The following is a 57,671-nucleotide window of genomic DNA, read 5'->3' as shown; positions in this document are numbered from 1 at the left end:
GGCGCGGTAAGCCTGTGACTGCACGGCGGTGATCATGAACATATCATCTATCCACATGCGCGTTTGCCAGGTGTAGCCTTTGTTATAGAATTCATGCGACTCCGGTTTTACGCGCGGTCCTTCGGGCGGTCCCCATTGTTTATCGGCAATACCCTGCCCTAACCGGAGGTATCGTTTATCTTTCGTTTGCATGTACAATTCCAGCGGTACTGCGCCGAACACGGTATAGTCGACATGATCGGGTTTGGGTATCAGCGTATCCTGTGCGCCCAGCAGGGGTTCAAACCGCTGCGCCAGTTTTTTCGCCAGTTCTTTATCGCCGGTTTGCCTGGCGAACGTAAGCGCGCCGTACCAGGTGCAGGTTTCGGGGTACGTGATCACTTTGGGTGGGGTTGACCGGCCAAAATTCGTGTGCGGCGTTACCACAAAGTGTTCCGCCACCCGTTTGCCTACTTCCTGCGGGGAAGTACCGGCCGGCCATTTCTCCGCCTTTGCTTTCTTTGATTGCGCCTCGCAAATAATGGGTGGCAATTGCACAATGCCAATTGCCAGTAACAGGCATTTGATCGTTCTATTCATGTATCTTGTTTTTTACAGTTCTTGTTCTTCTTATTGACGTACCCCCAAAACCGGTTATACTAGTCAACAGGTAACTTTATTCACCATCAGCCGTATTGTTTCGGCCCTAACGTTTACGCGCCAATGACGCACGGGAACAGGGATTAATTCCATAATGGAAAATACATACTATTGTTATACGGATCGCCTGTAGTGGTAGCATCGATCTGCGCCTGCGGAATGGGCCGTAACACATGCCTGTCGATGATATTGGCCGCCGCTTCCTTGTTATGCAACCGCACCCGCTGTAATAATTTACCGGTACGCACGAGGTCCCACCAGCGTACATTTTCACCGCACAGTTCGCGGGTACGTTCATCGAGTATAAAATCTATTGAAAGATCAGCCGCCGATATATCCATGGCCGCTGCATTGCCCGTTGGATAGGCAGCTCTTTCCCGCACCGCGTTTATATATTTCACTGCATCGGTCATATTACCCAGCATAAAGGCGGCTTCAGCAGCCATCAGGTAAGTTTCTGCCAGCCTGAAAGCGATCACCGGCCGCACCGAAGGCGAATTGAGATCGGCCCGTTTCGTATCGAAATATTTCATCATGGTTGCCGACAGTGTATTATCATACTTACGCGGCGGCACCAGCAGGTAAGGCGCTGCCGCGATCGCTGCATCGCCTGCATCCACGCCGGGCATATAAATAGCGGTATCGCCAAACTTAAATTTCGGCTGACCGGAAACCGCGCCTGCAGGGGCGCCGGCCGGTAATGGATTGGGCCATACCGGATACCCTTTTGGATCGGGATTATTGGCATACCATACCGTTTGAAATGTTTTGCTGTAACGGGTGTCGTTCACTTTTTCTTTAAACACCGTATCGGTTACCCAGCGCGTGGGAACGCAACGGATATACGGACGGCCATACGGTGTGCTGCGGATCATACCCGGCCGCTTTTCATATTGGCCAACCCACATATGGTTCAATACATTATCGGCACTGAAGTTTGAAATGCCACTGTTGTTCGGTCCGTTGTAAGCGATGTTCGTTGTGTGCTGCACGCTCCAAAGCACTTCCTCATTCTCCTCGTTCCCTTCGGCGAAGATCTTACCGAAGTCGGCTACCAAATTCAAGCCAAGCGACGCCCTGGTGTCGATGATATCTACCGCTGTGTTATATGCGTTCTGGTAATCATCGGCTTTTTTTGCCGCCGAACCGGCCCTGGTTAAATACACTTTTGCCAGTACATGTTTTGCAGCTACCGCAGTTGCTTTACCGGGCAGCACGCCATTGCTTTTGGGGCCTGCAGGTAAAACCGCAATCGCATCTTTCAGGTCCTGTTCTATAAGATCATATACATCTTTCAGCGGGTCGCGCTTTGCCGATGTGACAGCTTCCGATTGAAAATTACTATTCAACGTAACATCGCCCCAGAACTGTACTAGAATAAAATAAAGGTTGGCCCGCAGGAACTTAGCTTCGGCCACCATCTTGTTTTTCGTAGCGGCAGGCAGCTCAACTTTATCGGCATTGTCGATGACCCCGTTGCAGGTATTGATGAAAACATAGGCAGCCCGCCATAACGTGGTAGGGGTGCCATGGGTTGAGGTATAGCTATACAAATTAATATCACTGTTGCCGTCTACCCCGCGCATGAACTCATCGGTGCCTATTACCGTAGCGGTAAACAATTCCTGTGCGCCCCAAAAGTTGCGCATGCCGCCATAGGCGGCATCGAGACCGGCCTGCAAGCCCTGGCTGGTTTGAAAAAATGCCGGTACCAGAATGGAATTGGGTTCCTCCTTTAGTTTCTTATTGCAACCGGTTGCAACTAATAGCAGACAGCTGCAGTATATGAATATCTTTTTCATAATTCACTGTTTGGATGGTAAAAATTAAAACGACATGTTAACGCCAAAGATCAGCGACCACGTAGGTGGGGTATCGATACCTACCGTTCCCGATCCTTCAGGGTCAATTCCGCCTGCTCTGCGATATGGCGAGAATAAAATAAAGGGATCGGCTGCGGTAGCGTATACCCGGAAGTTCTGCGCCCCCATGCGTTTTACCAATGCCGGCTCGAGATTATAACCCAGGCTTATGCTCCTGATCTTTACAAACGAGCCGTCGAAATAACTCATTACCGAACGGTTCAATGGGTTGGTGGCATTGGCATTTGCTTTGGGATTCCAGGGCTCGCGGTTCAGGGGTGTCCAGTAATTTGTTTTTACATTGTTATAGGTACCCTGGTAGGTATTTACAAAACCACCGCCATACAAACTGCTGTTCATGGTATAACCCCATCTTGCAAACGCCACTACCGTAAGATCAACACCGCGGAAAGCAAAACGCTGCGTGGTGCCGCCTTCCCATTTGGGCTGGCTGGTGCCTACTATTATCCTGTCGTGCGTAGCATTGATGCGGCTATCGGGTTTTCCGTCGGCACCGCTGATGTCTGCCACCCTTATGGTTCCTATAACCGATGAATTGCCCGATACCGATAAGCCCAATGCTTTTGCGGCGGCTGAATCTTCAGCAGTGTTCTGCCAGATGCCTAAGCGTTTATAATCATAATACACATCGATCGGTTGGCCAACGAACCAGCCATTGGCCACGTCTTTTGTTACGTCGCCCGACAGTTGGGTTATTTTTCCGCGATTGATAAAGAAGTTGAAGTCGCTGGTCCAGTTAAAATCCTTGCGCGATTTCGCCTGAATGTTGGTAGTGCTTACATGTATCTCAATGCCCCGGTTCTCGGTTTTACCAACATTGCTAACGATGGGGTTTGGAATACCCGAAGTAGGCGGCAATGTTTGCGGTAATAACAATGAATTGGTGGACGCTTTATATACTTCAATTGAACCGGTGATGCGATTGCTCAATAAACCAAAATCAATTCCAAGGTTGGCGGTTTTCGTATACTCCCAGGTGAGCGTTGGGTTAACGGTAGAACTTAAATAAGCGCCGGTAACCATGGTGCCGCCGAAATTATAAACAAGGCCCCTCAATTGACCCAGCGTTTGAAAGGCATCGATCGACTGCTGCCCTACGCTGCCGTAGCTGGCCCTGAATTTCAGGTTGCTGATGGCAGTGATATGCTGCATGAAATTCTCCCGGCTTACATTCCAGGCAAAAGCGGCCGAGGGAAATGAATGCCATTTGTTTCCTTCGGCCAGGCGCGATGAACCATCGGCGCGAATGGTAAACGTAAACAGGTATTTATCATCAAAGCCATAGTTCAACCGGCCCATATAAGAAAGGATATCCGCTTTGGATGTGCTGCCGCTTCCTTTCAGGTTCGACGCATAGGTGGGGTTGAAATATGCAAGGTAATCGGCGAGAATATTGGTATTGTCGAACTGGTTTTGCTGCGAGGCTACTTCCTGCAGACTGTACAAACCGGTAAAATTTATTTTATGCCGCTGCGCTACGACAGCATCATAAATAAGCAGGTTTTCTATTGTATAGTTGTTCGATAAATTGGTTCTGTTACTGGATGCGGAGCCGCCCTGGTTAACCCTGAAACTGGTTTTATCGGAGTAGAAGTTGCCATAAATATCCGTCCTGATCTCAGCGCCGGCGTTCAGCCGGTATTTCAATCCTTTTACCAGGTTCGCTTCGAGGTACATGGTAGTAAATGTTCCGAGGCGTTTCCTGTTCTCTACCGCTGCACCGGGTATCAGGTCGGCCAACGGGTTCCACACCTGGTTGGCGCTTCCGGGAACATAGGTGTTCAGGATATTACCGGCGCTATCGTATGGGGAAGCGAGCGGACTGGCGCGAAGCGCCTGCGCCATGGGGTTGGCGCTTTCTCCCTTTCTTACCGTATAGGTATTCAACGAGTTCAGGCCTACTTTGAACATCCGGCCCAGTTGCTGGTCGATACTCAGTTTGACGGTATATCGTTCAAAACTTTGTCCATGATAAATGCCTGTTTGGTTAAAGTAGCCAGCCGACACAGCGTATTGTGTTTTATCGGAACCGCCGGTTACACCCAGCTGATGATCGGTTATGATACCTGTTTTGTAGATCAGGCTTTGCCAGTCGGTATTGCGGCCTGTCTTTATTCCTTCTACTTCAGCGGGGTCAAACACACCGTTGGTGAGGAACAGCGGATCGTCGAGACCGGTATACCTGCCCGGGTTGGCAATGATATTGGCCCATTTCTTCAGATCGGCAAATTCAGCGGCGTTCATTACCGGGAATTTTCTGGTGAGGCGGCTGCTGCCCACATATCCGCTGTAGGTAAAGACGGGTTTGGCGGTTTTGCCGCGTTTGGTAGAGATCAGTATTACCCCGTTGGCGCCGCGTGAACCATAGATGGCCGTAGAAGAACCATCTTTCAGGATCTCAACCGAGGCCACATCATCCTGGTTAAGATCATTGATATTGCCGTTGAACGGAATACCATCTACAACGATCAACGGTGAATTACTGGCGCCTAACGATCGCGAACCCCTGATGAGGATATTGGGGGTAGCGCCGGGTTTGCTGTTGGCACCGCTTCGCTGAATATCTATACCGGCGCCCTGCCCCTGGATGGCAGCAGCGAGGTTGGAGGAAGGAACATCTTTGATAGATTGTTCACTGATGGAAACAATTGAACCGGTAATATCGGATTTCCGCCGCGTACCATATCCCACTACAATTACCTTATCCATTTCGAGTTTATCAGCGCTCAGGGCAATGGCAAGGCCGGCCTGGCCGGTGCGGCCCACAGGTATTTCCTTATTTACATATCCCACCATTGAAACAAACAGCGTACTGTTCACCGGGGCTACGATCTGAAAAGCGCCATCTTCTTTTGTAGTAGTTCCATTGGTGGTTCCTTTTACAACTACAGAAACGCCTGACAGGGGCGCTCCGCTTTCATTTTTTATGGTGCCTTGTATAGTGACGGTTTTTTCATTTTCCGGTACCTGTGCGTGCGTGAGGTTAGCTACCAGCAATGAATAAAAAAATATACATAAGACCAGGAAGGTCTTTCGTTGAGGCATGGGGACCCCATTCCCGCTGCGTTGCAGGTTCGTAGTTTTTAACATACAGCATTATTTAACTATTTAAGAAATAGAGCAATCATCACAGGGTATGCGGCCGGTGAGGGTTCTACGCAACAGGAGGCGCTTTATCGTGTATTACTTCGTTTCTCATATAGCAACTGTTTTGGTGAAAAAAGTATAGTGGTTATTTCCTTTATAATGGAGGAGCCGATTGTATTTTTTTCCTGATGCCCGGCGTGTTATTCTTTCCCAGTTTTATATCGCTGCTGTTTCCTTCCACACCAACCAGGGCATCGGCCGTTCCTTTTACTTTCACCTTACTGATATGAGCCCGTTCAACATTTTCGAGGCGAATGATGGCGGCGGCGCCGGATGTTTCAGGGATATTGCAACCCGAAATGACCACATCTTTTCCATCTTCGCAGATAAATGCCGGCCGCCGGTCGTTGCTATCGAGCCGCAGGGTGATATTCGCCAGGGTTAACCCTTTCACATGCCTGGCCCATACGCCATAAGCGGGCGCCCGCGGGCCAAATGTTTTTACTTCGGGATATTTATCAACAGCCTCGGGCACATGCTGCCGCGCATGTTCCGGCGTACCGCCGCCGGCCAGGTCGATCTCGATATTTTCGAGCGTAAGATTGGTGATGTAATGGCCGGGTACGCCGGTGATCAAAATGCCCGAGGGAGGTGTTAACTGGGCGTTGGCCGATGCTTTTGCTTTTACATTCTTTATTACAACATTTTCAAGTGTACCTGTTGATTGCTGCACATCCTTTCCTTTTCGAAAAACACTCAAACGCGATCCGAGGCGGATCAGCATAGGCGTTCTTACGTCAACCATCTTCACATTCGAGATGTGCACATTGCGTAAATGCGCGCCGTCGACCGTCAATAATTTTATGCCGCCATTTTTAGTGTCATAGATATAGCAATCGGAGATCGTAATATTTTCGAACGGCGCCATTGACTCGGTACCCATTTTTATGGCGCCCTGGTTGCTTTTCAATCGCATACCGGTAACTACAATATTGCGGCAGGCCATTTTACTGGAGGTGGTCTTAAAACAAAGCGCGTCATCGCCACTGATGATATCACAATTTTTTATCTGCACGTTCTGGCAACCATCTATATCGATGCCGTCGTTGTGTGCTACGCCATGACTTACGATCTTTACATTTTCAATATGTACATTTTTGCTTTGAAAATAATGCGAGGTCCACGCGGCTGCATAATTAAGCGTTATGCCTTTTACCGTTACATCTTCACACCGTACAATACGCACTAAAAACGGCCTGCGGCCCCATCGCTCCGATTCGGGCCGGGTATCGGTTGCAATTTGCTGTTCTTTTAATCTGGCGCCCTGCCCGTCGATAGCCCCTTCGCCTTCGATGACTATGTGTTTTGCATCAACCGCTACCAGCAATGCCCAACCCACGTCGATGCCCAGCCCATCGGTAAACGGGTCAATATTTTGATAATCATTTATATTGGTGCTGCCCAGCAGCCGTGCATCTTTATTGAAACGCAGCGTTACGTTATCTTTTAATACAATAGTGCCCGACAGCCAGGCGCCTGCGGGAAAAACAACTTTACCACCACCCTGCCGATGGCAATCGTCAATAGCTTTTTGAATAGCGATCGTATTTAGTACTTTGCCATCACCTACCGCTCCATAACGGGTAATATCGATATCGATCACTGGCAATGCATTCACCCTGATCATACCGAATAATAAGGCTACACCAATAGCAATTCTTTTCATATGCATCAGTAAAAGTACCAGCTTGTAACATGCCTGGTTTTCCTAATGCAACTAACCAATTATTGTGACAGGCTTTGCACCGACAGTTCGCTATTCATTCAACTATTTTGGCAGAAACATTTCCGGGAACGATTGCGTAAATAAGGGGAAGCGGCACGACCGCCGCCTCCGTTGTTTTAACTAACTGTATCGGAAAGAACGATGTCATAGTCAGGGTACCAACCGGTTCTCATAACCAGAATAAAAAGTATCGATGGCATTGGGTACCGGTTTATACAAAGTCCGGAACTGAAAGCTGTCCCCCTGTTTGTAATCGGGCAAAAGGCAGATGCTATCTGCCACACTTGCATGTTTGTAATATTGTTTTCTTACCGAACCCTGCAGATCGGTATATATAATTTCTTCACCAATTATATCGGCGCCTGCTCCAAACCATTTAACCGTAGCGGTTTTGGCAATATCATCATAAGTACTGCTTTTGATAGTTCGGTTTACTAACTGGGCAATATACTTTTCGCCATATACCGTTCCAATCACATCTGTTTTTACCGACCGGTGCCCGGCATTGTCATGGCTATAGATGTAAAAGGTATAGGTGCCTTCGGGAAGTTTGTCGAAAGAGAACCTGACGGTATCAATCCCGGGAGATCGCTGTACCGCTTTTTCCGTAGAATCGGTTTGTCCGGCTGCATCCCAATACACTTTTATTTTACTGATGCGCGGGTCGGCGGTCAGCAGCATCGAGAGGCCCATGCGGTTGTTGCCGGGATACGATCTGGCAGAATCAACCCGGGCGATGTATACAATTTCTCCGTCTTTAATAAAGTCATCATAGGTATCGTCCATCTTGCTGCATGCCATCAGCAATACAAAACAGACAGTTATGAAGAACTGGTAGGTATAATAATTATTTACTCGCATACATTTGATTTGGTTAATACGCCGATTAAAAATTGAGATGCCTCCTCAGGGTGAGCCGCCCCTTGAAGGCGGCCCACCCGGCGCCACCCTATATTTACTTTTTCTGTCCCCAGATCGATAATTCGAACAAATGAAAGAACCCGGTAAATCCGTCGATGGAACCCCAGCTGTCGATATTTTTCCAGCCTATATAGCGCACAGCCGGTATACCATTGGGCAATTCAAACTCCTGCCCGCCGGCGGCGGCCTGTACATCTTCATTTGAATTCTGACCTACTTCCCAGCCCGATGGTTTGGTCATTACATACTCACCGAGTTTTACCCAACCGGTGTTGGGATCGGTGTTATTGGGATCGGTGCTTACCACATTCGGTTTGTTGGTGCCCCATATTTCCCAATGATGCGGGTTGCCATGATTGAAAATATATGCTCCGGTGCGCTGCCATATCTTAAAACGGCTAAGCACAAATTTTGAAGCGCCGCTTTTATCGAGGTCGATGGGTATCCATACCGGCAGATCATATTTTTCTTTTGTATGGAACATGCTGGTATGGTTACCGTCGTACAAATTTCTCATCGGATAGCTGCCGGAATAATCCACGGCATTCACCATATTCAAACCCGAATTGGGCAGTGGATCGAATTGCGGGATGAAGCCGGCAAAACTGTTTCGCACATCGTTAAACCTGGTTTTATCGAGCGCTTCCTCGTAAACCGGCGTTATTTTCACTTTCAATGTATCGCTGTGATTATCCCAACGGTCCCTGGCATAAATACCCCAGGTACGCTCAACCGGGGGAAAGCCGCGGATATTGAAAGCGCCCTGTTTCATGCTGGTATAATTAAAGTCAACATGCTGCCAGTCGCCAGCCGAATCGACCACCAGTACTTCAAATACAATATTGGCCGAATCGGCATTCACATACTTAACATTGATACCGCCAAAGGTTGAATCGGTTTTTAATGATTTGAACACATTCACAATTGGCGGCGTCAATGGTTTTATAGTTACGGAAACCGGTTCAGACATTATTTCACTTCTGCTTACCGCATACAGGTCAATCACCCGTTCATCGGTATTTCCAAAACCTTCAACCAGCAACTTATTCTGGAACATGGATACTTTTACTTCTTTCTGTTGCCCGTTCAGGGTATACAGCGCCTTTACATACAGCAGGTTTTCATTACCGGGTAAGGTGTAGGTGATCAATGCGGCGCCGGCCAGGTTGGTCACCTGTGGGTTCCGGATGGGATCAGGCGCTGTTTTGTCTTTTGAAAGCGGGCTGCGCTCATCTTTTTTACAGGCGCACATGGTTATTACAACCAGCAGGCAGCCTGTTATAATATGTTTACTTAGTTTCATTGCAAACAGGTTTAGTGTTTTAAAAATTACCAGCCGGGATTCTGCAACAACTTTTTATTCCTGAGTATTTCATCCTGGTCAATGGGCCAGAAGTAATCGCGCAGCTTAAAGGTCTGTGTCCACTGAACTACCGGTTTGTAATAGGCGGCTGCTTCCTGTTGTTCGGTGCTCCAGCCGCGGATTGGCGCATTCAAAACAATATGCGCTTCACGCCATCTTCTCAGATCCCAGAACCGCTGCCCTTCAAATGCCAGCTCAATCAATCGTTCCTGGTGAATGATGTCGCGCAACCCGGCTTTTGATGTATGCCTGGTACTTTGGGTCGAAAAATTTTCCCAGCTATAAACTACGCCGGGCAAGCCGGCTCTGCTCCTCACCTCATCTATCCATTTGTATGTTTCATTGCCCGGACCGTTCACTTCATTCAATGCTTCCGCATACAACAGGTACAGATCGGCGAGGCGAATCTCGGGCCATGGATATGGCGTTTGATTGCTACCGGTAACATTGCCATCGGCGGCACCCACCGTACCCATACTTACCAGCTTTTTGATCCAGTAACCAGTAACCGAAAAATTACTTACGCCCTGCCTCGCGGCAAACTCGGCCCTTCTTGCTTTTACAAACAGCATATTGCTGATGGAGTGGTTATTGATCCAGTTACCGAACCAGATGCCACGGTCAAAGGCCAGGTTGGCATAAAAACGGGGCTCACGATCGTAGTGCAGCTTCACCGTTTGTTCATTCTTTTTGATGTAAAATGTATCGGCGCCCGTCGCTGTTTTCAATTGAAACCGGCCGGCATAATCCCAGGTTTTATCTTCCGTAATGGGCACACCGTTATTTGTATAGAACAATTCAGCCATTTTTATAGGCGGTGCCAGAATGCCTTTTGGCCCGCTGCCGCTTACCGCACCACCGGCCAGTATGGGCATCGTCCAGCGTTGTATATCGGTGGCCCTGCTTGTTGTATTGGCCCAGATCACTTCGGTATTGAATTCCTTTTCGGTTACTGCCATCCTGATGCCCAGTTGTGTTTTGATGGTATCGTTGATGATCCAGCCGGGGTTCAATGCCGGATTATATCGCTGTAAAGAATAAAAATTACTATGGCAGAAATCGATAGCCTCTTTACAGGCGGCGGCCGCCGTTTCCCATTTCTTTTGATCGGCTATGGGGTTTATGAGGGGAACGCCGCCATCCTTTCCTCCGGTTTTCAGAGAAACAAAATCACCGTTGCCATTAAATAACGGGCTTGCAGCCGTTACCAGCACTTTTGCCTTCATGGCCAGCACGATCGATTTGGTGATCCTTCCCAGCTCAGTTCCTTCGGTGCCTATGATTTTTGCCGGCAGGGCGTCATTGGCAGCGGCCTCATCGAGCAACCGAACTATATAACTGAAGCAGCTATCTACATGTTCCCGCGGCACCTGCACGTCTTCGGGGGCACTGCCTACAGCCAGGTTTTCTCTTATGACGGGAATGGGGCCGTACATGCGAACAAGGTAAAAATGATAACAGGCTTTCAGGAATGTCACTTCCGCTTTCCACCGTTCCCTTTCAATGGCTTCCATGTCGCGCACCCTGTCTATACCGCCAAGGAAGATGTTGCAGTCGCGTAAAGCGGTAAATAATCTTAGTCCCTGGTTCTTACCCGTCCAGTAACTTCCCAGGGGGTTGGCCACGTTCTGCATACCGCGGGCAATATTCCAGTAGTCGGCATCCACATCGCGAATAGGGTCCATATACCATACTTCGTCGCCCGCATTGAATGCAGGATTGTCGTCCATATCGCCATGCCTGGGCAGATAGGAGTAACAGGTGAACAGGAATTTCTCAGCGGTGCTTCGTTGGGTGAAAGCATTATCAATGGTACCTACCTGGTCGGGTACCACATCGAGGTACTTTTTACAGGAACCCGCCGCCATCGCCAGCAACATTGTCAGTAATATTTTTAAATTTTTCATTGGTTTATTTTTTTGTCGTTACAGCGATACCTGAATGCCGGCGTTGACCACTCTTTGTATAGGGTAGTTCAACCCATTGCCGGCCAGCTCAACATCCCATAAGTTAAACTGGCTGAAGTTGATGAGGTTGGTACCGTTGGCATACAACCGCACATTTTCGATATGAATTTTTCCGGCAATTCTTTTCGGGAGGGTATAACCCAATTCAAGCTGTTTCAACCTTAAAAAGGCGCCGCTGCGCATGAACCAGGTACTGGTTTGACTGTTGTTTCCATTCAGCACCGGGCTCAGGCGGGGCCACAGGGCGTATAAATTCCGCTTCTCTTCAGACCAGTGATCATCGGCATATGCCTGCAATAACTGGTTTTGCAGAATGTAACCGGGCAGTTCGCTTCCGCTATACCGGTACGATACAAACGGAGCGGTGGCCCGTACGTCTATCCAGAAAGAACGGCGGGCCGTTCCCTGGAAGAAGGTGGAAATATCGAACCCTTTGTATTTGGCGGAAACACCGAACCCGTAGGTGATCTCGGGTGTAGTGGGATAACCCAGCGGCACCATATCGAGTTTATCAACCACTCCATCGGCATTTACATCGCGGTATTTGAGATCACCGCCTTTATAATCACCAAAAGTTTGCGCCGGTGCGTTCTTTACTTCTTCGTCATCGACAAACAGGCGTTCTGCTATATATCCCCATGCCTGCGAAATAGGATAACCGGTGCGGTTGAGGTAGAAGAGCTCATCTCCGTATTGCAGGGATTCATTTTTATCGAGCCGGCTGCGGGCGTAGGTGAAATTACCGCGGGCCTGCACCAGCAGGTTCTTACCAAAGTTTTGTAAATATTCAACGGAGATATCGATCCCATGCCCCGATGCTTCGCCCACATTGGCCTTGGGCGGATTATTTTCCAGATCAACCTGCAACCCCAGTGTATAGGGAATATAGGTACGGCCCATAAGGATATTATACCGCTTCTCGGTATAATACTCCGCAATAATATCCCATTTGCCAAACAGGCTTAGCTCCATGGCATAATTGGCCTTCCTTGACGTTTCCCAGGTAATATCCCTGTTCTCATAGCGGTTAATGGCAATGGTATTGCGGGTATAACGGCCATCGGTACCGAATGCAGGATTATTGGCCGTGCTGTTCAGGTTCACATCGCTCAGGTAATAAAAACGATCGTCGGCGCTTCCGATCTCATCATTGCCAACCAGGCCATAGGTGGCCCTGAGTTTGAGTTTATTGATCGCCGATTTATATTGATCGAAGAATTTTTCATTGGAAACATACCAGGCCATACCCACCGAAGGGAAGAACCCGAAACGTTCGGTTTTATAAAACCGCTCCGAGCCGTTATAACCGAAATTGAATTCGGCATAATACCGGCTGTCGAACGAATAGGTGGCGCGGCCTGAAACACCCATATTGCGATATGCCAGCGACTTCTGCAATGTTTTCGTGTCGCCCTCCTGCCGGCTCCGCGCGGTAACCACCATCAACCCGCTGATGCCATGTTTTTCAATCGTTCTGTTATAGTTGGCTGCGCCTTCAAAATAAAAGTTGGAGGTTACTGTTTTATCACCGCCAACGGGCGCGCCCAAATAATCTGTGCCGCCCTGCGGCACTGCACCGGCGCCCACCTGGTCGGGGTTGATGACCATTAACTGATATGTGTTGGTGTATTTATCATACGCATTTGCGCTATAATAAAAAGGATTGTAGCTGCGCGATACATCGAAATAAGAAGAGCGGTTGATGTTCGTAAATGCACGAACGGCCAGCCCGGGGGTAACAAAGGAAAGGTCCTGCCGTACTTCGAACTGGGCCGACATCAGCGACTTGTTATAGTCCTTATAACCCGACACCATATCGGCATAGGGGTTCAGGTAATTTCCCTTATCGAAATTGCCGAACATAATATGGTTTACAAACTGATGCGCTGAATCAACGGGATAATATGCCGGGTATAATACAGGGCTTGTTCGCATCACTTTTCTATACAACCCCGAACCGCCGTCGACCGGACCATTATAATCATCGAAGGTGCCATATAAACGTACCATCACATCGGTAGTGCGGGTTACTTTCAATCCGACATTCGAACGAAGGTTATACGTTTTCAGGTTAATGTTATTATTGAAATTATTGCGTTTGTCTACTTTTAAGATCCCGTTGTCCTGTGTAAAAGAACCGGCGAGAAAATAGTTGACGATCTGTCCGCCCCCGCTAACGCTGAAATTACCCCGCCGGTTGGTTGCCCTATCCTTAAACAACATCTCCATCCAGTCAACGGCGGGAAACATGTTCGGGTTTACTCCCAGTTGCGTATAATCGATCTTGCTTTGCAAATAAGGAAGCGGCGCCAGCGGGTTGCGCGTCAATACCGATTCCTGGTGCAGTTTGAGATAAGTGACGGGGTTGGCCAATTGTACGGTTTTGGTTGGTTGTGAAACGGAGTTCTCGAAGCGGATATACACTTTGGCCTTTCCCTGTTTTCCTTCTTTGGTGGTTACCAGTATAACCCCATTGGCCCCACGGGCGCCGTATAAAGCACTGGCCGTAGCATCTTTCATAATGGAAAAACTGGCGATATCATCGGGTTGAATACGGGCGAGGTCGGTTGCGGTATACTCAACACCATCGATAAGAATAAGCGGCGATGTTTTATAACCAAAGGTGGTTACGCCGCGTATAAAGAACTGGGCATTGTCCTGCCCCGGCTCACCGGTTGTTTGATAGGCAATGACACCTGCCAACCGGCCGGCAAGGGCTGTGGTGAGATTACTGGAAGGCACTTTCAATTCTTCGGGACTGATAGTGGTCATGGAGCCAACGATATCGCGTTTTCGTTGTTTGCCATAGGCAACTACCACTACATCGTTCAATGAGTTGGAGGCGCGCTTCAATAGTACATTGATCACTTCTTTTCCTTTTACCGGTATTTCCTGGATGTCGAAGCCTACCATGGAAAACACCAGCACTACATTATCATTTGGGACCGATAAGATGTATTTACCGTTGATGTCGGTGGTTGTTCCGGTGCCGGTTTGTGTTTTTACAAAAACGGAAACACCGGGCATGGGGCTGCCTGCCGAATCGGTAACGGTTCCTCTTACCTCATTATCGGGCGGCGGGGGAGTATAAACCCGTAACGGAATAACCGGCGGCTGTTTTTGAAATATTGAATAAGCGGGCGGCTCCTGGGCATAAGCGCCATACATAGTGAATAGTAAACAGCAAAGCGCTGCTATCCACCTCGTTGGGGCGGGGCAAGTCGGTGTCATAATCGTTAGTTTTGGCGGCGATCTATAAGCACTACCAAATTACCACCAACAAACACTACGCGTTATTGTTAGTTTGGCATTATATTAAACTATCTTACCAATGCGATTGCAGCTCTCCTGTATAAATTTTTACTGGCTGTTTTCTTTAAAAAACAACCATTCACGTACTGACAATAAGCGTTTTACACTATCAACATACACGTTGTACCACGTGAAAGACCGCAGTGATATTTTTCAGAAATACATACTAACATGTAGCGGGCTCCTTACAATTCCTTATTTACATAGAAACACCCAATAGCATGATATACAATCACCTTTGTGAGGCGTTCCTTAGCTGCCTGGATCTCCCGTCCCAAACAACCATAAAAAACAAGCGGCAGATCACAGGTTGATCAGATAATGAAATACATAGTGAGCCTGCTGCTGGTATTACAATGTTGCCATGGGTTTGTTGCATACTCACAACAACCACAACTCCGCTTTGAGCATTTGGGAATAAACGATGGGCTTTCCCAAAGCAATGTTACCTGTATTCTGCAAGACAGCAGGGGCTTTATGTGGTTTGGCACAAAGGATGGCATCAATATGTACGATGGCTATGGCTTTACCGTGTATAAGAATAGCTCAGCCGACACAAACAGCCTCAGCCATAACTTTATCAAAAACATTATTGAAGATACCAGTGGAAACCTCTGGATCGCCACCTGGGGCGGCGGCGTTGACCGGTTCGACAGGCACACAAAAAAATTTACCCATTACAGGTACCGGGGAAAAAACACCAACAGCATCGGCGATAATTTTATTACCTCTCTTCGGTTTGATGAAGACGGCCTGTTATGGATAGGCACACAAACCAGCGGACTGAACCAGCTTAACCTCAAAACGAGGCAGGTTACGAAATATGTTTTCAACAAAAACGATACAAATAGCATCAGTGACAACTTCGTAACAACGATCTATAAAGATAGCCGCAACCGGTTGTGGGCAGGCACCCTGCGCAACGGATTGAACCTTTTCAATAAAAAAACCGGCACTTTCACCCGGTTCCGGCACAACCCGGCTGAACCCAGGTCTATTTCGGGCAACAATATCTGCAGCTTTTTTGAAGACAGCCGCCACCGGCTTTGGATCGGTACGGTGGGCGGCGGATTGAATGTAATGGAAACCGGCCAAAGCGGATTCCGTCATTTCAGGCATGATGCTGCCAAGGCCAACAGTTTACCCATCGACGTTGTTTTCGCGCTTGCAGAAGACGATGCCAGCCAGATCTGGGTAGGCACCGAGAACGGCGGATTAAGTATCATGAACCCCGAAACAGGCAATTTTTCTACCTATACCCAGGACGATATCGATGACCGGAGCCTTACCAATAATTCCATTTACTCAGTTTACAAAGACAGGCAGGGAAATATGTGGGTAGGCACTTACAATGGCGGTATAAATTTACATAGCAAAGGGTTTAACAAATTTGCCCACTACAAGCATAGCAGTTCGCCCCATAGCCTTAGCCATAACAAAATGCTGGGCATTTGTGAAAGCGCCGATGGTTTCGTTTGGCTGGGAACCGATGGCGGTGGATTGAACCGGTTCAACCCCCACACCAAACAATTCAAACGGTTCACTCACCAAAAAGGAAATGCCAACAGCATCTGCGGCAATGTGGTCATCAGTTTGTTCGGCGATAAAGACCACAATGTGTGGATGGGCACTTACGGAGGCGGCATAACCGTGTACAACGAAAAGAACAATACCTACCGGCACCTGAAGCACGAAGAAAATGTTCGCAACAGCCTTGCCGGTAACAATGTTTGCGCCATTATGCAGGATGCAGATAAGGAAATGTGGTTTGGCACGTATGGCCAGGGCATTGACAAATACAATATTAAAACCGGCACTTTCACCAATTACCGGTTCGACAGCACCAACAGCAACAGCATCAGCAATGACCGCATATTAAATATCGTGCAGGATAGCAAAGGATATATCTGGATCGGAACTTTTGAAGGCGGCATCAACCGGTTCGATAAAAAAACAGGCCTGTTCACGCGCTTTACCCACGCTGATAAAAACAACAGTATAAGCAGTGACCAGATCAACTTCATTCACGAAGACAAATACAAAAACATCTGGATCGGCACACATTATGGCCTGAATTGCTACAACCCTGCTACCAACCGGTTCAGATCGTATACCATGCGCGATGGATTGCCAGGCAATATCATTTTCGGTATAGCCGAAGACGGCAAAGGCAACTTATGGCTTAGCACCAATCATGGTATTTGCCGGTTTAACCCGGTTACCGGTGACTGTAAAAAGTTTTCCGTTGCCGACGGGCTGCAATCCAATGAATTTACCGGCACTTCCGTGCTGAAAAGCCGTTCAGGTTACCTGTACTTCGGCGGAGTGAATGGTTTCAATGAATTTTTCCCCGACAGCATTCAACGGCAATTGTATGAACCGCCGCTGATGTTTACCGGTTTCCAGATATTCAATAAAGAAGTACCGGTGGCAGACGAGCTCGATCCCGACTCCCCGCTTACCCGGCCGGTAAGTGAAACAAAACGCATCGTACTGTCGTATAAAAGCTCGGTAATTTCATTTGATTTCGTATCGCTCAACTATACCACCAAAGAGAGAAAACAATACGCATACAAACTAAGAGGCTTCGATAAAGACTGGAACTATGTGGGCACCCGCCGCACTGCCACGTACACGAACCTTGATGCCGGAAACTATACGTTGGAAGTAAAAGGGCTTAACAGCGACGGCGCCTGGAGCTCCCGTATGGCTTCCATTCAACTTACCATTCTGCCGCCATTTTATTCAACCCTCTGGTTTCAACTGTTATGCGGCATTGGTCTTGTTGCCGGCATTTTACTCATCTACAGCTACCGTGTACGCAGCATTAAAGCACACAACGCAGCGCTGGAAAGGCTGGTAGGCGAACGCACCCGGCAACTGGAATGTGCCATCAATGTAGAACGCAGCACCCGCGAAGATGCAGAGCAGGCGCGCGCCGAAGCGGAACAGGCGAATAAAGCCAAAAGCATCTTCCTCGCCACCATGAGCCACGAAATACGTACACCCATGAACGGGGTCATTGGCATGGCCTCGCTGCTTGGGCAAACTTCGCTTACCGGCGAACAGCGTTCCTATACCGAAACCATTCAAACCTGCGGTGAAAACCTGCTTACCGTAATCAACGATATACTCGACTTTTCCAAAATAGAATCGGGGAAAATGGAGTTGGAAGAAAAAGAATTCGACCTGCGTACCTGCATCGAGGAAGTGCTTGACATGTTTGCGCCGAAGGCAGCACAAACAGGGCTCGATCTCGTTTACCAGATCGAATGCAAGGTACCGGACAGGATCACCGGCGACAGTACCCGTTTGCGCCAGATACTAATTAACCTGGTTGGAAATGCCATTAAATTCACGCATGCCGGCGAAGTATTTGTACGGGTATACCTGATGAATATGTATAAACACGGAGGCGTTCAATTGGGATTTGAAGTGCGCGATACCGGCATCGGTATACCTGAAGATAAACTGGAGCGCCTGTTCAAAGCCTTTTCACAGGTTGACCATTCCACTACCCGCAAATATGGCGGTACGGGACTGGGGCTTATCATTTGTGAAAAACTGATCAGGCTTATGGGCGGTTATATTGAAGTGGAAAGCAAACCCGGCCGGGGATCTGTTTTTGCTTTTGCCATAGCCACAAAAGCCGCCAGCCATGATTCAGGGGAAGAAACATCTGTGAACATGCAGGACATTGCCGGCAAACGAATATTGGTAGTGGATGACAACGCCACCAACAGAAAAATACTGAAAACGCAACTGGAACTCTGGCAACTGCAACCCATTATAGCCCAGTCGGGCAACCAGGCGCTGGAGTTATTGGCCACCGGCCCGCACCCCGATCTGGTACTAACCGATATGCATATGCCCGAAATGCCGGGTGTTGAGCTCGCCGGTCATATTCGCGATCGCTATCCCCATTTGCCCGTTATACTATTGAGCTCGATTGGCGACGACCTCAGCAAAGAACACCGCGACCTCTTCAACTTCGTATTGACGAAACCTGTTAAACAACAGGTTTTGTGTAAATACATTTTGAACACCCTCAGCAATACGTTTAACGGGGCAGCGGAAAAAGAAACAGCAACTCCGAACGTGCTGCAAGCCGAATTTGCCACGCAATATCCCCTGCAGATATTACTCGCCGAAGACAATCCCTTCAACCAGGCGGTGGCTACGGCCATTTTAAATAAACTGGGCTATCAATTCGACCTGGCCGAAAATGGCGAACAGGCGGTACACATGCAGGAACAAAAACCGTATGACATAATTTTGATGGACGTGCAAATGCCTGAAATGGATGGCCTGGAAGCCACACAAATCATCAGGAAAGAAGCTTCACGGCCGCAACCGGTGATCATTGCCATGACGGCCAATGCCATGCAGGAAGACAAAGAGGAATGCCTGCAGGCCGGCATGAACGACTATTTAAGCAAACCGGTGAACCCGGCAGACCTGGTGCTGGTGTTGAAGAAATGGGCCAACAGGATTGTTCATGCGTGAATTGTGAATGGCCTCGCGAAACGTGAAACGTGAAAAGACTTGCGATATTTGAGATTGATATCCGGCCTTTCAGTGTCTCAATTTTAAGCCGATCGCTCCTCCTTCGCCTTCGCTTCGGATGGTCAGGGGGTGCCGGCTGGTTCGCCGTGGCCCGGGCGAAGGCGAATTGCCGATCGCCGACGTACGCCGCGCTGAGGTTTGCCGTTTCACGTTTCACGTTTGCCGTTTGCCCACTCGCTACCAGCCAGCCATTCCCCAAAATACAAAGGGCCATCCCGGTTGTAACCAGGACAGCCCTCATACCCCTCCGGGCTACTAATCATTTATGGACATGGGAGGAGTCGGTGCCTGACCCACCGCCGCCATTGCGGAGTAAGTGGGCGCTTATGGATAAGGCGGACATAATAGGATAACCGGTTTACAGCGTATCAGTTGTTGCCGGTTCAAGGTTTTACTTTTCTGCCCCTTTTGTCATTACCGAAATGTTGTGTATGCGCAAGCGAAAAGATCGTCTTATAATCCACATCCAACAGATTGCTGATCTTGTATAACTCTGCTAACGTAAACTGCTCAACGTGCTCGATCAAACGCGTCATCCGGTTATTGTTGGTCCCCAGGTCGTGAGCCATTATAGTTTTCGGAACATGGGTAAAGATTTCCTTGAATTCGGTTATATGTCGCCCTTCGATCAATATTTTAACTGCTTTATATCGTGGATCTCTTTCCATGTATCAAAGAAAAAAACAAATTCATATTGAAAAAGCATAAAGGATGGTTTGTACTTTCTTTGTTATAACATGTTCTTTTTTTGGTTGTCGCTATAACTTTTTTAATTACGAACGGTACAGTGATCATCCACCGGAAACTTGTTACTAAAGCCGCTCAGCATCTGCATTTTATCAGCATTATCTTCTCCCCCACACGCTTAAGAACAGGAAGTGGAGCACTAAAAACAAAAAGTTTTCCACTAAATATATTAGTACAAAACTACTAAATATCTTAGTATTTTTGTACTGCAACCAAACAAATAATTATGGGTTTTCCGTCTCCGGCCAAAGATTACCAGGAGGATGTAATTGAATTGTCGCAATACCTGGTGCAACACCCTACCGCCACTTTTTATTTCAGGGTTTCGGGCGATAGTATGATCAATGCCTGCATACCACACGATTCGCTGCTGGTGGTTGACCGGTCGGTAAAACCCGTCAGCGGCATGATCGTGCTGGCGGTGGTAAATGGCGAATTTACCGTCCGCCGTATTGTTCAAACGCGGAAAAGCCTGGTGCTGCACCCCGAGAACCCCATGTACAAACCATTGGTAGTCACAGAAGAAATGAACATGCAGGTATGGGGTGTGGTAACCGCAGTGGTAGTAAAGTTTAAATATGAAAAAAATGATCGCGTTGGTTGATTGTAATAATTTCTATGCATCGTGCGAACGGCTTTTTCAGCCCGGGCTGCAAAACAAGCCCATTGTGGTGCTCAGCAACAACGATGGTTGTGTAATTGCCCGCAGCGACGAGGCCAGGGCGCTGGGAATTGAAATGGGCGCGCCCTCCTTTCTTATTGAATCCCTGTTACAACAACATAACGTATCGGTTTTTTCTTCCAATTATACCTTGTATGGCGATCTGAGCGACAGGGTAATGACCACCCTGTCGCAATATACCGACCGGCTGGAAGTATATTCCATCGATGAAGCCTTCCTCGATCTCACTTCTTTCAGGCACCACTATGTAACCGGTTACGCCCATACCATCAGGAATATGATAATGCAAAACGTGGGCATCCCGGTTTCCATAGGTATTGCCCCGTCGAAAACACTGGCCAAAATGGCCAACAGGCTGGTGAAGAAAAGAAATAAACAGGCGGGCGTGTATTGCATCGACACCGAGGAAAAAATGCAGTTCGCTTTGCAAAATACGGCGGTGAACGACATCTGGGGTATCGGCAGCCAATATACGAAACTGCTCACGCGCAACGGTTTTGTAACGGCCTGGGATGTTTCGCGGGCGCCGGAAGAATGGATAAGAAAGAACCTTTCGGTAGTGGGGCAGCGCATGTACAATGAGCTGAAAGGTATTTCATGCATTCCGTTCGAAGAAATGCCGGCCAAAAAGAAAATGGTGTGCGTTGCCCGCGGGTTTGGTAAAGTGCTCAGCGACAAAAATGAAGTGATGGAAGCCCTGGCCAATTTTACCGCTATGGTTGCGGCTAAGCTGCGCAGTGAGCAGCTGGCTACAAATGCCATCCAGATCTTTGTGCAAACCAATGCGCACCGCAGCAACGAGCCGCAGTATTTTCGTTCGCTTACCATTCAGCTGCCCGAAGCAACCAACAGCACCAACGAACTGATACGGCAGGCCCGGCAGGGCTTTGAAACCATTTACCGGCCGGGTTATAATTACAACAAAACCGGTTGCACCGCCATGGAACTGGTGCCGGCCGAAAAGATACAATACAATATGTTCGATACGGAAAACAGGGCACGGAATTCGCAGCTGATGCAGGTAGTGGACACGGTGAACAGATCGTTTGGGAAAAATGCATTACGGTTTGCCCTGCAGGGATTTGGCACGCGATGGAAATTGCGCCAGTTGAAATTATCGCCCTGTTATACCACCCGTATAGAGGAAGTGCTAACGATAAACATCTGAGCCATGCACAACCCGTTTGTTTTGCTTACAACCCGTTTGCTGGAGTCGCTTATAAAAGCGGGTAATCATTTTTTTGTGCGCCAGACATACCAACGGGGAAAGAATCAACTGGACCCGCTCAACAAAGCCGCTTTTTTATTTACCCACTATACCGATTACAGCCGCGCAAAAACCCATTACGATACGCTCGAAAACGATTCTAACCGGTTTTTATACAACATTGCCGAGGAAGCGCATTACCGCAAATTATTTATTGCTGCAGGCCAGCCCGAAGGTTTTAAAGTGTACAGCCCCATAGTACAGCAGGCATGGAAACCAACAGCGCCCGTTGCTGCAAAGATCCGCCACTACATCGATCAAAAATTAAAGTGGACGCCCGCCAGGCAGGACGGCGTGAAGGCCGATCTTTTTGTTCAGTTTGGCGAACTTTTCATTACCTTGAAGTACGGGATCCACGAAGTGAAATTACCGCTTGCAGACATTGAAAATTTTTGATGCATGTGTTACGATATTTCTTTTTCATCGAACGTTCAGTTGATAACCGATTACCTGCCCGACCTGGTGGTTGACGCCCAGTTGCCGATAGATTTCGATCTTACGCTTCACGTAATGGCACAGGCGTACCGGAAATACCCGGTGATCATTTTTGAAGATGATACTTACAAGCTAAAATCCTTTGAATGGGGCGTTATTGCCGATTACATGAATACGCCGGAGAAAGTAAAACAAAGCCGGCAATACATGTGCAATGCACAAAGCGAGAAGATCATCAATGACAAAAAATCGTTCTGGAGAAGGATCCGTTCAAAAAGATGTCTGATACCCGTAACAGGTATCTATGAGCACCGCGAAATAAAAGGCTGGAAAAATAAAGTTCCGTATTTCATACGGCTGAAAGACCGGCCCATGTTCTGCATCCCCGGTTTATACCATTATTCTCCCCTGCCCGATGTGGAGACCGGCGAAATAAAAGGTACCTTTACACTTATCACGCGTTCTGCCAATAGCGTTATGAAGCAAATTCACAATGGCGGCCCCAATGTTTTCCGCATGCCGATGTTTTTGCCGAAAGAACTGGAGATGCGATGGCTGCAGCCCGGCCTTACAGATGAAGATATACAACAGGTTCTTGATTTTGAAATGCCTTCGGAAACACTCGATTACTGGCCTGTATTTACCATTCGCTCTACCAAACCCCGCCCTGATAATCAGGATAAAACAGCACCGTTCACCTGGCCAAATCTGCCGCCACTGGGCGTTGATGAAAGTACGGAGCAAAAAAACCTGTTCTCTTAGTAAAACTACTGTTGTGCATTTTCGAAACAATAATATATATGATTGACCGTTTTTTAGTTCTCACTACCGGGGATTTGTAGCAAGCGCACTGTGGTAAAGCCATCTGCCGAAAATTGAGTACCAGATCATAACATATGCAAATAAACACTACGCCTGTGAGGTGAACAGTGCGGAAAACTTCGGCCCGAAAAGAAAAAGGACAACCCGATTGCACACGCCGTTATTCCGCTCCCATCTTAAGGCTTACCACATCTGTGAATCGTGGTTTAATTACGATAGAAGAATTACGAACCGTAGAGATAGTTTTACACTGTTGATATCATTCATTACCAGTATTTGCTGAATAATGAAACTTTTTATATTTTTTCGAGGTATATAACTTTACTGTTATTAAACTAATCCTGATAATCCCATGAAACTCAACCAGATTGTATTTAGCAGCCTGATTGCTTTCGCAAGCAGTTCTGTAGCGAACTCGCAAACCATTACAACTGTTGCCGGCGTTATCGGCTCCCCCGGATATGTGGGTGATGCTGGCCCGGCCAACAATGCCAGATTTAACCAACCGAGAGCGGTGGCTACCGATAACGACGGTAACCTCTACGTAGCGGATATGCGTAACCACGTTATCCGTAAAGTAAACTCAAACGGTATCGTTAATACTGTTGCCGGTAATGGTACTGCGGGAACCGCCGGTGCCGGAGGGCCCGCCACCGCAGCCCAGTTAGCTCAGCCTACTGGTATGACCATCGACAACGATGGCAACATTTACATTGCCGACTACAATGCATCGGTAATCAAAAAAGTAACCACTTCAGGTATCATGACGATCTTCGCCGGTAACGGTACTGAAGGTTTCAGTGGCGATGGCGGTCCTGCCGCACAAGCCAAGTTGTATCGTCCTACTGCCGTAGCTGTTGACAAAGAAGGCAACCTGTACATTTCCGACGCTTCGAACAAGGTGATCAGAAAAGTAACTAAAAGCGGTGTCATCACTACTGTAGCGGGTGTGCCCGGAAGAGCCGGTTACGCGGGTGATGGCGGCCCTGCCACCAAAGCCCTGCTTACCCAACCTGCAGGTATAGCTGTAGACTACTCTGGCAACCTTTACATTGCAGACCCTTCAAACTCTGTGATCCGTAAAGTAAACCCAAGCGGTATCATTACCACCTTTGCCGGAACCGGTGTTGCCGGTTACAGCGGTGATAATGGCCCTGCCACCAAAGCGCAGTTCCAGATCGGTTCGCCTCAGGGCCTCGCTGTGGACCCTGCCGGTAACGTTTACGCTTCCGACTATCAAAACCACGCTATCAGAAAGATCAATAATAAAGGTATCATCACTACCATCGCTGGTAATGGTTCGCCCGATTATGCCGGTGATGGCGGTCCTGCTATCCTGGCTAAAATATGGTACCCCATCGGTATCGCTACCGACATTGCGGGTAACGTATTCATCACTGATAGCTATAACAATACCATCCGTGAGATCGTTTCAAGCTGTACTGTTCCATCGCCTTCGTTCGATCAGCAGCCGCTCAGCAAAAGCGTTTGTAAAGGCGGCAGCGTAACCTTTACAGTTGCAGCCAACAACGCCGATAACTATCAATGGCAACAGTTCCAGCCTTCAACCGGCGAATGGATCGAGTTGAGTGATGGTGCAAATTTCTCAGGTGTAACTACCACCTCACTTACTGTTAACAGCATCACCGATAAAATGAACAATAACCAGTTTAGGGTTATGGCCAATAACGCATGTAAAACAATGTTCTCCAGCAAGGCGACATTATCAGTTACCGGCGGTTCAAGCCCAACACTGGCAATTACGCCTGCCCTGAACGGTATGTGTATCGGTTCGCCTGCTGCGTTCACGGTAAAAGTGACCAATGGCGGCGCGGCCCCGGCTTACAAATGGATGGTTAACGGGAACGATGCCAACAGCAACAGCCCTACCTACTCAAACGCTTCCCTGGTAAATGGCGATAAAGTAAGCTGCGTGCTTACAAGCGCCACAGGTTGCACCGGCGGGGCAATCACTTCAAACGAAATTGTAGTGAAAATGGGTACCGCTCCTGAAGTAAAAACAAACTCTGAAATAAAGATCTTTGAAGGCTTCAGCGCTAAATTATCGGCCATCAGCGAAAACCAGATCACCGGCTACTCATGGTCGCCAACCAGCGGCGTAACCGGATCAGCTACCGCCCACCCGATCGTTAAACCAGCAAAAACCACTACTTATAAAGTAACCGGCACAAACGCCAGTGGTTGCACCGGAACGGCCGAGGTAACAGTAACCGTACTTAAAAGAATAGCAATGCCTGCATCGATTTCAATTTCGAAAGGCCCGGTATTCAAGCTTCCTGAAGTTGACCCCGACTTTACACTGGGATCCCTTCAGGTGCTTAACGCAGCCGGTAAAGTTGTTTTCACAACAACTGATATCAATAAAGGCTGGACCGGTACTATCGGCAGCGCCAAAGCTCCGGCGGGTACTTACAAGTACGTAATCTCCGGAACCCTTCAAACAGGAAAGGTAACCTCAAGAGGTTATGTGAAACTGCTCCCATAAAATACCTGCGAAATGCATATATAAAAAAAAGGTGGACCGGTTGATCCACCTTTTTTTTATGCTTAACGCTTAACGCCTGCCTCCGAAATGCGTTCTTCCCGATTAAACCTTACAACCCGACATTCGGGATTAGCCTTCAACGTTTTGCGTTCCGCCTTTCGCCTTTCGCCTTTTGCCTTCGTTTAGCTTTTGCTTATCCAGGATCAATAATCCCAAAAAATATAGCCGGGTACTTGCATAATTGAAAAAACATCTCAATATTTGTATTAGATATTTTAATCAAGTATTCGTACCCAATCTCCTACTGAATAAGGCCCGTTTCTACAAAACACAATCCATTCCAACGTATTTCTTATCGTAAATAATTATTTACGGCCTTAGTTCCTCCTATACCAATTCCAAAATCCACTGAATAAGTCCATACTAACTTCCAATACCTGTGGTCGTATTTACCTTTTGTATCACCCTTACAAACCACAAGTATGAATCAATTGTACCCGGTACTTTCCAAAACAGGATTGCCTGCAATTAAAAGAATTGCGTTATTACTATTTGCTCTTTATATATATAGCACGGCGGCAGTGGCACAAAACCTGAAATTCAATACACCAACGGTAGAATCAGGGACGGCCAATCAGGCAGGATGTGTTTACAGGTTCTCAAATCTTACTTCCGGCGGATTGATAGATGCATTGGTGAAAGTCGACAGCCTGATCGGGGTATCACTGTATGATATAGATGCTACACCATCCGGTGCTTCTACCACAGCGCTACAACCGCAACTGCAGTCAACCGGCGGCCTCGGTTATCATTACGCGGTATTTACGATCACCTTTGTAAACGTTGGCACCACCGTTCCTACACCTGTGTTTAATTTCAGCAGTGTGTTCATGGGGCTCGATGGCAGCAACCAGATGACCGAATTCAATTCCATAACGGTGGCCAACCCTACCTGGGCATACTGCAGCAGCACTCCAAAGGTAGCTGTCAGCCAGGATGGAGATATGGTATGGGGTACCGCAACAAATTCGAACCCAACAGGCGGACAGGGTATCGATGAAACCGATTCCACGCAAATGTTCAGGGTAAGTTCTTCGGCCCCCACAACCGTAACCATGCGGGTAGGTTTTTATCAACATCAGAATGGCTGGAGCGGCAACGATTTGTTTAGCCTGAACATGAGAGGCAACGAACTGCAGCCGATCGTTCTGGCAGCAAAACTGGCCGGCTTTACGGCCCAGCTGGCAAATGAAAAAGTATGGCTTACATGGAGCGCCAGCCAGGAACAAAATCTTAGTCACTATTGCATAGAAAGAAGTTACGATAATAAGAACTATGAGCAGGCCGCGCTGTTGTTCCCGGCCGAAGAAGTAACAGGCTTGAATAACTATTCATATAAGGATGCGATCAAAAATTCAGCAGCAGCAGTGATCTACTACCGCCTGAAAATGGTTGACAAAGACGGCAGGTTCAAATATTCGGAAACGAAATTCGTTCGCCTGGGAAACGGAAGCGACAGTGCAAAGATCGCAGCTTATCCCAACCCGGTAGTAAATGAGCTGCACATTTCGATTCCGCAAAACTGGCAAAATAAAAGGGTGAACGGCCAGTTACTGAACACCAACGGCAGCATAATAAAAATATTCAACATACAGCAAAGTGCCATTCTCGCCATGTCTGATGTACCTGCAGGCACCTACTACATCAAAGTAGTGAACGGAAAAGAGATAAGCATTCAACCAATCGTAAAAAGAAATTAAAGATAGTTTTTAAGGGTACGATCAATAACGCCGTTCTGTTTCTACAGAATGGCTTTTTTATCCCATCACCCGCCTTATTCGTTAATTTGTGCAAAAAACTACATGAACCCACATCTTTTCGAACGTCAGGTATATACAGCGCGCCGCCGGCAGTTGAAGTCAACACTTACCAATGGAATTGTTTTATTGCTGGGAAACGAAGACAGCAGCATGAACTATAAGGACAACTGCTACCCCTTCAGGCAGGACAGCACTTTTCTGTATTATGCCGGCATCGATCAGCCCGGGCTGGCAGTGATACTTGACCTCGACGAGGATAAAGAAATATTGTTTGGGGAGAACGCCGGTATCGATGATATCATCTGGACCGGACCGCAACCCCAGATCCAGGATCTGGCAGCATCAACAGGAATAGCAGAGAGCGCGAATGGCGAAAAGCTGGCCAGCCTGCTGGCAGCAGCGCGAAAGGCCCAACGCCCGATACACATTTTACCGCCTTACCGGCCGGAGAACAAAATAAAACTGGCGGCATTACTGGGTACGTCCATTGCCGAATTAAAACAGTTCGTATCTGAAAAATTGATCCGTTCGGTTATTGCGCAGCGTGAAATAAAGGAAGAACGGGAAATAGCTGAAATGGACAAAGCGGTTTCCATCAGCGCCGATATGCACCTGGCGGCCATCCGGAATGCCCGCCCCGGCATGAAAGAATATGAACTGGCGGCACAGGTAGAAGCGATAGCGCTCGCCAACAACGGCAGGCTCTCCTACCCCGTTATTTTAACCGTAAACGGACAAACCCTGCACAATCACTATCATGGCAATACCATCCAGGACGGACAAATGGTATTGGTTGATGCAGGCGCAGAAACCAGCATGCATTATGCCGGCGACCTTACCCGTACCTTTCCTGCAGGTAAACAATTTACCAGCCGCCAGCGCGATCTGTACAACGTGGTGCTGGGGTCGCTTGACCATGCAGTATCATTGCTTAAACCCGGCATACAATATAAAGAAGTGCATACCCAGGCCTGCATCAAACTGGCCGAAGGATTGATCGAAGTGGGCCTGATGAAAGGCAATGCAACAGAGGCTGTGGCAGCCGGCGCCCATACCATGTTCTTCCAGTGCGGGCTTGGGCACATGATAGGATTGGATGTGCATGATATGGAAGACCTCGGCGAACCGCTGGTAGGTTATGATGATAAACTGAAGAAAAGTACGGAGTTCGGCTGGAAATCGCTTCGTCTTGGAAAGACGTTACTGGCGGGATTTGCGCTTACAGTTGAACCCGGTATATATATAATTCCCGAATTGATCGACCGTTGGAAAGCAGAACAAAAACATACATCGTTCATCAATTACGAATTTCTGAACGATTACCGTAACTTTGGAGGCATACGTATTGAAGACAACTACATTATCACTGCAAACGGAAGTCAGAAACTCGGCAAATCACTGCCCAAAAAGCTCACGGAAATAGAATCATTACGAAACGTTTAGCATATCGCTGTTACGCAACCGGAAGAAGGGAAAATTATTCTGCAACGCAACTCACTGCAACGGCAGTCTGGAATGGCGCAAACGGTAACGAGTCACTAGTATTGATTAACTGATTTTCGTATAATTACAGCTTAAACCCGATCAGATCCATGAAACTGTTGCCATTGATCGCATTTTGCAGCCTGTATCTGCCAGCCATGTCCCAAACAGATTCTGCGCATCAGCGTTTCCTGAATGACCAATGCGGCCGCAATCATTTAATGCTTTCAACCAGCCACGCACCGGCAAAAGAAAAGATCCCACCTGTTTTCTCCCATTTTGAAGTAGCGGATTTCAGGCCAGACACTACAAGAGCCGGTTTTTGGGGCATGGATAAGCAACGGTATGAATTTGTTTTTGATAACGGCGCAAGCCGGCATATTGCCGGATTCATGAATCACTATGCTGATCCGGCAGGCACGCGCCCGTTCCTTATCATAATAAAAAAATTATGGCTTTACAATCTAAAAGATGCACCGAGAATGGAGAACAGGTCAAAAGGAATAGGCTGCATGGAATTTCGTGGCGAGGCATTTCTTAAAACGGACCAGGGCTACCTTCCCTATGCGTATCTCGACACCGTTATCACTTCTCCCTATCATGTAAAGGATGTGGCCAGGATCAAAATGACCAATCTGTTTTTTGACTTTATAAAAAAGATAGCGGCTACGGATGAGGAACAGGCGAAAAAAAGAAGAACCTTCACGTTCAGCCAGCTTGATTCACTGAACAGGTTACAATATAATTTTCCCATGGATACGGCACGCATCTTACGTAAAGGCGTATATGCCAGTATTGACGAGTTCAGAAATAACCAGCCATCTATTTCCAACTATGATGTTCAAACCGATGGTACAGGCTTTCAATTGTACCTGAAGGACGAAACAGGTAAATCGTATTACTCGCGAAAAATGTGGGGCTTTTGTAACGGTGACCTATGCTACGCTATGCTCGATGGGAACCTGTGTCCGATATTTTCTGTCGGCCATTCATTTTATGTGTTTGGTTCCACCGACAAAGAAGTAAAAGCAAAAAACAATTCACTGGGAAGAGCATTGCTATATCAATATACCAATGGGATCTTTTATATGCCGTCAACCGGCCCGTACAATATGCATTTTTACACTATCGATCCTTTTTCAGGTAGAATATATTAATAGTTACCTTAGCTTTCTTAAACAGTTCGTATGAGCTCCAAACGGATCGTATTACAGGTTTCCGATACCATAGGAAAAGTTACCGCGGAATACAACGTTCCCCCAAATGCCACCTGCCTGTTGACACTGGCGCATGGCGCCGGTGCGGGTATGGACCATTCCTTTATGGTTTCACTGTCGGGATCATTGTCGGCGGCAGGTATTGGCACCATGCGATTTAATTTTCCCTTTGCCGAGAATAAGAAAGGCCGCCCCGATACGCCGGCGGTAGCGCACCAGACCATTGAAGCGGCGATAATGAAAGCGCACGACCTGTTTCCCGATCTTCCCTTGTTCGCTTCGGGCAAATCGTTTGGCGGCCGTATGAGCTCGCAGTACCTGGCAACCCATCCCGATACCGGGGTTAAGGGGATTGTTTTTTATGGGTTTCCATTGCACCCGGCCGGCAAGCCATCGATTGACCGGGCCGAACATTTGAAAGAAATAAAGGTGCCAATGCTTTTTTTACAGGGTACCAAAGATACCCTTGCCCAATGGGAACTGATAGCGGAAGTATGCGGTTCGCTCAAAAAAGCGAAACTGGTAAAGCTGGAGGGCGCCGATCATAGTTTTAAGGCCGGGAAACAGGATACTATGAGTATGCTGGTGAAGGCTACGGCTGAGTGGGTTGGCAAGATGGGAAAAAAATAGGGTGCAGCTTTTATTTGGTTCGAATTAGGGATAGGTCTATATTTGCAAACTCAAAAATAAACGACTTGTTTATTTTTAAAAGTTCTTAGATGGGGGATTAGCTCAGTTGGCTAGAGCGCTAGCATGGCATGTTAGAGGTCATCGGTTCGACCCCGATATCCTCCACATCTTTCAAAGGTCTGCAGCAATGCGGGCCTTTTTTTGTTCCAAATCACAAGGGCTGCCGGCGCCATTCACCACGCACTTTCAAATACGTGAAAAATACCCGATCTTTTCTCATTAAATTTTCGTAACATAGTATCCCCTAATACAATCTCTATCCCCTTTCGTGCTCTCCTGTTTTTCATCTTAAAATCTACTTTTATGCGCGACGTAACAACAACCCTCTGCCATCGCTGGTTCCAGGAAGTATGGAACAATAACCACGAACAGGCAATTGACGAATTGGCCAACCACGATTGTTTTGCTCACGGAATAAATTCAGCCGATGGCCCCAAAGGCATTGAAGGCTTCAAAGCTTTTTATAACAACTTCAGGGACCAGTTTCATGATATTCATATAGAAGTGCTGGACGTTATTTCCCAGGACAATATGGAATGCGCCCATACCGAGGTTACCGCAGTACATGCAGAAACCGGGAAACAGGTAAAGTTTTCAGGCCTGTGTATGGTAAGGACCGAAGATGGAAAGATTGCAGAAGCCTGGAATCACTTTGATTTCCTGAACATGTACCAGCAACTGGGACAAGTGCTTACGCCGCTTGAGAAAACACCCGTTGCCGGCTAAAAACATAGGTGAAATAATATAAGCTTTACGGTTCCGGCCGGGATTGGCCGGGAGAAGTAATGTTTTTGTATTACGGTCACCTTTTATTGGAGGAAAGATTACTTTTCGGAACGCCTGTAAATACGGGGTTAACAATTCCTTCGTAGATAGCTGCCGGGTACTTTTTGAGCGCCATTTGAAGGTAATCGGAATGGTAGATATACTGCATATCCTTTGCTTCGCTTAATGCCAACTTCAACAGCTTCCGGGAGGCTTCATCTTTGTATTGCACAATTGCTTCGTAGAGCAATTGCAGCCGCTCATCATTACCCCTATTATTCTTCGTTACTTCACTTTTTAGGGATTGTTCCAGAAAAGGGTAAAAGGACCGGTCAGGAAAATTACGGACCGAATTGAAGCCATATGCCTGGCCGTAAGGGTCTTTAAGTAATGCCTCTATTAAAGGTTTATCCTGCGTCCTCCTGTATTTCGACAATGCTACCACAGCCGGCCTGCTATTTTCCATTATTGCCAATTGCCGTAGCCGTTTGTAGTACTTTTCTTCAGGTTCAACTGCTGAAAGCAGTTTGTCTCTTGCGTTCAGCCGGTTACCGTTTTCAAAGATCAGTAAACTATCAATAACCGCTTTCTGATCAACGTTCAACTTCCACGCTCTTTTATTGATGGTAATAGTTTCAAGAAAAAAGTCGCCTACTTTCTGAGAACCGCCCGAACAACCATCCAATGTTTTTACTAATGCCGTATCTGCAAGATGCTGCCTCACAATGGGGAAAAGATCGGCTGTTTTTCTATTAGCCAGGGCCTGAAAGGCATAACAGCGCACAACGCCATTTGTATCGCTGGTAAGGGCCATTAGTTCTTTGTCGCCTGCCCGTAAACGCAGCTCCTCGTATCTGTCCCATTGTTCCGGGCGCTCTATACCATAACCTACAGCATCTCCCATCAATACGTTGGTCTTTGTAATTTCGGTTACTATTTCATTGATCGATTTTGATGAGCGCTTTTTTTCCGGCAGGCCCGAACAGCCTGCCACACCGTACACACATACTGCTAAAATGCCGGTCTTCATTGAAATGGATGAAACTATTTTTATCATGCTGTTTAGGGGTTACCGGTTGTTTCTAAACGGGTTATTAAATAAAGCATTATGGCGCCGCGGAGTACAAAAAAATGGTTACAATTGAAGATTAACTATAAAGCGCCCTGCGCGAAAAAAACGCGGCTACCGACCTGTCGATCATTTTCAGGTAATCTGCGCCGTAAGTCCCGTTCTCCAGACCGTTTTCCAAAGCCACAGGCAGGTCGTTCGCCCAATCGGTACTACGCGATGCTATAACGGCCGCAATGGCGCAAACGGTGTCTGTATCAGATGTTTCATCCTGGTTTACGACATGCAGCAACACCTGCGACAAAGTTGCGGCATTCATCAACGCCTTTAAAGCCTGACCAACGATATACATACCGTTCGACATATCGTTAACATACCCGTTCTGCCGCCACTGGGCCCCCAGTTGTGCAGCCAGAAAATTTTCAAGCCCCTGCCTGCTGCCGCCATGATGCAGGTAATGAACAGAGAGCGCAACCGCCAATGCAGAAGTGGTACCCGCCGGCGTATCATGCGTTATACGGGCCTGCAGCAACGCCAGATGCTTCACCTGCTCAATTTCGGGTATTACGCCAAAAACGCCGGCACGCATTGCCGCCCCACTGGTAGTACCACCCGTGGCATCGAGCCGGGTTATAAAATCTTCCGCAGTTTCCGAATCTGCCAACAGCCTGTACATATGCTTGGAGTAACCAGGATGCGGGTCTCTTTTAAATGTGCTCAGCCAGGCCCGCACAAAATCTTCAACAGTGATGTAAAACTTCCCTGATGCTGTCATTTTCGTCAGCAACAGTTCCATATTTGCCAACGACATTTGCGTATCGTCTGAGTAATTTCCCTTTATATATTCAGTAAATTCAGGATGGCTGCCATGCACCAGGTCGGCAGGCCCGGCTGTTGTTGCATGCTGCACAAACTCGTATTTCATGCCGTAACTGTCGGCCAACGCCATGGTGTAAAGGAAAGATGACATAGAGAAGTAATACAGATTAAAAATGTGAATTTACGTAGTTTGCCGCCAAATTCAGACCGTCTTTCATGGGTAATATAAAAGATCTGCAGGAGCAACTGATAACGGATGAGCGCAAGGTTGCGGCTCCGGCACCTTCACTCGACAAAGAAGACCATATTGTTGTGTTGAAGAACTACCGGTTCCACAAACAACTTACGCTGGAGCTTTACCAGGCGGCTACCACGCAATCGGGTAAACTGAAGAACCCGCTCAAACTGGTGAACCCTTATGATGCCGCCCTGAAAGCAAAACAACTGGAAGAGCTCAAATTCCTTACCGCCCTGAGCCGTTTCCAGAACAATCCCACCGCGGCAAAATCGCCCGCCGATATCGAAGCGCTCAAAACCGTAATGACCAATCCCCTCTCGCTGCGGTTCTTTTATCATGAACCCGGGTTCTCGGAAAATGTGGTGGCCGGTTCCTTAAAAGAGATCAACATCGGCGAGCCCGTCAATGACATTACCCTTACCATTAGAAGGGAAAACGAATGGTATTTCATTTTACCGAAAATAAGGATAGAACAAAAAACCTATGCATTCAGCGATATCGAGATCAAATACGATTACTTTATTCTACGCGGCGGATCACTTCACCTGCTTTCCAAATTTCACCTGGTGAAAATGGCGCGGTTCTTCCGGCAGCAACCTGCCGGTTTAAAACTGCATGAGTCGGAATATGCCGGCGTTCAACAAAATATATTGTCAAAGCTGGAAGACAGCGTTTATGTCGATTACACCTTTCATGAGCCGGGCAGCAAATCACAAAAGGCGCAAGGCGGGTTCAACGACTCACTGGAAAGGTTCATTTACCTGAGCGACCTCGACAATTACGTGCTTATAAATCCAGTGCTGAAATACGGAAAAGTAGAAATTCCGGTGCTTACCAAAAGACAGATCTATTCACAGGACAGCGAAGGCGAAGTGTTTGCGGTTGAGCGCGACCGCGATGCAGAAGTGAATTTCATTGCCCTGCTTTTGCAACAACACGCCGATTTTGAAGAACAGCTCGAAACCGACCTGCCCTATTTCTACCTGCATAAACGCCGTTTTTTAGATGAAGGCTGGTTCCTGAATGCCTTTGAACAATGGCAAACCGAAGGCATCACCGTGCTGGGTTTTAACCAGCTCAAGGGAAATAAATTGAATGGCAACAAAGCAAAAATAGCCATCAGGGTCATCAGCGGGCTCGACTGGTTCAATACCAGCCTCGATGTTCGTTTTGGAAAAAAGAAAGCTTCGTTGAAGCAACTACACACGTCTGTCAGGAACAAGAACAAATTCGTACAGCTCGATGATGGCACGCTGGGCATTCTTCCCGACGAATGGTTACAAAAGTTTTCAGCATACTTCAATGCGGCTGAAATTGTTGATGAGGTTTTACAGATCCCGAAATTCAATTACGAAGAAGTAAAACTCCTTTTCAGGGATGATGAGTTGGATGAATCGGTTAAACAGGAGATCGCCGCATTCGAATCAAAACTAAAACAGGTTGACCTGTATAATGAAGCAGACGTTCCGGAAGACCTGAACGCGTCCCTGCGCGAATACCAGAAACAGGGGCTTACCTGGCTTAACCTGCTCGATGATTTTAATTTCGGCGGGGTGCTGGCCGATGACATGGGTCTTGGAAAAACACTTCAGATCATTGCGTTTATTTTATCACAACGAAAGAAGGCACGGCAGAACACCAACCTGGTGGTAGTTCCCACTTCGCTTATTTTCAACTGGCAGGATGAAGTAAAAAAATTCGCTCCTTCCATTACCATACTCACTTTATATGGCGCCGGAAGAATAAAAGACATTACGGAATTCGACAGGTATGAAATAATACTCACCTCTTACGGCACGCTGCTGTCAGACATTACCTTTCTTATCAAATACAGGTTCAACTATATTTTTCTCGACGAGTCGCAAAACATCAAGAACATCGATTCGCAACGTTATTATGCCGCGCGGCAGTTGCAATCGCGTAATAAAATAGCCATTACCGGAACGCCGGTTGAGAACAATACGTTCGATCTGTATGCCCAGTTATCGTTTGCCTGCCCCGGTTTGCTGGGCAATAAACAATCATTCAGAGACCTGTTCTCGATACCGATAGATAAATTCAAAAGCAGCCGGCATGCCCTGCAGTTGCAGAAGAAAGTAGCGCCGTTTATTTTAAGAAGAACCAAAAGAGATGTGGCGCGGGAGCTTCCCGAAAAAACCGAAATGGTGTTGTATTGCCCCATGGAAGAAGCGCAGCGCAAGGTGTATGAGGCCTATGAAAAAGAATTTCGCGATTATATTGCCGGCGTTACTGAAGAAGAGCTTCCAAAGAACAGCATACACGTATTAAGGAGTTTAACCAGGTTACGGCAGATCTGCAACTCCCCGCTTTTACTGCAGGACGAAAAATTATATGGCGACAATTCCGCCAAAATTGAAACCCTGCTTGAGCAAATCGACAATAAAGCGCAAAACCATAAAATACTGGTGTTCTCGCAATTTGTTTCCATGCTGGGGCTGATAAAGCATGAGCTCGAAGACAGGGGCATCGCCTATGAATACCTCACCGGCAGTACAAAAGACAGAGAATCTGTCGTGAATAATTTCCAAAACAATGCTTCGGTGCGGGTTTTCCTGATAAGCCTGAAGGCCGGCGGCACCGGTTTAAATTTAACCGAAGCCGATTATGTTTACCTGGTAGATCCCTGGTGGAACCCGGCAGTTGAGAACCAGGCAATTGACCGCAGCTATCGCATTGGGCAGGAAAAGGCGGTTATGGCTGTACGGTTGATTTGTCCGGATACGGTTGAAGAAAAAATAATAAAGCTGCAGGCTACAAAAAGAGCGTTGTCGAACGACCTGCTGAAATCCGAAGCCTCTTTCTTTACTTCCATTACAAAGGCAGAATGGCTTTCCATGCTCGATCATTAATGTTGTTTATCCGGAACTAAAACCGGCATATTCCCTGGCCGCGGTGGGGTAATTCGCCGGGAAATGCAGTTTATCATTAGCCATTATCGTAACCGCATTGCATTTTCAACCCTACCCAAACAAACTAATATGCTTAAAGGCGCTCAGCGGCTGGCAGTCCTTGTTTTCATTTTTTCGATGATATGTTTATTTTCCGCATGGTGTAATTTACTGAAGAAGAATGCGCAGAAGGCTCCGCCTGCTGTAAATCCCCAATCGCTGGTGATCGATTCCTGAACCGCAGCCCGCAGAAAACATTCAAAACATTTACTATATATGTTTAAATAATTTTCTATTTTGGCTATAGTAAATTCATTGATAAAGCGTTTTATCAACCTGCAATATCCTTTAAAAAACATTCTATGTCCTTTCGCATCGATCGCAAACTATGGTTCTTAAGCCCGCTGTTGGTAGCCGCCTCATTTTTGGTATGGCGCAAAATTGTCACAAACAACGACCGCAGGATCGCTCAACTTCTTTTACTTCCGCAGCCCGGCGACATTTACGAAATGGCAACGGAGAACAGCCAGTATACGCTGCTGAGAGTTTCGCGCATACAGGGCGATTCGGTGTTTGTTAATATTAACGAATTTGAAACGGATAAAAAGAAGGGGCTTTCCCAGTTAAAAGAAAAACCATTTGCAAAAGAAGAGATCGCGTTTACCAGACAAACGCTTCGCGTTATGCAGAAAGAAGGGAAGATACTTGACGTTGAGCGGTAGGCTTGTATTATATTGTGCAGTATATTGTTCAAAATAAAACAATTTAAGGCAGGAAGCATAATCATAACCCACTGTATGAAAAAAATAATAGCCGCCCTGTTGGCTTTGCTGGTGTTAACCTGTTGCACCAATGATGATGCCCCCAAAAAGAAAGCCGGTTCGGTTAAGAAGACCGGCAAAAAAAATGAACAGGCCAAAAAGAGCAATGTTAAACTAGACCTTTTTCGCATGCCGGCCTTTATCGATGGCTGCGCCGAATTGCTCACCTACGATACCTGCAAATCAAAAGACAAATATATTTTTGCTACCGATTACGGCGACAATACCATCATTAAAATAAAAGGAAAGGAAATTCGCCTTACAAGAGATACCGCCGGGCTAACGGCAATAACCGGGAAGGACTTCGTACATATTTTTCGTGGCAGCGGTTATAAAGTAACTCTGAAACTGAAAATGGTTAAACAATATGACGAGGGTGCTGCCTATAAGGGCACGTTACAACTTACCGGCAACAAAACAGATGCAACGTTTAAAGTAAAAGGCACCGGCGGCTGTTAAAACCAATTTATCCAATTACCTATGACAACATCCAAAGTAACGATCAAAAAACAGGTATGGGACCTGGCGCTTACCGGCATGGCGCTTTTGCTGGTTGCATTCGTCATTAACCTGAAATTCGTTTACGAGTGGGTATTTAAAGATTCGTTCAACCTGGAGCTTCAGCCTTTTGAATTCAATTTATTTGTTTTCGCGCCCATTACGGCATTGTCGTTGATCCTGGCCGTAGTGGTTGTTTACAGAACCATCATAAATGGTTCGAGCCGTACCAATAAGATCCTGAAGTGGCTGTCGCTGGCTTTGTGTGTCATAATGCTACTTGGCCTGTTAGTAACCTTAATTATAATGTAAGCCCCGGTTATCATCATGAAAAAACTGCTCTACCTTACATGCCTGTGCGCTGCTTTCGGTTGCGGCCAGCGGGAAGCTATCAACTCGAAACCTGGTACAAAAGATAGCAAATACAACAGGTTGTTTGCTTATTTCTATAACATCGGTATCGATACGCTCGATGTGGCGTCGCCAAAGGACGGCGATAGTCCGTTCAATGGAAAAGAGATAGATAGCGCCGGCGCCATGTTGTTCCCTGAAGATATGCGGCAACGGCATTTCAACCAGCCGCCGCAATTATTCGGCATTTATAAATTCGTTATCGACAGCAACCGGCTGGGGCTTATTGCCCGAACGCCTTCCGAATATGTGCCCTCTTCCATAAAACTGTTCTTTTTCGATATTAAAAAAGACACTTTTACCAATTATATCGAGCTGGGAGAAAGCTGGGGCGATGCAGGCGATTTCGCAGAACTGAACTCATGGATCTTCAGGGATAGCAGCAAGCGTTTGCAAACCCTCATATGGGAGCACCAGGGCCACGATAACAGTGCCGATAACCCGAAAGACACTACTGTTGAAACCGCTGATTACTACACGCTGCTCGATATCTCAAAACCGCGCATCGATACTATTTTTGAGAGAAAGGAAAAACTGCCTGAGCAATATAAGCAGTTGGTAAAAACAGTGAGGGCGCGGTAAAAGGCGATGCACCAACGTGTTTGTCGATGTATTGAAAGCGCGGTTTATTTTGAAACATCACATCTCTTCTTCAGCCTCATTTTGTTTGGCCATGCTGAAATATTCTTTCACCAGGGCAGTATATAATTTGTTACGGGTAACATTCAATCGAACCTGGGCGGCCCGGCTCAATTCTTCATCAGCCATTATGAATTTGGCTTTATAATTTGCGCGCTCCATTATTTCCTGCGTTCGTAATTGTTTTGGGGTAAGCACCCGCCTGCTCATATCGGGATATTTGCTCACTACGGTTTTATCACCATACTGCTTGAAAACCACTTCTTTGTTCAGTTGTCCCGACAACTTGAAGAAGATACTTTTATTTATGGCCATACAATCGTTTTATACCATAAATATAATGATTATTCTACATACAACCTTTGATCCCGGGGTTTTCTTAGGGCATTCTTCGGGTCATCATAGGGTTCAAACCCTAAGAAAACCCCAGGATAACCCCAGGATAACCCCAGGATGACCCCAGGATGAGAGGTGGAAGAGAGGTGATTGACAGGGCTTCCGATGGGGGCGCTTTCACCGGGCCGCTCGCCGTACAAACCGGAGTAAACACCGCTGACGCAGAGGTGGGTCGATCTCCCGGAGAATCTCCGGAAGCGGCTCACTTTAACAACCGGGGTGGACGCCTTTGGAAGGGCACCGTCCCTGGCGCAATAAAAAACCCCGCCTTGCGGCAGGGTTCGTATAAAAAGCTTTGAATAGTTGTTGGTGATACCATTAATCGCCCCAGATCTCGTCTTTGCCCTCGAGCCATGCTTTTACGAGGTCGGTAGTCACTGACTTCGGACGCTCGATGGCAAAACCCAGCGCTCTGTCCCAGATAAGGCTGGCCAGTACACCCAGCGAACGGCTAACGCCGAACAATACGGTATAGAATTCATACTCCTTCATTCCGTAGTGAACCAGCAGTGCACCGCTGTGCGCATCTACGTTAGGCCATGGGTTCTTCACCTTGCCCAGCGATTCTAAAATTGGCGGAACCACCTCGTAAACATCCCAAACGATCTGTACCAGCGGATCGTTGGCAAAATGACGTTTGGCAAAATCCATCTGTGCGGTGAAACGGGGATCGGTTTTACGCAACACTGCATGTCCGTAACCGGGAACTACTTTTCCTTCGCCAAGGGTTTTGCGTACGTAACCTTCTATCTGTGCTTTGGTAGGCACTTCGGATTTCAGTTCTTTCTGCATTTCCATGATCCATTTCACCACTTCCTGGTTAGCCAAACCGTGTAAGGGACCGGCCAAACCATTCATCCCTGCTGCCAGGCTCAGGTAAGGATCGCTGAGTGCAGAACCTACCAGGTGCGTCGTATGCGCCGATACGTTACCGCCTTCGTGGTCGGCATGGATGGTCATGTACAAACGCATGAGCGCTTTGAAGCTGTCATCTTCGTAACCGAGCATGTGTGCCAGGTTACCGGCCCAGTCGAGCAAACCATTGGGCTGAATATGTTGATTGTTGTGATATTTACGACGGTAAATGTAAGCTGCTACACGGGGCAAACGGGCAATGAGGTCCATTGAATCGTCGAACACGGCATCCCAGTAGTCTTTTTTGCTCATTCCATCTGCATAGCGGCGGGCGAAATTACTTTCGGTTTGCAGGGCCATGATGCCGGTTACAAACATCGTCATGGGGTGCGCTGTAATTGGCAAAGCGTCGATGGCTGCAAATACGTGATTGGGAACATGTGAGCGGCGCTGCCAGCTTGCAGTGATATAGGAAACCGCTTCTTCATCGGGCAGCTCGCCTATAAGCATCAGGTAAAAAAGTCCTTCAGGTAATGGTTCGGTGCCACCGGGTACTTTTGGCAACTTTGCCTGCAGTTCGGGAATGGAATATCCGCGGAAACGGATACCTTCTTTCGCATCGAGCAATGATGTTTCTGACACCAGGCCGGTTATGCCGCGCATACCCTGGTAAATCTGAGACAAATGTACTTCCCCGATCTTTTTGTTACCATGTTGCTTTAACAGTTCTTTTAACTCGGCTGCAGAGGCTTCTGCCTTTACCTTAAACCTATCTTTAAGAATTCCCATGATGCAGTATGATTATTTGTAAATATGTAATAATGAGGCGAAAAACTTGGCTAAAGTTATAACAAACCCTCACAAAACGGCAAAATTAATTCAGCAACGGAAACTATTGAAATAAAACAACAATCGTTCGCATATATTAATATTTCCTTAATGCATATGTTTATTTTGGTGCAATACGATACACCCAAATAGCGAATATAGAAAACAGAATATTAGGCGTCCAGGCTGCCAGCAGCGGCGGAAAATTTCCTTTTGTTGAAAAGGTAAGTGAGAACTTATCCATTACAACAAAAAATGCGGCCGCAATAATACCCACTGCCAGGTGCAATCCGCTCCCGCCTCTTGTTTTACGCGATGCTATAACCGCGCCAATAAAGGTAAGAATGAACACTGATATGGGATTAGCGTCGCGCCGGTACCGTTCTACTTTATAATCGTTCAATCCTTCCGCCCCTCTCGACTCCTCGCTTCTGATATACTGCACCAGTTGGGGCGTGGTCATTTTATCTTTCAGGTATTTATCGAACTTGATCTCGTTTGGCTTCAGGTTAAGGTTCATGGTCATTTCAGAAGTGACCTTCGTTATCTCTTTTGCCCCATCGATCTTCCGTTCGGTAACGTTCTGCAGTTTCCAGATCTTTTTGGCTGTATCCCAACGCAGGTAATCGGCGCGGAGGTTATAAACCAGTTTGGTACCATTGAGCCTGTCGAGGTAAAAATCGTTGGCCGATTTGCTGCTGGTATCGTAATTGCGCATACCGGCAAACGTATTGGCGTTTACCCTGAAATAATAGCTGCGGGTACGCTGTGCCGCTATTCCCTGTTCGTAAGAGCTTTTACTGTCGATATAGGTTGACTGAAAATTGGCGCGCAACAACATGGCCTTAGGAATCCAGAACTGGGTTGCCACCCAGAAAATGCCGCCAAGGAACAAGGCCCCTAAAAAGTAGGGGCGCAGCATCCGGTTGAACCTGACCCCACCGGCCAGAATGGCCACCAACTCACTTTTGCCTGCCATTTTGGAGGTAAAAAAAATGGTCGCGATGAATACCATCAGCGGAAAGATCATGGATATGATGAAGGGGACGAATCCGAAATAATACAGGGTTATGATCTTGGATGTTGGCAAACCCGATTTTACAAAGTCATCAGCTTTCTCACTGGTATCGATCGCCACGGCAATTACCGAAAAGATCAGTACCATGAACACAGTCGTAGAAATGAACTTTTTTAATATGTACCAGTCGATTTTTTTTATCATTCAATAAAACGCACATGTACGGCGGGGCAAATGTAGTCGAAAAATGGGCAGTTTGGTAGACTTTAATGAACTCTAATTAAACTTTAAGAACCAATTGGCAATCCTTGCCCGTCCGTAGCGAAAGCGGGAGCTACAGGCAATAGGTAAATGGTAACCTCAATTTAATGCTAATCCTGTACCTTTCGAATGGTGAATGGTCAATGGTCAATGGTGAATGCGGCGGCCTGCTGGCATTACCGGCTTACCGGCAACAAACGGCACGCTTCATGCGGTACGTCTAAAGGCAAAAGCAGAAAGCCTGAAGCCAAATACAGCTGTAAGCGGTAAGCCATAAGCTGTAAGCAAATGCAGCCAAAGGCAAATGCAGGCTGCACGCTGATTGTAAATACAGCCGAAAGCTGGAAAACGGCAGCAGGCTTCAGCGCCCGTGGAACTCCTGGCCGAAAGAACGGTTCTCCCAAACTGAACAACTGAATAACTGAACAACTGAATAACTGAACAACTGAATAACTGAACAACTCAGACCTAAAAACTATGAAATAACGATGCAAAAAATTCTCACCTTACTCATCCTCATTTCTGCAATGAATAAGCTGATGGCCCAGGACAATAACCTGTATGAAAAAAAGGAATTTATCAAAGGCGCCGATACGCTCCGGTACCGCATGCTGCACCCGGCAAATTACCAGGCCAACAAAAAATACCCGCTGATCGTGTTCCTCCATGGTTCGGGCGAACGGGGAAGCGATAACGAACGCCAGCTCATCCATGGCGGAAAACTTTTTGCCGATTCTGCCCGCAGGCAACAATTCCCGGCCTTTGTGATATATCCCCAATGCCCGGCCACCGATTTCTGGTCGCGCATCAAACGGGAACCAAACAAAGTAGACTCGCTCGGCAAATTCAGCTTCCCTTCCGAAGAACCCATCGGCCCCGCTCTCGGCATGGTTAGCCAGTTGCTCGATTCGCTGGCAGCAGGCGGAACGGTTAATACCAAAAAGATCTATCTCGGCGGATTGTCAATGGGAGGTATGGGCACGTTTGAGCTGTTATGGCGGAAACCTAATTTCTTTGCAGCCGCCTTTCCCATTTGCGGCGGCGGCGACCCGCAAAAGGTAACGGTATATGCAAAGAAATTCCCGATATGGATCTTCCACGGCGATAAAGACCAGGCTGTTCCTGTAGGCAATTCCCGCTTAATGTACAATGTATTGAAAGCCGCCGGCGCCAGGGTAAAATATACCGAATACCCCGGCGTGGGACATAATAGCTGGGACAATGCGTTCTTAGAACCTCAATTACTACCCTGGCTCTTTAAGCAAAAAAGGTAAGTGCCCCAGTTTGGTTTGTGGTTTATGGTTTGTGATTTATTGCTCTTTTATTCGGGAAGGTTGAGTAGATTCAAACTTTCTGAATTCGCAGCAGTTCTTATGGCTCTTCAAACAGAAGACGTAACAATTAAGTTCTACATATAAGCCTGCAGGATACCACCGCAGGCTTTTTTATGGCAACCGCTCCACCCCTTCTATTATTTTAAATATCATACAGCTAAAAGAAATATTCAGCCCGCCATCCCATTGCCTGGAAATTCTTTTTGGGGATGTCATCATAAATTTCTTACTTTATTATGTAGAACATAAACTACAACTTCTAAATTAATTGCTTATGAAATCTAACGAATTGACCTGCCATAACCGGTTCTTTCCGGCATGGCCTTTACTCCTGCTGATGCTGTCTTTCAGTTGCCATAAAAAGCAACAGCGCACCGAAGCTATTGAGCCGGAAAGCGATCGTACCCCGGCAACGGAAGCCACCGCTATTCACACCAGTATGCGGCTTTTTGATGGAGGCAATGAAAGTATTTACCACTCGTTTCGCATTCCTTCGATCATCAAAACCAAAAACAACACCCTCATTGCCTTCGCAGAAGGCAGAAGATGGAACCCCGGTGATTATGGCGATATCAACGTGGTGTTCAAAAGATCGTTTGATAATGGCGCCTCGTGGACTGCACTTGGTGAAGTAGCCGCCAGTGGAAACGGCACCTGGGGAAACCCCACAGCGGTATATGACGCCAGCCAGGGTACCAACGGCCGCGTATGGCTGTTTATGTGCTGGAACGATGGCGCTATTGACGAATGGAGTGATTTTGACAGTTGGGGCGACCGGAAAGTATATGCCTCCTACAGCGATGATCATGGCGCTACCTGGTCGTCGCCGTGGGACCTTACCAGCACCCTGGTACCACCCACTTATAAATGGGATGCTGTGGGCCCCGGCATTGGCATCAGAACAACTTATAACCACCCAGGCCGGCTTATTATTTCTGCATTGGGCCGAAATATTTACAGCGATGATCATGGCGTTACCTGGAAGTACCAGTTGATACCGGGCACCACCGATGAAAGCACTATTGTTGAACTGATGGATGGCCGTTTGTTAAGAAATGACCGGCCCAATAGCAGCACATGGGCAACCGCCAAAAAAAGAAGAAAATCATTTGGCACAATCGAGAGCGGCTTTGGCGCATTTGCACCGGATAACGCCTTAACCGATCCCAAGTGTGAAGGGTCAATGATGCGGTACAATACCGATGCACCTGCCAGAATAATGTTCCTGAACCCCAATGATATCGATCAACGCTGCAATATGACCGTGCGCATCAGTTATGACGAGGGTTTAACCTGGGCCAGAAGCAGAGCCATTTTTAACTGGAACACCTGCGATTATGCAAATATTACCGTTGCCAAAGGCGGTTACTCCTGTATGGTGAAAACGGCCGATTATTGTGTTGGCGCATTAATCGAGATCAATGAGAATGTTCACAGCAGCAGCACCAGTAATAAATCGATCGAATTCCATAAGTTCAATCTTCCCTGGATCTTAAATGGGAATACGGAACCGTAATTGAACTGTTTGTGGTTTGTTGTTTGTGGTTTATGGTTCTTTTATTCGGGAAGGCCGCCTGTATTTTAACATCCCGAATTCGCAGCAGTTTCGAATTGGGTCAGCAGGCTCAAAGCGCGGCAGCAACCACAAACAACAAACCCTAAACCATAAACGCTATAATCTCGTTTGCAGCCTCGGCACCATCTCATTTTTCCAACTTATAAAATCACCTTGCATAATATGCCCGCGGGCCTGGCGTACGAGCCATAGATAGAACGCGAGGTTATGCACGCTGGCAATGGTTAAACCCAGTATCTCTTTTGATTTCACCAGGTGCCGCAGGTAGGCTTTACTATAATGATTGCTGATATGCGCATCGATGCCGTTATCGATGGGAGTGAAATCGCTCTCCCATTTCTTGTTATCGATATTGATAACCCCCTGTGAAGTGAACAGCATGGCATTGCGGCCATTGCGGGTAGGCATTACACAATCGAACATATCCACGCCGAGCGCAATACATTCCAGAATGTTCCAGGGCGTGCCCACGCCCATGAGGTAACGCGGTTTATGCGCCGGCAGGTTATCGCAGCAAAGACCGCACAGGTCGTACAGCATATTGTCGGGTTCGCCAACGCTCAATCCGCCAATGGCATTTCCGGTGGCGTCTTTGGAAGCAATGTATTCGCAGGAAGCCTTTCGCAGATCGGTATACGTACTGCCCTGTACAATGGGAAACAGGTTTTGCGTATACCCGTATTTATCGGGTGTTTGGTTAAAACGGGTAAAACACCGGTCGAGCCAGCGATGCGTAAGGTGCATCGACTTTTCGGCATATTTGTAATCGCTGGGATATGGCGGGCATTCATCAAAAGCCATAATGATGTCGGCCCCGATGGAGCGTTGAATATCCATCACCGATTCGGGCGTGAACAAATGGCGCGACCCATCGATATGCGACTGGAACACGACCCCGTCTTCGGTGATCTTGCGGGTGCCGGCCAGCGAAAACACCTGGTAGCCGCCGCTATCGGTAAGAATGGGCCTGTCCCACCCTTTAAACCGGTGTAAACCACCGGCTTTTTGCAGCACTTCGGTGCCGGGGCGCAGGTACAAATGATAGGTGTTGCCCAGAATGATGGATGCATTCACTTCTTCCCGCAACTGTTGCTGAGACACGGCCTTTACACTGCCAACCGTACCTACAGGCATAAAGATGGGTGTTGCTATTTCACCATGATCGGTGACAATATGTCCTGCCCTTGCTTTTGACTGATCATCGGTATGTTGTAAAGTGAATTGTAGTGCGGCCATTGTTTCAAAAAATTAGCCTGCAAAGATAATGGTTACCGGTTACCGGGCACCAGTTACCGGGAAGTGAGCAGTTGGCAATTGGCAGTTGACAAAAACCGGTAAACACCCCGGCAACCAGGCCTGCCATCACGATGGCGCAGCTAAACTCTCTGCTCTATGGGAAATGGCTGACAAACAGCCATTGGCCTGCATTGCGAACTGTAAACTGTGAACTGTAAACTGTGAACTGTAAACTGTGAACTGTGAACTGTGAACTGGTAACTGTTTCACTTTATTGCCTAACCCTTTTTATTACGAGCGGCCTGTTCTTTTGTCTGGGTACAACTTCAAATTAAAAACTCATTAGTTTATCATATTTTCGTGCAAAACCTTCACGGAACCGTGCCTAAATTAATTGCTTTTATGGGCGAGATACAAACGTTTTTTATTACCTGGTGGCCTTGGATCCTGTTTTCTCTTTTTTGTCTGGTTACGCTGATCCAGATAATTTATTATATAGCTTTTTTCAGAAGGGTGGCGTTCTTTAAAGAAGCGCCAAAAGACAAATCTCAAACACATGCGGTGAGCATTATTGTTTGCGCCCGCGATGAAGCGAATAATCTTACCAAATATTTACCCGGCGTATTGGTTCAAACCTACCCAACAACGCATGAACTTATTGTTGTAAATCACAACAGCCAGGACGAAACACGTTACCTGCTCGATGAATTTAAAAAGACATGGAAGAACCTGCAGGCCATCAACCTCGAGCAGGAGGCGCTGGGTATTCCCGGTAAAAAATATCCTTTGTCTATCGGTATAAAAGAAGCCAAACACGAAATATTATTACTTACCGATGCCGATTGTGTGCCTGCATCGGAATTCTGGCTGCAAAAAATGCAGGACGCCTATCACGATGGTGTTGAAATTGTGTTGGGATATGGAGCTTACAATAAAAAGCCCGGCATCCTCAATAAACTTATCCGTTTCGAAACCTGGCATTCGGCCCTGCAATACATGTCATACGCACTGGCCGGGTTACCGTATATGGGTGTGGGCCGGAACCTGTCGTATAAACGCGAACTGTTCTTTCGCACAAAAGGTTTTTCATCCATCAACCATGTGGCCAGCGGCGACGACGATCTGTTCATCAACCAGGTTGCCAATAAACACAACGTGAATGTAGTGCTCGATCCCGATGCATTTACTTTGTCGGAACCGAAACGCAAATTCAGCGACTGGATCAGGCAAAAAAACCGCCACTATAGCACCGGCAAATTCTACAAACCTGTTCATAAGTTCCTGCTGGGATTATATTCAACATCACACTTTTTACTGTACCCGCTGTTTGTATTATGCATGTTCTTTTTCGACTGGCGTATTACCCTCGGCGTATTTGGCCTGCGCTTTTTATGGCAGGCGGTAGTTTACTATAACGCCATGAAAAGGATGAATGAAAAAGATCTTTTTTACTGGTGGTGGTTATTAGATATCTGGATGTTCATACATTATTTCATCTTTGCTCCTTCATTATGGAGAAAGCCCAACAAAACCTGGCACTGATTACAAAGTATTTCAGTGACTTTACCGACGCTCAGTTACAACAGTTCAGCCTGCTGGAAGAACTGTATACCGACTGGAACAGCAAGATCAACGTTATTTCGCGCAAAGACCTCGACAGCCTTTACGAAAAGCATGTGCTGCACTCATTGACGATTGCCACCGCTTTTGATTTCCCTGCCGGTTCAAACATTGTTGACCTTGGCACGGGTGGCGGCTTTCCGGGCATACCTCTGGCCATCTTTTTTCCCGAGGTGAAATTTCACCTGGTCGACAGTATTGGCAAGAAAATAAAGGTGGTGGACGCCGTAGCCGAAGGGCTGGGGCTTAAAAACGTTACCACGCGTCATGGCCGGATCGAAGAAATCAAAGACAGGAAATTTGACTTTGTAGTATCCAGGGCTGTTGCACCATTAAAAGACCTGTGGACGTGGTCGAAGCCCCTGTTGAAAAAGCCAAACCCCAATAACCCCGGTAATCAGCCCGGGCTAATCTGTTTAAAAGGCGGTGATCTGCATGCAGAGATCTCCGAAAGCGGCTGCCGCCCGCGTGTTATGGAGATCTTCGAGATATTCCAGGAAGCGTATTTCAGGGAGAAGTTTATGTTGTATGTACCGGCATAAAATGGCCCTTCCGCTACAGCTTTAACTATCAGTGCGTAACAATAAGTATATTTATTTACAGTGGGTAAAACTACCTCAAAGTGGTATTTTACGTTCCCGCAAAAAACTGAACTTTGTACCATGATGGATATTACTGTATGTATCGTAGATGATACGAAAGATATTCGATCTGCACTTGAACAGATCGTTACTATGTCGGAAGGTTACCGGTTGTTGGGAAGTTGTTCGTCGGCAGAAGAAGCGATGGTTAAGATCCCTGATCTGAAACCGCAGATTGTGCTGATGGATATCAATTTGGGTGAAGGGGAAAGCGGGATAGATGTGGTGAAGCACCTGAAAGCAGAATATCCCGATATCCTTTTCATGATGTGTACCGTGTATGAAGACGATGAAAAGATCTTCGAGGCGTTGACCGCAGGCGCCAGCGGATACATTCTGAAAAAGACAGCGCCGCATAAACTACTGGAAGCCATAAGAGAACTGCAGGAAGGCGGCGCGCCCATGAGCAGCCAGATAGCCCGGAAAGTAGTGCAGGCCTTTCAACAAAATAAAGCAGGTGCAGAGGCGGCAGAGCATTCGCTCAGTGTTTTATCGAACCGCGAAAAAGAAATTCTCGAGTTACTGGCCAAGGGCATGTTGTATAAAGAAATTGCAGCGAGCCTGTTCATCAGCCAGGAAACAGTGCGTAAACACGTATATCATATATACGAAAAGCTGCATGTAAATAACCGCGTAGAGGCCATAAACAAGTTCTTTGGCCGCTAAAGGGAAGGAATAAAGCAAAGCGCAACAGCAAAATTACCCACAAAGTAGTATTGTTTAAAATGTAATACGAGGCTAGCTTTGCAACAGGTTGTAACATCAAATACTTCATGCCATTTAACCATCCTGTGCTCTGTTTATCTATAACCTTATTAGAGAAAAAGCCCCCGCTGTGCGGGGGCTTTTTAATGTGATAATTCGATAATTTGATAATGCCTCTGCGCGGCCTTCTGAACAATCGCGTGCCTGTATTTCATTATCACATTAGCTAATTACCATGGTATATCCAGCTTATTATTCTTCCTCTCCACATCGGCCATACGCATAGAAGGATCTATTTCTATCACCTTCAGATCGGTAAGGCGGCGGTTGATCTCGAACGTATACTGGGGATGCGTCCATTTCCACGGCTCATATACGTTACGGGGTATGGCAGCGTCTTCAACCGGTTTGGCGCCAAACATCAGGTACATAGGCACGTAGGCCATTAGTTTGCTGCCATCTTTAAACGTTACCAGCACATCTACAGGCATGGGCATATTGCCAATGCGCCGCAGCCTGATCTTTGTTTTACCGCCTTCTTCCCACAAACTATCAATACCATAATCTATCGTTTTGGTGGTATTCACAAAATATTCGCGGTACCAGTCGAGCTGTATATCGCTGGCCTTTTCAGCTACCCGTATAAAGTCATTTACATTGGGATGTTTGTAGCGCCATTGATTGTAATAATCGAGCAGGATCTTATCGCGTACCTGTGCACCTACAATATAACCCAGCTGCTCCATAAACACCTGCCCTTTTGAATAAGAGGCAATGCTATAGGCAATGTTGGTCTCAAAATGATCGGCATGGGTGGTAAGTGGTTCTTCGAGCCTGCTCGATACAAGACCGAAGTAATTGTCATACGCATCTTCATGCGGGTTGGCCTGGCCAATATACGATTTGCTTTCGGCCAGTGAATCAACCAGCACTTTCTTACGCGGACCGGTACCTGCTTCGCTTTCCGTAGCTTTTGAACTGGTAACGGTTTGATAGTAATTGCTTACAAGCGAAGAAGCGTAACTGGTAAAGCCTTCATCCATCCATGCGTATTCCGATTCGTTGGTGCCCAGCATCATCTGGTACCAGCTATGCATCCATTCATGAATGGCCGTGCCTATGCTGGGGCCAACAATAAGGGTGCTCATGGGATATTCCATACCGCCATCGCCTCCATGTATAAACGTATATTGTTTGTAGGGATAGGCACCGAATTTCTTTTCAATAAAGGGCAGAACGGTCACTGCCACATCGGCAACGCGGTTCCATTGGGTATGAAAATCCCTGATATAATTCTCTGCACTGCCGTAGCTTTTCTTTTTCTCATCGGTTAACTCACCATACACTTTCCGCAGGTGGGCTTCATCGCTGTTATAAATAACATGAATAATCGGTCCGCCGGCAATGGTACGGGTTAAATGGGCATATTCAGGATCGGCCGCCCACATAAAGTCGTGCACATTGGGGGCAACGAAACGCCAGGTAAGCGTTGGGCCGGTTGGTTTGGCCACTTTAACTCCCGGGCTCTGGTAACCAAACCCGATCTGGTTGGGGTTTTGCAAATAACCGGTACCACCGATCATATAATTCTTATCGATGGTAATGTTCACTTCATAATCGCCCCAAACGCCATAGAACTCGCGGGCAACGTAAGGTGTGGGGTGCCAGCCTTCATAATCGTACTCGCACATTTTAGGGTACCACTGGCTCATTGAATAACGCACACCGGTAGAAGGGTTGTCGCGGCCGCTGCGACGGATCTGCAGGGGCACCTGCGCTTCGAAATCCATTTCAAACACCACTTTTGTTTTGGGAAGAATGGGTTGTGAAAGCTGTACTTCCAGAATGGTTTCCTGCACATTGTACTTCTGGGCAACGCCATTCATTTTAAGGGAGCCGATTTTCTGATAACCGATCTCATCTTCTTTCAGGTACTGAATGCGGTCGCGCACGCGGCCATCCCAGTCGGGCCGGTTGTTGATCTTTTTCTGCCCCAGCGCCCGGCTGCGGTTATCCATCATGCTATTGGGCTGAAAAGCGTTCCAGTATAGATGATAGAACACCTTTTTGAGGGTATCGGGGGAGTTGTTGGTATATTCAAGCCGTTGTTTGCCGGTAAACCTGTTGGTGGTAACATTCATGGCAATATCCATCGTGTACTTCACCCGTTGCTGCCACCGGTCTGGCTGCGCCCATGACGACACTGTTGCCAGACTTAACAATACAAGCGTATAGATCTTATTACGCATCATTTCATTGGTTTTAGAATAAAATAGTTTTCACGTGCGGAAGGTAGGGAAAAAAGAAAAATGATATATAGTTGTAAGTTATAAGTTGTGGGTTATAAGTTATTAGCGGTCATTAGTCAAAGCATACTGAAGTGAAACTTGTTTGTATAAACGGAATGCGTACGGGCCATTCCGGTTGTAAAACAATGATCCCCGGCAGATTATCTATCGGGGATCTTATTTATATGGAAGTTATTGATTGTTGGCTTACAGTGTCATCTTATCGCTCAGCAACCGGCCGGTGGGATCGAAAAGCAGGTTCTTTTTCTGAATATCGCTCTTTTCAATTTCAAGGCGGTACTGGGTTTTGTCTTCACGCAGGGCTAACTTATATATTTTTTCTATGGTCCATTCTTCGGCGTATTTACTTTTTTGAAATCCATCTTTTACAGCCGCGGGAAGTTCTTCTTCCTCTATCTCGTTCTCAGTGCTTTGCCAGAATCCTTTATTGGTGAACTTAGCTTCGTAATGTACTTTATCGAGGTCAAAAACAGCGGTGAACCCGGTGAGGCGGTCGCGCCATTCCACGTTCAACGCGGTGGGGTATTTACTTCTGAAGGCTTCGGTAACTTCAGCTGGCAGTTTGCGCATCTGTGCGTTTGCGGTACCATATATGGTGAAAGCCAAACAAAGGGCCAGAGAGTAATAAACGAATTTTTTCATACTAATGCGTATTTATGGATGTTATCGATGCAAATTTCAATCCCCGGACTGAAAAAGAAAACTTAAAGTTGTGGAAATCATGTAAGCTACCTGTTAAATGACGCCTGAATCATTTAAGGATACGGATAATAATGCAGGAAGGACCAGACATTGTACTTCATACATTATATTTTGTTTTAGGATATTGTTTCGTACTTCTTGATTATTCTTTTCCCGCCAGCACGATCACTATTTCACCTTTAACATCCTTTTTTTGAAAATGTTCAACCAGCTCCTGTAAAGTACCATGAGCATTTTCTTCAAACATTTTGGTGAGCTCGCGGCTAACGCTGCAAAGGCGGTCGGCTCCGAAGTACTGTACAAATTCCTGCAGGGTCTTCAGCAGGCGGTGCGGAGATTCATAAATGATCATGGTGCGGTCTTCTTCGGCAAGCCGTTTAAGCATGGTTTGCCGGCCTTTTTTGGGTGGAAGAAAACCTTCAAAAACGAAGCGGTTCATGGGTAGTCCGCTATTGACGAGAGCGGGTACAAAGGCGGTTGCGCCGGGCAGGCATTCTACTTTTATTTTCTGTTTTATGCATTCACGTACCAGCAGGAATGCGGCATCGGAGATACCGGGTGTGCCGGCATCGGAGATCATGGCCATGGTTTTGCCTTCGCGCAACTGGTTGGTAAGATGTTGTACCACCTGGTGCTCATTATGCATGTGATAGGCGGTGAGCGGCTTCGAGATCTGGTAGTGATTTAACAGTTTACCCGATGTGCGGGTATCTTCAGCCAGTATGAGATCAACATGCTTCAACACCTCCAGGGCCCTGAGCGTAATATCCTGCAAATTGCCTATAGGTGTTGGCACGATGTACAGCATAATTCGATAATGTGCTAATTTGCTAATGAAAGACAAATTTTTCTAAAAAATTATCGTCCTTTTAAAGAAGACAAAATTTTATTTAACACTCTTTGAATTTCTTCCAGTTTTACAATAAGACCTTTACAATCAGGATAACTCTGCGAGTTATCACATAACATAAGCCAGTACTGTGTTTCGTCTGCTTCCTTAGCAGCTATCTTCATTTTGTGTATAAAGTCACCCCTGCTTTCAGCATGCTGCGCCTCCATAGCGTTAGCACATATTGATGTGCCCGCCGAAGCAACTGTTTACTGATTACAAATTTCCTGGTACTCTCCAGTCTTTCACAATAGTCAATAACTTTCAGAGAAAAATCGAAAGAAAGTTTTAGAATCGCATTTTTTTCAAGCAGCTCCTTTTGCATAAAATATTTATATAATCAAAAGCTGCTACTATCAGAGTATTCCATTAGCTAATTAGCACATTAGCTAATTAGCTAATTACGACTTCAAAGTACTCCATTACCGGATTCGCGAGTAACTTTCTGGAGGCTTCTTCGGCAATAGTTTTTGCCTGATCAGGGGTGTTGGCTTCTACCTGCAGGGTGATGTTCTTTCCTACCCGTACATCCTGAATATTTCCCAATCCCAGATTTTGCAATCCACCCATTACGGCTTTTCCCTGCGGATCGAGCAATTCTTTTAACGGCATTACCTTCACCTGAACTGTATAGGTCATGTGGTTTTATTTTTGAAGGCCAAAGATAAGATGATGTAAAGAATAAACACAACCGGTACTGCCAACCATTTTAATAATATGGCCGCTATTATTGCCGCAATCAGCAAAATAAGCTTGGGTAAATTGCTTTTTACCGAGAAATTTTTAAATTTCAACGCCATCAGCGGCAAATTGCTCACCATCAAATAGCTCAGCACCACAATGATGGCATACCAAAGCCATTTATTCTGCATCAAACTTACGGCTGCCGGTGTTTCAGAATACCAGTAAATAAGCGGAAATGAAGCAATAAGCAAACCCGCTGCAGGCGTAGGCACGCCTTTGAAACCATATTGCTGTGAATCGTCGAGGTTGAATTTGCCAAGGCGGAATGCGGCCGCACAGGGTACCAGGAATGCGGGCATCAGCATCATAATGGGCACTTCTACCCCATTGGGTTCTGCCGAATAACTCAACCGCAAAAACTGGTAAATGATCATACCGGGCGCTACGCCAAAACTCACTACATCGGCCAGGGAATCGAGTTGTTTGCCCAATGCGGAAGTAGCGCCGAACAGGCGGGCGACAAACCCGTCTAAAAAATCAACTAACGCAGCCAGCGCAATGAACAGGGAGCCCAGCCATATTTTTTCAGGGATCTCGATCAATTGGTCACCCTGCTCATTCGACACTATAATAATACCCTTCTGCAGTATATAGGTGATCGCAATACAACCAAAGAACAAATTGATCAACGTGAACAGGTTCGGAATATGTTTCATTAATTAGAAAATTAGTAAATGCGAAAATGTGCAAATGAAATACAAATCAGAATAAAACTAAAAAGATTACTTTCTTTTAGATGTTGAAAGAATCTTACCAAGTATCTTATTTATTTCCTCTAGTTTCAAAATTAAGGTTTTACATTCCGGATAATTTGGCGAATAATCACACAACATTAACCAATATTGAGTTTCCTCAGCCTCCTTTGCCGCCACTTTCATTTTATGAATGAAGTCATCTTTGCTTTCAGCACTTTGTGCCTCCATGGCATTGGCTCCTATAGCCGTTCCGGATTTCAACAATTGACGGGCAATCACATACTTTCTGCTGAGTTCCAGATGCTCACAATAACTAATTACCAACAATGAAAAATCAAAAGAAAGTTTAAGAATGGGATTTTGATCTAATAGTTCCTTTTGCATAAAATTCTTTTTTGATTAACAAAAGTTACTACCTGCCAGAGCTTTTCCCATTGTACGCTTTACATTTGCACATTTTCAAATTTGCAAATTTGCTATCTGTTTCTCATGATGGCTTCAATATCTTCCGACCTGATGGGAATTTTCGACATCAGGTCTCTGTTACCGGTTTTGGTTATCCACACATTGTTTTCGATACGGATACCCATTTGCTCTTCCTCTATATAAATACCGGGTTCAATCGTAAATACCATTCCGGGTTTTATAGGCTCGGTGCGTGTTCCAAGGTCATGCACATCGATTCCCAAATGGTGCGAAATGCCATGATATAAATACTTGCGGTATGCCCGGTTGTCCTTGTCCTCGTTCTTTACGTCTGATGGTTTCAACAAACCCAGTTTCACAAATACTTTGGTTGCTTCCAACCCAACTTTATCGGTGTAATCGAGAATGCTGATGCCAGGTTTCAGTATACTTTTCGCATAGTCGTGCAGGCGCAAACAACCGACATATACTTCCCGCTGGCGTTTGCTGAATTTACCATTCACCGGTACGGTACGGGTAAGATCGGCGCAATAACCGCCATACTCGGCGCCGAAATCCATCAGTACCAGGTCGCCATCTTTACATTCCTGGTTATTATTCACATAATGCAGTATGCGGGCGTTGTCGCCACTGGCTATAATACTGCCATAAGCCGGTCCGGTGGCGCGATGCGACAAAAACGAATGCCAGATCTCCGCCTCTATCTCATACTCCATTACCCCCGGCTTAATGAATTTAAGCACACGCTCAAACGTCTTATGGGTTATATCTATTGCTTTCTTTATTACCTCTACTTCCTGTGGCGATTTAATGGCCCGCAGGTCTTTCATGATACGGGCGCTGCGTTTATACTGGTGCAGCGGATAGCGCTGTTTCATGGTTTCGGCAAAACGGTAATCGCGCACCGGTACAAGGCTCGACTTGCGGTCGTTCTCGTTTGTATTGAGGTAAATGGTATCAGCCATATGTATCCAGCCCTGTAATGCCGCATCGAGGCTATCGAGCCAAATAATGGTCGAAATGCCCGAGATCTTCTTAGCCTCTTCTGCCCGCAACCGCTTTCCGTCCCATTTCTCCTTCATTTCGTTGGGGCGAACCAATACCAGCACTTCGCGGTATTTCGGGTCGGGATTACCGGGAAACAGGATCACCATGGTATCTTCCTGGTCAATACCACACAACCAGTACAGGTCGCTGTTCTGTTTGAACCGGTGCAGGGCATCGCCATTGGTGGGCAGTTCATCGTTGCTGTTGAAGATGGCAATAGCATTTTTATCCATTCGTGCCACAAAGTTTTTACGGTTTTGGATAAAAATGACAGGATCGAGCGGCAGATACTTCATGTAATAGATGTTTTATAAAAATGTAGCTTTTGTTTGAATCGGCGGGTAAAAATAAAGGGCAATTGTCAATTGGCAAGGGGAGAATCGTGAAACGGCAAGGCAAAAGCCTAAAAGGAATACAGCTGCAAGCTGCAAGCTATAAGCTGTAAGCAAATACGGAATACAGCTTAAAGCCGAAAGCCGAAAGCGAATACAGCTGTAAGCTGTAAGCTTCAAGCTGTAAGCAAAAGCAAATACGGAATACAGCTTAAAGCCTAAGGCCAAAGGCAGAAAGCAAAAAGCCGAAGATCCAAAGCAAAAGCGAAGGCCGAAAGCCGAAAGCGAATACAGCTGTAAGCTGTAAGCTTCAAGCTGTAAGCAAAAGCAAATACGGAATACAGCTTAAAGCCTAAGGCCAAAGGCAGAAAGCAAAAAGCCGAAGATCCAAAGCAAAAGCGAAGGCCGAAAGCCGAAAGCGAATACAGCTGTAAGCTGTAAGCTTCAAGCTGTAAGCAAAAGCAAATACGGAATACAGCTTAAAGCCTAAGGCCAAAGGCAGAAAGCAAAAAGCCGAAGATCCAAAGCAAAAGCGAAGGCCGAAAGCCGAAAGCGAATACAGCTGTAAGCTGTAAGCTTCAAGCTGTAAGCAAAAGCAAATACGGAATACAGCTTAAAGCCTAAGGCCAAAGGCAGAAAGCAAAAAGCCGAAGATCCAAAGCAAAAGCGAAGGCCGAAAGCAGAAAGCCGAAAGCG

The 57,671-nt window shown here is 46.8% G+C and carries 45 protein-coding genes and 1 tRNA gene (1 of these 46 running past the window's edge); 22 read left to right on the top strand and 24 right to left on the bottom strand.

What is annotated here, in order from left to right; translation table 11 throughout:
• The 8 genes from A4R26_RS05185 to A4R26_RS05150 form a co-directional block, all read right to left on the bottom strand.
• Positions 1–579, bottom strand: partial view of a glycoside hydrolase family 88/105 protein gene (locus tag A4R26_RS05185; protein WP_081161639.1) — the 5' portion only. Its footprint begins 561 nt before the window's first position; the window shows 579 of its 1,140 coding nt (coding positions 1–579); its start codon is at positions 577–579; its stop codon lies off the left edge, out of view.
• 143 nt (positions 580–722) lie between these two features.
• Positions 723–2,441 carry a RagB/SusD family nutrient uptake outer membrane protein gene (locus A4R26_RS05180; protein ID WP_081161637.1) on the bottom strand — a complete coding sequence of 573 codons (1,719 nt, stop codon included), beginning with the start codon at positions 2,439–2,441 and terminating at the stop codon, positions 723–725.
• Between the two features lie 24 nt (positions 2,442–2,465).
• Positions 2,466–5,612 (bottom strand): SusC/RagA family TonB-linked outer membrane protein, encoded by a 3,147-nt coding sequence (locus A4R26_RS05175; RefSeq protein ID WP_081161634.1) that lies wholly within the window; start codon positions 5,610–5,612, stop codon positions 2,466–2,468.
• A 151-nt stretch (positions 5,613–5,763) separates the two neighbouring features.
• The gene (locus tag A4R26_RS05170) at positions 5,764–7,335 is read right to left on the bottom strand and encodes a glycoside hydrolase family 28 protein (protein ID WP_107685801.1); all 1,572 of its coding nucleotides are present in this window, start codon (positions 7,333–7,335) and stop codon (positions 5,764–5,766) included.
• A 210-nt stretch (positions 7,336–7,545) separates the two neighbouring features.
• Positions 7,546–8,256 carry a DUF4998 domain-containing protein gene (locus tag A4R26_RS05165; RefSeq protein ID WP_081161628.1) on the bottom strand — a complete coding sequence of 237 codons (711 nt, stop codon included), beginning with the start codon at positions 8,254–8,256 and terminating at the stop codon, positions 7,546–7,548.
• 94 nt (positions 8,257–8,350) lie between these two features.
• A complete protein-coding gene (locus A4R26_RS05160; RefSeq protein ID WP_081161626.1) occupies positions 8,351–9,619 on the bottom strand; it encodes a DUF5000 domain-containing lipoprotein in 1,269 nt (422 codons plus the stop codon).
• 26 nt (positions 9,620–9,645) lie between these two features.
• Positions 9,646–11,586 carry a RagB/SusD family nutrient uptake outer membrane protein gene (locus A4R26_RS05155; RefSeq protein WP_081161623.1) on the bottom strand — a complete coding sequence of 647 codons (1,941 nt, stop codon included), beginning with the start codon at positions 11,584–11,586 and terminating at the stop codon, positions 9,646–9,648.
• An 18-nt stretch (positions 11,587–11,604) separates the two neighbouring features.
• Positions 11,605–14,877, bottom strand: coding sequence for a SusC/RagA family TonB-linked outer membrane protein (locus tag A4R26_RS05150; RefSeq protein ID WP_081161619.1), 3,273 nt, complete (start codon positions 14,875–14,877; stop codon positions 11,605–11,607).
• A gap of 402 nt (positions 14,878–15,279) precedes the next feature.
• On the opposite strand from A4R26_RS05150, the gene A4R26_RS05145 reads away from it, so the two are divergent.
• Complete coding sequence (locus A4R26_RS05145) at positions 15,280–19,464, top strand: hybrid sensor histidine kinase/response regulator (protein ID WP_081161616.1); 4,185 nt, start codon at positions 15,280–15,282, stop codon at positions 19,462–19,464.
• Between the two features lie 443 nt (positions 19,465–19,907).
• On the opposite strand, the gene A4R26_RS05140 is transcribed toward A4R26_RS05145, so the two are convergent.
• A complete protein-coding gene (locus A4R26_RS05140; RefSeq protein ID WP_133054549.1) occupies positions 19,908–20,093 on the bottom strand; it encodes a hypothetical protein in 186 nt (61 codons plus the stop codon).
• 404 nt (positions 20,094–20,497) lie between these two features.
• Between A4R26_RS05140 and A4R26_RS05135 the strand changes: the two genes are divergently transcribed.
• The 11 genes from A4R26_RS05135 (at position 20,498) to A4R26_RS05085 (ending at position 31,918) form a co-directional block, all read left to right on the top strand.
• The gene (locus tag A4R26_RS05135) at positions 20,498–20,875 is read left to right on the top strand and encodes a LexA family protein (RefSeq protein ID WP_081161610.1); all 378 of its coding nucleotides are present in this window, start codon (positions 20,498–20,500) and stop codon (positions 20,873–20,875) included.
• Positions 20,850–22,121, top strand: coding sequence for a Y-family DNA polymerase (locus A4R26_RS05130; protein ID WP_242674827.1), 1,272 nt, complete (start codon positions 20,850–20,852; stop codon positions 22,119–22,121). Before A4R26_RS05135 ends, A4R26_RS05130 begins: the two co-directional genes overlap by 26 nt.
• Before the next feature lie 3 nt (positions 22,122–22,124).
• Positions 22,125–22,616: a hypothetical protein gene (locus A4R26_RS05125; RefSeq protein WP_081161606.1), complete on the top strand. Its 492-nt coding sequence runs from the start codon at positions 22,125–22,127 to the stop codon at positions 22,614–22,616.
• Between the two features lie 3 nt (positions 22,617–22,619).
• Positions 22,620–23,417, top strand: a complete 798-nt coding sequence (locus A4R26_RS05120) for an SOS response-associated peptidase (RefSeq protein WP_081161603.1) — start codon at positions 22,620–22,622, stop codon at positions 23,415–23,417.
• 412 nt (positions 23,418–23,829) lie between these two features.
• Positions 23,830–25,983, top strand: coding sequence for an NHL domain-containing protein (locus tag A4R26_RS05115; protein ID WP_081161600.1), 2,154 nt, complete (start codon positions 23,830–23,832; stop codon positions 25,981–25,983).
• Between the two features lie 482 nt (positions 25,984–26,465).
• Positions 26,466–27,743 carry a T9SS type A sorting domain-containing protein gene (locus A4R26_RS05110; RefSeq protein WP_081161597.1) on the top strand — a complete coding sequence of 426 codons (1,278 nt, stop codon included), beginning with the start codon at positions 26,466–26,468 and terminating at the stop codon, positions 27,741–27,743.
• Between the two features lie 102 nt (positions 27,744–27,845).
• A complete protein-coding gene (locus tag A4R26_RS05105; protein WP_081161594.1) occupies positions 27,846–29,246 on the top strand; it encodes an aminopeptidase P family protein in 1,401 nt (466 codons plus the stop codon).
• Between the two features lie 149 nt (positions 29,247–29,395).
• The gene (locus tag A4R26_RS05100) at positions 29,396–30,442 is read left to right on the top strand and encodes a hypothetical protein (RefSeq protein WP_081161591.1); all 1,047 of its coding nucleotides are present in this window, start codon (positions 29,396–29,398) and stop codon (positions 30,440–30,442) included.
• Positions 30,443–30,472: 30 nt separating this feature from the next.
• On the top strand, positions 30,473–31,132 hold the full coding sequence (locus tag A4R26_RS05095) for an alpha/beta hydrolase family protein (RefSeq protein ID WP_081161588.1): 660 nt from the start codon (positions 30,473–30,475) through the stop codon (positions 31,130–31,132).
• A 91-nt stretch (positions 31,133–31,223) separates the two neighbouring features.
• Positions 31,224–31,297 (top strand) — tRNA-Ala (locus tag A4R26_RS05090).
• Between the two features lie 198 nt (positions 31,298–31,495).
• Positions 31,496–31,918: an ester cyclase gene (locus A4R26_RS05085; RefSeq protein WP_081161584.1), complete on the top strand. Its 423-nt coding sequence runs from the start codon at positions 31,496–31,498 to the stop codon at positions 31,916–31,918.
• Positions 31,919–31,994: 76 nt separating this feature from the next.
• Here A4R26_RS05085 and A4R26_RS05080 read toward each other — a convergent pair whose 3' ends face one another.
• Together A4R26_RS05080 and A4R26_RS05075 are read right to left on the bottom strand one after the other, a co-directional pair.
• Positions 31,995–33,014 carry a hypothetical protein gene (locus A4R26_RS05080; protein WP_133054548.1) on the bottom strand — a complete coding sequence of 340 codons (1,020 nt, stop codon included), beginning with the start codon at positions 33,012–33,014 and terminating at the stop codon, positions 31,995–31,997.
• 91 nt (positions 33,015–33,105) lie between these two features.
• The gene (locus A4R26_RS05075) at positions 33,106–33,996 is read right to left on the bottom strand and encodes an ADP-ribosylglycohydrolase family protein (protein WP_081161578.1); all 891 of its coding nucleotides are present in this window, start codon (positions 33,994–33,996) and stop codon (positions 33,106–33,108) included.
• A 65-nt stretch (positions 33,997–34,061) separates the two neighbouring features.
• On the opposite strand from A4R26_RS05075, the gene A4R26_RS05070 reads away from it, so the two are divergent.
• The 5 genes from A4R26_RS05070 to A4R26_RS05045 all read left to right on the top strand — a co-directional run bounded on the left by A4R26_RS05070 (position 34,062) and on the right by A4R26_RS05045 (position 39,304).
• Positions 34,062–36,953, top strand: coding sequence for a DEAD/DEAH box helicase (locus A4R26_RS05070; RefSeq protein WP_081161573.1), 2,892 nt, complete (start codon positions 34,062–34,064; stop codon positions 36,951–36,953).
• Between the two features lie 401 nt (positions 36,954–37,354).
• On the top strand, positions 37,355–37,714 hold the full coding sequence (locus tag A4R26_RS05060; protein WP_081161567.1) for a hypothetical protein: 360 nt from the start codon (positions 37,355–37,357) through the stop codon (positions 37,712–37,714).
• A 75-nt stretch (positions 37,715–37,789) separates the two neighbouring features.
• Positions 37,790–38,272, top strand: a complete 483-nt coding sequence (locus A4R26_RS05055; RefSeq protein ID WP_081161564.1) for a hypothetical protein — start codon at positions 37,790–37,792, stop codon at positions 38,270–38,272.
• Between the two features lie 21 nt (positions 38,273–38,293).
• Positions 38,294–38,623, top strand: a complete 330-nt coding sequence (locus A4R26_RS05050) for a hypothetical protein (protein ID WP_081161560.1) — start codon at positions 38,294–38,296, stop codon at positions 38,621–38,623.
• A gap of 15 nt (positions 38,624–38,638) precedes the next feature.
• Entirely contained in the window at positions 38,639–39,304 is a 666-nt protein-coding gene (locus A4R26_RS05045) for a hypothetical protein (protein WP_081161557.1), read from the top strand.
• Between the two features lie 57 nt (positions 39,305–39,361).
• On the opposite strand, the gene A4R26_RS05040 is transcribed toward A4R26_RS05045, so the two are convergent.
• The 3 genes from A4R26_RS05040 to A4R26_RS05025 form a co-directional block, all read right to left on the bottom strand.
• A complete protein-coding gene (locus A4R26_RS05040) occupies positions 39,362–39,676 on the bottom strand; it encodes a hypothetical protein (RefSeq protein WP_081161554.1) in 315 nt (104 codons plus the stop codon).
• Between the two features lie 399 nt (positions 39,677–40,075).
• The gene (locus A4R26_RS05030; protein WP_081161547.1) at positions 40,076–41,401 is read right to left on the bottom strand and encodes a citrate (Si)-synthase, eukaryotic; all 1,326 of its coding nucleotides are present in this window, start codon (positions 41,399–41,401) and stop codon (positions 40,076–40,078) included.
• Between the two features lie 160 nt (positions 41,402–41,561).
• A complete protein-coding gene (locus A4R26_RS05025; protein WP_081161544.1) occupies positions 41,562–42,662 on the bottom strand; it encodes an LptF/LptG family permease in 1,101 nt (366 codons plus the stop codon).
• 545 nt (positions 42,663–43,207) lie between these two features.
• On the opposite strand from A4R26_RS05025, the gene A4R26_RS05020 reads away from it, so the two are divergent.
• Together A4R26_RS05020 and A4R26_RS05015 are read left to right on the top strand one after the other, a co-directional pair.
• Positions 43,208–43,993, top strand: coding sequence for a carboxylesterase family protein (locus A4R26_RS05020; RefSeq protein WP_081161541.1), 786 nt, complete (start codon positions 43,208–43,210; stop codon positions 43,991–43,993).
• 334 nt (positions 43,994–44,327) lie between these two features.
• Positions 44,328–45,569 (top strand): sialidase family protein, encoded by a 1,242-nt coding sequence (locus A4R26_RS05015; protein WP_081161538.1) that lies wholly within the window; start codon positions 44,328–44,330, stop codon positions 45,567–45,569.
• A gap of 156 nt (positions 45,570–45,725) precedes the next feature.
• Here the strand turns inward: A4R26_RS05015 and tgt are convergent, their stop codons facing one another.
• Complete coding sequence (gene tgt / locus A4R26_RS05010) at positions 45,726–46,865, bottom strand: tRNA guanosine(34) transglycosylase Tgt (protein WP_081161536.1); 1,140 nt, start codon at positions 46,863–46,865, stop codon at positions 45,726–45,728.
• Positions 46,866–47,267: 402 nt separating this feature from the next.
• Here tgt and A4R26_RS05005 point away from each other — a divergent pair, with 402 nt between their 5' ends.
• The 3 genes from A4R26_RS05005 to A4R26_RS04995 all read left to right on the top strand — a co-directional run bounded on the left by A4R26_RS05005 (position 47,268) and on the right by A4R26_RS04995 (position 49,792).
• Positions 47,268–48,407 carry a glycosyltransferase gene (locus tag A4R26_RS05005; protein WP_081161533.1) on the top strand — a complete coding sequence of 380 codons (1,140 nt, stop codon included), beginning with the start codon at positions 47,268–47,270 and terminating at the stop codon, positions 48,405–48,407.
• Entirely contained in the window at positions 48,377–49,027 is a 651-nt protein-coding gene (gene rsmG / locus A4R26_RS05000; RefSeq protein WP_081161530.1) for a 16S rRNA (guanine(527)-N(7))-methyltransferase RsmG, read from the top strand. Before A4R26_RS05005 ends, rsmG begins: the two co-directional genes overlap by 31 nt.
• Before the next feature lie 120 nt (positions 49,028–49,147).
• On the top strand, positions 49,148–49,792 hold the full coding sequence (locus A4R26_RS04995; protein ID WP_081161528.1) for a response regulator: 645 nt from the start codon (positions 49,148–49,150) through the stop codon (positions 49,790–49,792).
• 269 nt (positions 49,793–50,061) lie between these two features.
• Here the strand turns inward: A4R26_RS04995 and A4R26_RS04990 are convergent, their stop codons facing one another.
• From A4R26_RS04990 to A4R26_RS35340, 9 genes are all read right to left on the bottom strand, one after another.
• Entirely contained in the window at positions 50,062–52,083 is a 2,022-nt protein-coding gene (locus A4R26_RS04990; protein ID WP_081161525.1) for a M1 family metallopeptidase, read from the bottom strand.
• 243 nt (positions 52,084–52,326) lie between these two features.
• Positions 52,327–52,782, bottom strand: coding sequence for a PepSY-like domain-containing protein (locus tag A4R26_RS04985; protein WP_081161522.1), 456 nt, complete (start codon positions 52,780–52,782; stop codon positions 52,327–52,329).
• 202 nt (positions 52,783–52,984) lie between these two features.
• On the bottom strand, positions 52,985–53,650 hold the full coding sequence (rsmI, locus tag A4R26_RS04980; protein WP_081161519.1) for a 16S rRNA (cytidine(1402)-2'-O)-methyltransferase: 666 nt from the start codon (positions 53,648–53,650) through the stop codon (positions 52,985–52,987).
• A 50-nt stretch (positions 53,651–53,700) separates the two neighbouring features.
• A complete protein-coding gene (locus A4R26_RS35575) occupies positions 53,701–53,901 on the bottom strand; it encodes a four helix bundle protein (protein ID WP_242674826.1) in 201 nt (66 codons plus the stop codon).
• Positions 53,902–54,124: 223 nt separating this feature from the next.
• Positions 54,125–54,370: a phosphoribosylformylglycinamidine synthase subunit PurS gene (gene purS, locus A4R26_RS04970; protein ID WP_081161516.1), complete on the bottom strand. Its 246-nt coding sequence runs from the start codon at positions 54,368–54,370 to the stop codon at positions 54,125–54,127.
• On the bottom strand, positions 54,367–55,131 hold the full coding sequence (locus A4R26_RS04965) for a CDP-alcohol phosphatidyltransferase family protein (protein WP_081161513.1): 765 nt from the start codon (positions 55,129–55,131) through the stop codon (positions 54,367–54,369). Before A4R26_RS04965 ends, purS begins: the two co-directional genes overlap by 4 nt.
• A gap of 66 nt (positions 55,132–55,197) precedes the next feature.
• On the bottom strand, positions 55,198–55,554 hold the full coding sequence (locus A4R26_RS04960; protein ID WP_081161510.1) for a four helix bundle protein: 357 nt from the start codon (positions 55,552–55,554) through the stop codon (positions 55,198–55,200).
• A gap of 92 nt (positions 55,555–55,646) precedes the next feature.
• Positions 55,647–56,939 (bottom strand): aminopeptidase P family protein, encoded by a 1,293-nt coding sequence (locus A4R26_RS04955; protein WP_081161506.1) that lies wholly within the window; start codon positions 56,937–56,939, stop codon positions 55,647–55,649.
• A 522-nt stretch (positions 56,940–57,461) separates the two neighbouring features.
• The coding region (locus tag A4R26_RS35340) for a hypothetical protein (RefSeq protein ID WP_207625680.1) at positions 57,462–57,671 on the bottom strand (210 nt) is incomplete at its 5' end.

This window comes from Niastella populi, assembly GCF_002078015.1.
GTDB classification, from domain to species: domain Bacteria; phylum Bacteroidota; class Bacteroidia; order Chitinophagales; family Chitinophagaceae; genus Niastella; species Niastella populi.
Note: the sequence above shows the minus strand (reverse complement) of the source record. Positions and strands in the feature narration are given on the sequence as shown.

What these genes read in the sequence shown, in the direction of transcription:
- A4R26_RS05180 (WP_081161637.1), bottom strand. Translation starts at nt 2,441, where the DNA reads ATGAAAAAGATATTCATATACTGCAGCTGTCTGCTATTAGTTGCAACC.
- A4R26_RS05175 (WP_081161634.1), bottom strand. Translation starts at nt 5,612, where the DNA reads ATGTTAAAAACTACGAACCTGCAACGCAGCGGGAATGGGGTCCCCATG.
- A4R26_RS05170 (WP_107685801.1), bottom strand. Translation starts at nt 7,335, where the DNA reads ATGAAAAGAATTGCTATTGGTGTAGCCTTATTATTCGGTATGATCAGG.
- A4R26_RS05165 (WP_081161628.1), bottom strand. Translation starts at nt 8,256, where the DNA reads ATGCGAGTAAATAATTATTATACCTACCAGTTCTTCATAACTGTCTGT.
- A4R26_RS05160 (WP_081161626.1), bottom strand. Translation starts at nt 9,619, where the DNA reads ATGAAACTAAGTAAACATATTATAACAGGCTGCCTGCTGGTTGTAATA.
- A4R26_RS05155 (WP_081161623.1), bottom strand. Translation starts at nt 11,586, where the DNA reads ATGAAAAATTTAAAAATATTACTGACAATGTTGCTGGCGATGGCGGCG.
- A4R26_RS05150 (WP_081161619.1), bottom strand. Translation starts at nt 14,877, where the DNA reads ATGACACCGACTTGCCCCGCCCCAACGAGGTGGATAGCAGCGCTTTGC.
- A4R26_RS05145 (WP_081161616.1), top strand. Translation starts at nt 15,280, where the DNA reads ATGAAATACATAGTGAGCCTGCTGCTGGTATTACAATGTTGCCATGGG.
- A4R26_RS05140 (WP_133054549.1), bottom strand. Translation starts at nt 20,093, where the DNA reads ATGGCTCACGACCTGGGGACCAACAATAACCGGATGACGCGTTTGATC.
- A4R26_RS05135 (WP_081161610.1), top strand. Translation starts at nt 20,498, where the DNA reads ATGGGTTTTCCGTCTCCGGCCAAAGATTACCAGGAGGATGTAATTGAA.
- A4R26_RS05130 (WP_242674827.1), top strand. Translation starts at nt 20,850, where the DNA reads ATGAAAAAAATGATCGCGTTGGTTGATTGTAATAATTTCTATGCATCG.
- A4R26_RS05125 (WP_081161606.1), top strand. Translation starts at nt 22,125, where the DNA reads ATGCACAACCCGTTTGTTTTGCTTACAACCCGTTTGCTGGAGTCGCTT.
- A4R26_RS05120 (WP_081161603.1), top strand. Translation starts at nt 22,620, where the DNA reads ATGTGTTACGATATTTCTTTTTCATCGAACGTTCAGTTGATAACCGAT.
- A4R26_RS05115 (WP_081161600.1), top strand. Translation starts at nt 23,830, where the DNA reads ATGAAACTCAACCAGATTGTATTTAGCAGCCTGATTGCTTTCGCAAGC.
- A4R26_RS05110 (WP_081161597.1), top strand. Translation starts at nt 26,466, where the DNA reads ATGAATCAATTGTACCCGGTACTTTCCAAAACAGGATTGCCTGCAATT.
- A4R26_RS05105 (WP_081161594.1), top strand. Translation starts at nt 27,846, where the DNA reads ATGAACCCACATCTTTTCGAACGTCAGGTATATACAGCGCGCCGCCGG.
- A4R26_RS05100 (WP_081161591.1), top strand. Translation starts at nt 29,396, where the DNA reads ATGAAACTGTTGCCATTGATCGCATTTTGCAGCCTGTATCTGCCAGCC.
- A4R26_RS05095 (WP_081161588.1), top strand. Translation starts at nt 30,473, where the DNA reads ATGAGCTCCAAACGGATCGTATTACAGGTTTCCGATACCATAGGAAAA.
- A4R26_RS05085 (WP_081161584.1), top strand. Translation starts at nt 31,496, where the DNA reads ATGCGCGACGTAACAACAACCCTCTGCCATCGCTGGTTCCAGGAAGTA.
- A4R26_RS05080 (WP_133054548.1), bottom strand. Translation starts at nt 33,014, where the DNA reads ATGATAAAAATAGTTTCATCCATTTCAATGAAGACCGGCATTTTAGCA.
- A4R26_RS05075 (WP_081161578.1), bottom strand. Translation starts at nt 33,996, where the DNA reads ATGTCATCTTTCCTTTACACCATGGCGTTGGCCGACAGTTACGGCATG.
- A4R26_RS05070 (WP_081161573.1), top strand. Translation starts at nt 34,062, where the DNA reads ATGGGTAATATAAAAGATCTGCAGGAGCAACTGATAACGGATGAGCGC.
- A4R26_RS05060 (WP_081161567.1), top strand. Translation starts at nt 37,355, where the DNA reads ATGTCCTTTCGCATCGATCGCAAACTATGGTTCTTAAGCCCGCTGTTG.
- A4R26_RS05055 (WP_081161564.1), top strand. Translation starts at nt 37,790, where the DNA reads ATGAAAAAAATAATAGCCGCCCTGTTGGCTTTGCTGGTGTTAACCTGT.
- A4R26_RS05050 (WP_081161560.1), top strand. Translation starts at nt 38,294, where the DNA reads ATGACAACATCCAAAGTAACGATCAAAAAACAGGTATGGGACCTGGCG.
- A4R26_RS05045 (WP_081161557.1), top strand. Translation starts at nt 38,639, where the DNA reads ATGAAAAAACTGCTCTACCTTACATGCCTGTGCGCTGCTTTCGGTTGC.
- A4R26_RS05040 (WP_081161554.1), bottom strand. Translation starts at nt 39,676, where the DNA reads ATGGCCATAAATAAAAGTATCTTCTTCAAGTTGTCGGGACAACTGAAC.
- A4R26_RS05030 (WP_081161547.1), bottom strand. Translation starts at nt 41,401, where the DNA reads ATGGGAATTCTTAAAGATAGGTTTAAGGTAAAGGCAGAAGCCTCTGCA.
- A4R26_RS05025 (WP_081161544.1), bottom strand. Translation starts at nt 42,662, where the DNA reads ATGATAAAAAAAATCGACTGGTACATATTAAAAAAGTTCATTTCTACG.
- A4R26_RS05020 (WP_081161541.1), top strand. Translation starts at nt 43,208, where the DNA reads ATGCAAAAAATTCTCACCTTACTCATCCTCATTTCTGCAATGAATAAG.
- A4R26_RS05015 (WP_081161538.1), top strand. Translation starts at nt 44,328, where the DNA reads ATGAAATCTAACGAATTGACCTGCCATAACCGGTTCTTTCCGGCATGG.
- tgt (WP_081161536.1), bottom strand. Translation starts at nt 46,865, where the DNA reads ATGGCCGCACTACAATTCACTTTACAACATACCGATGATCAGTCAAAA.
- A4R26_RS05005 (WP_081161533.1), top strand. Translation starts at nt 47,268, where the DNA reads ATGGGCGAGATACAAACGTTTTTTATTACCTGGTGGCCTTGGATCCTG.
- rsmG (WP_081161530.1), top strand. Translation starts at nt 48,377, where the DNA reads ATGGAGAAAGCCCAACAAAACCTGGCACTGATTACAAAGTATTTCAGT.
- A4R26_RS04995 (WP_081161528.1), top strand. Translation starts at nt 49,148, where the DNA reads ATGATGGATATTACTGTATGTATCGTAGATGATACGAAAGATATTCGA.
- A4R26_RS04990 (WP_081161525.1), bottom strand. Translation starts at nt 52,083, where the DNA reads ATGATGCGTAATAAGATCTATACGCTTGTATTGTTAAGTCTGGCAACA.
- A4R26_RS04985 (WP_081161522.1), bottom strand. Translation starts at nt 52,782, where the DNA reads ATGAAAAAATTCGTTTATTACTCTCTGGCCCTTTGTTTGGCTTTCACC.
- rsmI (WP_081161519.1), bottom strand. Translation starts at nt 53,650, where the DNA reads ATGCTGTACATCGTGCCAACACCTATAGGCAATTTGCAGGATATTACG.
- A4R26_RS35575 (WP_242674826.1), bottom strand. Translation starts at nt 53,901, where the DNA reads ATGGAGGCGCAGCATGCTGAAAGCAGGGGTGACTTTATACACAAAATG.
- purS (WP_081161516.1), bottom strand. Translation starts at nt 54,370, where the DNA reads ATGACCTATACAGTTCAGGTGAAGGTAATGCCGTTAAAAGAATTGCTC.
- A4R26_RS04965 (WP_081161513.1), bottom strand. Translation starts at nt 55,131, where the DNA reads ATGAAACATATTCCGAACCTGTTCACGTTGATCAATTTGTTCTTTGGT.
- A4R26_RS04960 (WP_081161510.1), bottom strand. Translation starts at nt 55,554, where the DNA reads ATGCAAAAGGAACTATTAGATCAAAATCCCATTCTTAAACTTTCTTTT.
- A4R26_RS04955 (WP_081161506.1), bottom strand. Translation starts at nt 56,939, where the DNA reads ATGAAGTATCTGCCGCTCGATCCTGTCATTTTTATCCAAAACCGTAAA.